Origin of the sequence: Paraburkholderia nodosa DSM 21604 (genome assembly GCF_000519185.1) — a bacterium.
Classification (GTDB): domain Bacteria; phylum Pseudomonadota; class Gammaproteobacteria; order Burkholderiales; family Burkholderiaceae; genus Paraburkholderia; species Paraburkholderia nodosa.
In genome coordinates this window covers 1-57024 of sequence record NZ_JAFA01000009.1, presented here as the reverse complement: position 1 = coordinate 57024, position 57024 = coordinate 1, and the positions used below count along the sequence as shown (strand labels likewise).

General features: G+C 64.2%; 51 protein-coding genes, 1 pseudogene and 1 riboswitch (1 of these 53 only partly in view). Of the genes and pseudogenes, 34 read left to right on the top strand and 18 right to left on the bottom strand.

The annotated features are described in order from the left end of the window. The 3 genes from A3CW_RS0114975 to A3CW_RS46345 all read left to right on the top strand — a co-directional run. Positions 1-255: the final stretch of a LysR family transcriptional regulator gene (locus tag A3CW_RS0114975; protein WP_028204302.1), read on the top strand. The gene continues 690 nt to the left of window position 1, outside the view; only the last 255 of its 945 coding nucleotides appear in the window; its start codon lies beyond the left edge, outside the window; it ends in the stop codon at positions 253-255. A 95-nt stretch (positions 256-350) separates the two neighbouring features. Next, positions 351-2171: a chloride channel protein gene (locus A3CW_RS0114970; protein ID WP_028204301.1), complete on the top strand. Its 1821-nt coding sequence runs from the start codon at positions 351-353 to the stop codon at positions 2169-2171. Positions 2172-2212: 41 nt separating this feature from the next. Then, on the top strand, positions 2213-3145 hold the full coding sequence (locus A3CW_RS46345) for an SAM-dependent methyltransferase (protein WP_051481473.1): 933 nt from the start codon (positions 2213-2215) through the stop codon (positions 3143-3145). A 21-nt stretch (positions 3146-3166) separates the two neighbouring features. Here A3CW_RS46345 and A3CW_RS0114960 read toward each other — a convergent pair whose 3' ends face one another. Beyond that, positions 3167-4006: an ROK family protein gene (locus A3CW_RS0114960; protein ID WP_081771672.1), complete on the bottom strand. Its 840-nt coding sequence runs from the start codon at positions 4004-4006 to the stop codon at positions 3167-3169. 22 nt (positions 4007-4028) lie between these two features. Then, complete coding sequence (zwf, locus tag A3CW_RS0114955) at positions 4029-5651, bottom strand: glucose-6-phosphate dehydrogenase (protein ID WP_028204299.1); 1623 nt, start codon at positions 5649-5651, stop codon at positions 4029-4031. Positions 5652-5873: 222 nt separating this feature from the next. Between zwf and A3CW_RS0114950 the strand changes: the two genes are divergently transcribed. The 4 genes from A3CW_RS0114950 (at position 5874) to A3CW_RS50155 (ending at position 10014) form a co-directional block, all read left to right on the top strand. Beyond that, positions 5874-7628, top strand: a complete 1755-nt coding sequence (locus A3CW_RS0114950; RefSeq protein ID WP_028204298.1) for an IlvD/Edd family dehydratase — start codon at positions 5874-5876, stop codon at positions 7626-7628. Between the two features lie 115 nt (positions 7629-7743). Continuing rightward, a riboswitch (SAM-I-IV-variant riboswitch) is annotated at positions 7744-7847 on the top strand. A gap of 42 nt (positions 7848-7889) precedes the next feature. Further along, positions 7890-8207 carry a hypothetical protein gene (locus A3CW_RS52340; protein WP_154677951.1) on the top strand — a complete coding sequence of 106 codons (318 nt, stop codon included), beginning with the start codon at positions 7890-7892 and terminating at the stop codon, positions 8205-8207. A gap of 43 nt (positions 8208-8250) precedes the next feature. After that, complete coding sequence (locus A3CW_RS0114940) at positions 8251-9219, top strand: ROK family protein (RefSeq protein ID WP_051481472.1); 969 nt, start codon at positions 8251-8253, stop codon at positions 9217-9219. Between the two features lie 111 nt (positions 9220-9330). Further along, the gene (locus tag A3CW_RS50155; RefSeq protein WP_154677950.1) at positions 9331-10014 is read left to right on the top strand and encodes a hypothetical protein; all 684 of its coding nucleotides are present in this window, start codon (positions 9331-9333) and stop codon (positions 10012-10014) included. Between the two features lie 11 nt (positions 10015-10025). On the opposite strand, the pseudogene A3CW_RS53305 reads toward A3CW_RS50155, so the two are convergent. Next, positions 10026-10189: pseudogene (locus A3CW_RS53305) on the bottom strand (enolase C-terminal domain-like protein); the annotation flags it as partial. A gap of 192 nt (positions 10190-10381) precedes the next feature. Here A3CW_RS53305 and A3CW_RS0114925 point away from each other — a divergent pair. The 3 genes from A3CW_RS0114925 (at position 10382) to A3CW_RS0114915 (ending at position 16153) form a co-directional block, all read left to right on the top strand. Beyond that, a complete protein-coding gene (locus tag A3CW_RS0114925) occupies positions 10382-11371 on the top strand; it encodes a chemotaxis protein CheB (RefSeq protein WP_028204294.1) in 990 nt (329 codons plus the stop codon). 74 nt (positions 11372-11445) lie between these two features. Continuing rightward, the gene (locus A3CW_RS0114920) at positions 11446-15525 is read left to right on the top strand and encodes a CheR family methyltransferase (RefSeq protein WP_028204293.1); all 4080 of its coding nucleotides are present in this window, start codon (positions 11446-11448) and stop codon (positions 15523-15525) included. A gap of 34 nt (positions 15526-15559) precedes the next feature. Next, positions 15560-16153: a recombinase family protein gene (locus tag A3CW_RS0114915; RefSeq protein ID WP_028204292.1), complete on the top strand. Its 594-nt coding sequence runs from the start codon at positions 15560-15562 to the stop codon at positions 16151-16153. On the opposite strand, the gene A3CW_RS0114910 is transcribed toward A3CW_RS0114915, so the two are convergent. After that, positions 16146-16502, bottom strand: a complete 357-nt coding sequence (locus A3CW_RS0114910) for a hypothetical protein (RefSeq protein WP_028204291.1) — start codon at positions 16500-16502, stop codon at positions 16146-16148. The genes A3CW_RS0114915 and A3CW_RS0114910 overlap by 8 nt on opposite strands. Before the next feature lie 279 nt (positions 16503-16781). Between A3CW_RS0114910 and hpnJ the strand changes: the two genes are divergently transcribed. Continuing rightward, positions 16782-18203 (top strand): hopanoid biosynthesis associated radical SAM protein HpnJ, encoded by a 1422-nt coding sequence (hpnJ, locus tag A3CW_RS0114905; RefSeq protein ID WP_028204290.1) that lies wholly within the window; start codon positions 16782-16784, stop codon positions 18201-18203. A gap of 182 nt (positions 18204-18385) precedes the next feature. Then, the gene (locus tag A3CW_RS53050; RefSeq protein ID WP_161782934.1) at positions 18386-18598 is read left to right on the top strand and encodes a response regulator; all 213 of its coding nucleotides are present in this window, start codon (positions 18386-18388) and stop codon (positions 18596-18598) included. Here A3CW_RS53050 and A3CW_RS53300 read toward each other — a convergent pair. The 4 genes from A3CW_RS53300 to A3CW_RS0114880 all read right to left on the bottom strand — a co-directional run bounded on the left by A3CW_RS53300 (position 18595) and on the right by A3CW_RS0114880 (position 20015). Beyond that, positions 18595-18750 (bottom strand): hypothetical protein, encoded by a 156-nt coding sequence (locus tag A3CW_RS53300; protein WP_169739106.1) that lies wholly within the window; start codon positions 18748-18750, stop codon positions 18595-18597. The two genes, A3CW_RS53050 and A3CW_RS53300, sit on opposite strands and share 4 nt — an antisense overlap. A gap of 349 nt (positions 18751-19099) precedes the next feature. After that, entirely contained in the window at positions 19100-19360 is a 261-nt protein-coding gene (locus tag A3CW_RS0114890) for a DUF1488 family protein (RefSeq protein WP_028204289.1), read from the bottom strand. A gap of 69 nt (positions 19361-19429) precedes the next feature. Beyond that, on the bottom strand, positions 19430-19684 hold the full coding sequence (locus A3CW_RS53295; RefSeq protein ID WP_028204288.1) for a hypothetical protein: 255 nt from the start codon (positions 19682-19684) through the stop codon (positions 19430-19432). A gap of 85 nt (positions 19685-19769) precedes the next feature. Continuing rightward, the gene (locus A3CW_RS0114880) at positions 19770-20015 is read right to left on the bottom strand and encodes a hypothetical protein (protein WP_028204287.1); all 246 of its coding nucleotides are present in this window, start codon (positions 20013-20015) and stop codon (positions 19770-19772) included. 178 nt (positions 20016-20193) lie between these two features. Between A3CW_RS0114880 and sufB the strand changes: the two genes are divergently transcribed. The 10 genes from sufB to A3CW_RS46315 all read left to right on the top strand — a co-directional run bounded on the left by sufB (position 20194) and on the right by A3CW_RS46315 (position 29361). Continuing rightward, the gene (gene sufB, locus A3CW_RS0114875) at positions 20194-21642 is read left to right on the top strand and encodes a Fe-S cluster assembly protein SufB (protein WP_028204286.1); all 1449 of its coding nucleotides are present in this window, start codon (positions 20194-20196) and stop codon (positions 21640-21642) included. A 13-nt stretch (positions 21643-21655) separates the two neighbouring features. Beyond that, on the top strand, positions 21656-22468 hold the full coding sequence (sufC, locus tag A3CW_RS46320; protein ID WP_051481469.1) for a Fe-S cluster assembly ATPase SufC: 813 nt from the start codon (positions 21656-21658) through the stop codon (positions 22466-22468). After that, positions 22465-23790 (top strand): Fe-S cluster assembly protein SufD, encoded by a 1326-nt coding sequence (sufD, locus tag A3CW_RS0114865; RefSeq protein ID WP_028204285.1) that lies wholly within the window; start codon positions 22465-22467, stop codon positions 23788-23790. Before sufC ends, sufD begins: the two co-directional genes overlap by 4 nt. Next, complete coding sequence (locus tag A3CW_RS0114860; RefSeq protein ID WP_028204284.1) at positions 23787-25040, top strand: cysteine desulfurase; 1254 nt, start codon at positions 23787-23789, stop codon at positions 25038-25040. Before sufD ends, A3CW_RS0114860 begins: the two co-directional genes overlap by 4 nt. Next, positions 25037-25489 (top strand): Fe-S cluster assembly sulfur transfer protein SufU, encoded by a 453-nt coding sequence (gene sufU / locus A3CW_RS0114855; protein ID WP_028204283.1) that lies wholly within the window; start codon positions 25037-25039, stop codon positions 25487-25489. The genes A3CW_RS0114860 and sufU overlap by 4 nt, the downstream gene beginning before the upstream one ends. Positions 25490-25517: 28 nt before the next feature. Further along, positions 25518-25844 carry an SUF system Fe-S cluster assembly protein gene (locus A3CW_RS0114850; protein WP_245623644.1) on the top strand — a complete coding sequence of 109 codons (327 nt, stop codon included), beginning with the start codon at positions 25518-25520 and terminating at the stop codon, positions 25842-25844. Position 25845: 1 nt separating this feature from the next. Then, positions 25846-26178 (top strand): non-heme iron oxygenase ferredoxin subunit, encoded by a 333-nt coding sequence (locus tag A3CW_RS0114845; RefSeq protein ID WP_028204281.1) that lies wholly within the window; start codon positions 25846-25848, stop codon positions 26176-26178. 134 nt (positions 26179-26312) lie between these two features. Further along, the gene (locus A3CW_RS0114840) at positions 26313-26528 is read left to right on the top strand and encodes a hypothetical protein (protein ID WP_028204280.1); all 216 of its coding nucleotides are present in this window, start codon (positions 26313-26315) and stop codon (positions 26526-26528) included. A gap of 69 nt (positions 26529-26597) precedes the next feature. Beyond that, the gene (locus A3CW_RS0114835; RefSeq protein ID WP_028204279.1) at positions 26598-27344 is read left to right on the top strand and encodes an SDR family NAD(P)-dependent oxidoreductase; all 747 of its coding nucleotides are present in this window, start codon (positions 26598-26600) and stop codon (positions 27342-27344) included. A 346-nt stretch (positions 27345-27690) separates the two neighbouring features. Further along, positions 27691-29361 carry a phospholipase C gene (locus A3CW_RS46315; RefSeq protein ID WP_035513035.1) on the top strand — a complete coding sequence of 557 codons (1671 nt, stop codon included), beginning with the start codon at positions 27691-27693 and terminating at the stop codon, positions 29359-29361. Between the two features lie 95 nt (positions 29362-29456). Here the strand turns inward: A3CW_RS46315 and A3CW_RS0114825 are convergent, their stop codons facing one another. Further along, a complete protein-coding gene (locus tag A3CW_RS0114825) occupies positions 29457-30827 on the bottom strand; it encodes an MFS transporter (RefSeq protein WP_028204278.1) in 1371 nt (456 codons plus the stop codon). A 267-nt stretch (positions 30828-31094) separates the two neighbouring features. On the opposite strand from A3CW_RS0114825, the gene A3CW_RS0114820 reads away from it, so the two are divergent. After that, positions 31095-31835: a hypothetical protein gene (locus A3CW_RS0114820; RefSeq protein ID WP_154677948.1), complete on the top strand. Its 741-nt coding sequence runs from the start codon at positions 31095-31097 to the stop codon at positions 31833-31835. Between the two features lie 8 nt (positions 31836-31843). On the opposite strand, the gene A3CW_RS46310 is transcribed toward A3CW_RS0114820, so the two are convergent. The 4 genes from A3CW_RS46310 to A3CW_RS0114800 form a co-directional block, all read right to left on the bottom strand. Next, entirely contained in the window at positions 31844-33604 is a 1761-nt protein-coding gene (locus A3CW_RS46310) for a peroxidase family protein (RefSeq protein WP_081771668.1), read from the bottom strand. A 260-nt stretch (positions 33605-33864) separates the two neighbouring features. Further along, complete coding sequence (locus A3CW_RS0114810; protein ID WP_028204276.1) at positions 33865-35646, bottom strand: ABC transporter transmembrane domain-containing protein; 1782 nt, start codon at positions 35644-35646, stop codon at positions 33865-33867. Positions 35647-35704: 58 nt separating this feature from the next. Further along, positions 35705-36007 carry a hypothetical protein gene (locus A3CW_RS0114805; RefSeq protein WP_028204275.1) on the bottom strand — a complete coding sequence of 101 codons (303 nt, stop codon included), beginning with the start codon at positions 36005-36007 and terminating at the stop codon, positions 35705-35707. 16 nt (positions 36008-36023) lie between these two features. Continuing rightward, entirely contained in the window at positions 36024-36593 is a 570-nt protein-coding gene (locus A3CW_RS0114800) for an RNA polymerase sigma factor (RefSeq protein WP_028204274.1), read from the bottom strand. Between the two features lie 297 nt (positions 36594-36890). Here A3CW_RS0114800 and A3CW_RS0114795 point away from each other — a divergent pair, with 297 nt between their 5' ends. After that, positions 36891-37712 (top strand): flagellar brake domain-containing protein, encoded by an 822-nt coding sequence (locus A3CW_RS0114795; protein ID WP_051481466.1) that lies wholly within the window; start codon positions 36891-36893, stop codon positions 37710-37712. 19 nt (positions 37713-37731) lie between these two features. On the opposite strand, the gene A3CW_RS50570 is transcribed toward A3CW_RS0114795, so the two are convergent. The 5 genes from A3CW_RS50570 to A3CW_RS46300 are packed head-to-tail and all read right to left on the bottom strand — an operon-like array spanning position 37732 to position 44184. Beyond that, positions 37732-38499: a phospholipase D-like domain-containing protein gene (locus A3CW_RS50570; protein WP_063750829.1), complete on the bottom strand. Its 768-nt coding sequence runs from the start codon at positions 38497-38499 to the stop codon at positions 37732-37734. A gap of 20 nt (positions 38500-38519) precedes the next feature. Next, positions 38520-39536, bottom strand: coding sequence for a hypothetical protein (locus A3CW_RS0114785; protein WP_028204272.1), 1017 nt, complete (start codon positions 39534-39536; stop codon positions 38520-38522). Positions 39537-39538: 2 nt separating this feature from the next. Next, entirely contained in the window at positions 39539-40060 is a 522-nt protein-coding gene (locus A3CW_RS0114780; protein WP_028204271.1) for a (2Fe-2S)-binding protein, read from the bottom strand. Beyond that, positions 40057-42786 (bottom strand): xanthine dehydrogenase family protein molybdopterin-binding subunit, encoded by a 2730-nt coding sequence (locus tag A3CW_RS0114775; RefSeq protein WP_028204270.1) that lies wholly within the window; start codon positions 42784-42786, stop codon positions 40057-40059. The genes A3CW_RS0114780 and A3CW_RS0114775 overlap by 4 nt, the downstream gene beginning before the upstream one ends. A 36-nt stretch (positions 42787-42822) precedes the next feature. Then, positions 42823-44184, bottom strand: a complete 1362-nt coding sequence (locus A3CW_RS46300) for a formylglycine-generating enzyme family protein (RefSeq protein ID WP_407669741.1) — start codon at positions 44182-44184, stop codon at positions 42823-42825. Positions 44185-44486: 302 nt separating this feature from the next. Between A3CW_RS46300 and A3CW_RS0114765 the strand changes: the two genes are divergently transcribed. The 10 genes from A3CW_RS0114765 to A3CW_RS50935 form a co-directional block, all read left to right on the top strand. Continuing rightward, on the top strand, positions 44487-44912 hold the full coding sequence (locus A3CW_RS0114765; RefSeq protein WP_028204269.1) for a DUF4399 domain-containing protein: 426 nt from the start codon (positions 44487-44489) through the stop codon (positions 44910-44912). 51 nt (positions 44913-44963) lie between these two features. Beyond that, a complete protein-coding gene (locus tag A3CW_RS0114760) occupies positions 44964-45389 on the top strand; it encodes a DUF4399 domain-containing protein (RefSeq protein ID WP_028204268.1) in 426 nt (141 codons plus the stop codon). A gap of 324 nt (positions 45390-45713) precedes the next feature. Then, the gene (locus A3CW_RS0114755; protein WP_028204267.1) at positions 45714-45980 is read left to right on the top strand and encodes a hypothetical protein; all 267 of its coding nucleotides are present in this window, start codon (positions 45714-45716) and stop codon (positions 45978-45980) included. 170 nt (positions 45981-46150) lie between these two features. Further along, entirely contained in the window at positions 46151-47575 is a 1425-nt protein-coding gene (locus tag A3CW_RS46295; protein ID WP_051481498.1) for an efflux transporter outer membrane subunit, read from the top strand. A gap of 177 nt (positions 47576-47752) precedes the next feature. Beyond that, on the top strand, positions 47753-49615 hold the full coding sequence (locus A3CW_RS0114745) for an FHA domain-containing protein (RefSeq protein ID WP_028204266.1): 1863 nt from the start codon (positions 47753-47755) through the stop codon (positions 49613-49615). Positions 49616-49637: 22 nt separating this feature from the next. Further along, on the top strand, positions 49638-51023 hold the full coding sequence (locus A3CW_RS0114740; protein ID WP_028204265.1) for an HlyD family efflux transporter periplasmic adaptor subunit: 1386 nt from the start codon (positions 49638-49640) through the stop codon (positions 51021-51023). Positions 51024-51071: 48 nt separating this feature from the next. Continuing rightward, the gene (locus A3CW_RS0114735; RefSeq protein WP_028204264.1) at positions 51072-51824 is read left to right on the top strand and encodes a peptidylprolyl isomerase; all 753 of its coding nucleotides are present in this window, start codon (positions 51072-51074) and stop codon (positions 51822-51824) included. Between the two features lie 18 nt (positions 51825-51842). Further along, entirely contained in the window at positions 51843-54914 is a 3072-nt protein-coding gene (locus A3CW_RS0114730) for a peptidase domain-containing ABC transporter (protein ID WP_028204263.1), read from the top strand. Then, the gene (locus A3CW_RS0114725) at positions 54911-56230 is read left to right on the top strand and encodes a sigma-54 interaction domain-containing protein (RefSeq protein ID WP_028204262.1); all 1320 of its coding nucleotides are present in this window, start codon (positions 54911-54913) and stop codon (positions 56228-56230) included. The genes A3CW_RS0114730 and A3CW_RS0114725 overlap by 4 nt, the downstream gene beginning before the upstream one ends. Before the next feature lie 603 nt (positions 56231-56833). Beyond that, positions 56834-57024, top strand: a 191-nt coding sequence (locus A3CW_RS50935) for a helix-turn-helix domain-containing protein (RefSeq protein ID WP_154677947.1), incomplete at its 3' end; no start/stop codon positions are given.

The window sequence follows — 57024 nt, the reverse complement described above, 5'->3', positions numbered from 1 at the left end:
AGCGTGGGCTACATCCTCGAGCGCACCGATCTGATCGCCACGGTGCCGGAGCGGCTTGCGCTGCAACTGGCGAAGCCGTTTTCGCTGAGCCTGAGCGCACTGCCCATGAAGCTGCCCGCTGCACCCATTCATTTGCTCTGGCACGCGCGCGTGCAGCACGACGAGGGCAACCGCTGGCTGCGCGAACTCGTGGTCGAACTCTTTGCCGATGCGGGCGGGCAAGCCCGCAAGGGCGGCGGCGCTGCCCGCTCCTGAGCGGCGAGGGAATCAGCCAGCGTCACGAGTTACATCATAATGTGATATAAAGTGCGGAGGATGTTACTGACCGATCTTGAGCGGCTAAAGGAACCATGAGTAATCACAACGGCGACAGGGGCGATTTCGCAACCGATGTCCGGCTTCTGCGCATTAGCGCCATTGCGGCCGCCGGCGGCGCGCTGAGTACCGTCGCGGCGGACTTTCTCTTGCACCTCATCCGCTTCTTCACGAATCTGTTCTTCTTCCAGACGTTTTCCACGGCGAATCATTCGCCGGCGGAGAATACGCTCGGTGTGCTCGTAGTCGTGATGCCCGTGATCGGCGGCCTCATCGTGGGGCTGATTGCGCGCTATGGCTCCGAGCAGATTCGCGGCCATGGCATTCCCGAAGCCATCGAAGCTATTTTGTTCGGCAAGAGCAAGATGTCGCCGAAAGTCGCCGTGCTCAAGCCGCTCGCCTCCGCCATTGCGATCGGCAGCGGCGGGCCGTTCGGGGCCGAAGGCCCGATCATCATGACGGGCGGCGCGATCGGCTCGCTCATCGCGCAGTTCTTCCACCTCTCGGGAGCAGAGCGCAAGGCGCTGCTCGTGGCGGGCGCGGTGGCGGGCATGACCGCGGTGTTCGGCACGCCGGTCGCCGCCGTGCTGCTCGCCATCGAGCTGCTGCTGTTCGAATTGCGGCCTCGCAGCCTGCTGCCTGTCGCCATCGCCTGCGCCGTCGCCGGATTTACGCGTCCCCTGCTGCTCGGCAGTGGCCCGCTCTTTCCGCTGCAAACCATGCCGCTCGGCACGGTCGGCATCGTGTCGTCGTGCATTGCCGGGCTCGTTGCGGGCGCGTTGTCGTGGGGCCTTTCCACGTGGCTCTACAAGGTCGAGGACCTGTTCGGCAAGCTGCCGATCCACTGGATGTGGTGGCCGGCGCTCGGCGCCATTGCGGTCGGCATCGGCGGGTACTTTCAGCCGCGCACGCTCGGCGTGGGCTACGACGTGATCGGCGATCTGCTGCACAACCACCTCGCCATGCAGGTGGTGATCGGCATCGTGGTCGTGAAGGCCATCATCTGGGTCATTGCGCTGGCTTCGGGCACCTCGGGTGGCGTGCTTGCACCGTTGCTGATGATGGGCGCGGGCGTGGGCGCGCTGGCCGGCCCGTACATGCCGGGCCACGAGCCCGCGGTGTGGCCGCTCATCTTCATGGCGGCGGCGCTCGGCGGCATGATGCGCGCGCCGGTCATGGCCGCCGTGTTCGCGTTCGAACTCACGGGCGACGCCAATGCCTTGCTGCCGCTGCTCGCTTCGGCGGCGGTTGCGTACGGCTTTACGGTGTTGCTCATGCGACGCTCGATTCTCACCGAAAAGATCGCGCGCCGCGGCTATCACATCTACCGCGAATACAGCATCGACCCGCTCGAGCGGCACTACGTGGAAGAAGTGATGACCAAGGGCGTGCAATCGATCGACGCCCGCACGACTGTCGCCGAGGTCCTGCGCACCCACTTCGGCGCGCAGCAGAAGTTCCGCGCGTTCCCCGTGGTCGATAACGGCGTGCTTGTGGGCATGGCCGATCGCGCGCTGCTCGACCGAGCGTTGCCCAGTTCCGCGCATGCGCCAATTGGCGCGCTTTTTTCCGATGCACTGCCCGAAATCGCGCTGCCCGGTGAGACCTGCAGGAACGTGGCCGCGCGCCTGGCCATCACGGGACTCGACCGCGTTCCCGTCGTCGACGACGACAAGACCCGCCGCCTGCTCGGCATCGTGTCGCGCCACGATCTCGTCAAGCCTTCGCTTTCGGTGTTCACGGAAGAGCGCGAGCGCGAACAGTTCCGCCGCGTATGGGTGCCGCGCAGCGAGCGCTTCGCACCCACCAGCAAGCGCGCGGGCATGACGGACGAGCGCGCCGAAGCCAAACACTGAACCCTGTCCGCACACCACAACGCGCCAAAACGGAGAAATAGATGCCTGATGAGGGAAAAGCAAAACACGGGTTTGGCTCCTTCCTTAAATCGTTTGCGGCGCGCGTGCTGACCGAGCGCGACACGCACCTGGGCGATGTGCCCAACGAATACTTCGCCATGTGGCTGGACCCGAGAATGGTCTACTCGTGCGCGTGGTTCGAAAGCGGCGAAGAAGACCTCGCCACGGCGCAGCTCAAGAAAATCGACCACGTGCTCACGAAAATCGGCCTGCAGCCCGGCCACCGCCTGCTCGATGTCGATTGCGGCTGGGGCGCACTGGTCATTCGGGCCGCGCAGCAATACGGCGCGCGCTGCGTAGGCATCACGCAGTCGAAGAATCAGTTCGAATGGGCGAGCGAGTGCGTGAAGGCCGCGGGGCTTGCCGATCGCATCGACATACGCCTGCAGGCGTACGCCGATGTCAAAGGCCGCTTCGACCGTATTGCGAGCCTCGGCATGTTCGAATGCGAAGGCCGCAGCGATCTTCAGGACTACGTTTCAGTATTGCAGGAACACCTCGAACCGGACGGCGTGCTCGTGAGCCACGGCATCATGTCGACGGCGCCTGGCAGCATCGATTCGCGCTTCGGCCTCGACAGCGGCGCGTACCTCGCGCGCTATCTCTTTCCCGACGACGAACTGCCCGACCTGGGCTATGCGCTCACCGCGATGCGCGAAAGCGGCATCGAGGTGTCGAACATCCAGAACCTGCGCCGGCATTGCGTGCGCACGCTGCGCCTGTGGGAGGAGAATTTCCGCGCGAAGGAAATGGCGCTGCGCCAACTCGTGAACGACCGGAAATATCAAACGTGGCGTCAATATCTGCGCGACTGGGCCACGGCGTTCGAGCGCGACGAGGTATCGATCTACGAGATCGTCGGGCGCAAGGTGGGCACGCGGGCCAGCGCGTTGCCCTGGCCCGGCGTGAGTTAGTTCAGCCCTTAAGCGATCCCGCTAGCGGAATTTGCCCGCGCGTTGCGTGGCCGCGGGCAACTGCCGCGTTTCGCGCACCGAACGCGGATGCCACAGGCGCGCGCCGCCCTCGATGCCGCGGTCGTTCGGCACGGTGGCCACGTTCGGCGGCAGATCGAACGTGAGGCGAGCCGCGTTGCCGCCGCCTATCCACAGCTTGTCGTAGTGCACGAGCGAGTCGAGTATGCCGATGATCTTCTCGACGCGCGCGTTCCAGCGCTTGTTGCCGGCCTTGCTGCGCGCGGCGTCGCCGATGTACTCGTCGTAAGCGCGCTTCCTGCTGACCGGATGATGCGCGAGTTCGAGGTGCGGCATCAGTTCGCCGTCACGGAACATGGCGGTGCCGACGCCCGTGCCGAGCGTCATCACGAATTCGAGGCCTTGCCCTTCGATCGCGGCGAGGCCCTGCATTTCTGCGTCGTTGATCATGCGCACCGACACAATGCCCAGGCGCTCGCCGAGCATCTGGGCGAGCGGCACGTTGTTCCAGTCATCGGGGCCGAGGTGCGGCGCCGTGATCACATGATTGTTGCGCACGAAACCAGGAAAGCCGATCGAAACGTGGGTAGCCGGATACTGCTTGAGCAGCGGGCCGACGAGCGTCGCGAGCGTCTCGACCAGCAAGGCGGGCGGGCACGGATGCGGCGTCGCCACGCGCGCGCGCTGCGTGCGCATTGCGCCGCTCGCGTCGATGATCGCGGCCTTCAGGCCCGTTCCGCCTACGTCGATGGCGAGAATATTTTCGATGTCCTGCGAGGTTTGCGTTGCACTTACCGCGCTTTTCACAGCGCTTTTCTTGACCGCTTTTTCGATTTTGGTCATACGTTCTCCTTGGCTGTCTGGTTCACGTCTTCTTCGCTGGCGTCGGCGCGAGGGCGCGCCACGCCCGGCCGTCGCGCGCGAGCAGGGCATCCGCCTGCGCCGGGCCTTCGCTGCCCGCGGCATACTCGTACACGGGAAGCGCGGCGTCGAGTTCCGGGTGCAATACGCCATCCACCGTCGACCATGCCGCTTCGATGCCGTCGGCGCGCTGAAAGAGCGTCTGGTCGCCGAGCATGCAATCGTAGAGCAGGGTTTCGTAGCCGACATTGGCGCGCTCCGCGAAGAAGTCGTCGTAGTCGAACGACGAATGCACCGGGCCGATCTGCACGACCGGCCCCGGCGTCTTCACGTTGAAGTCGAAGCTCGTGCCATGCGACGGATCGATGCGCAGCGTCAGCACGTTGGGCGTGAGCGTATCGACCGGCGTGTCGCGAAAGAGGAGAAACGGCACGCTCTTCAACTGCACCGAAATCTCCGTGCGACGCGCGGCGAGGCGCTTGCCGGTACGCAGATAGAACGGCACGCCGGCCCAGCGCCAGTTGTCGATCTGCACGCGCGCGGCGGCATAGGTTTCGGTGCGGCTGTCCTGCGCCACGTCCGGCTCTTCGCGGTAGCCCACGCCCGCCGGGCCTTTGGCGTATTGACCGAACACCACGTCGTCGGGCGTGAGCGGCTTGAGCGCATCGAAGATATCGGCTTTCTTGTTGCGCACGGCTTCGGCGTCGAACGAGTTGGGCGGCTCCATGGCGACCATGCCGAGCAGTTGAAACAGGTGATTGGGCACCATGTCGCGAAACGCGCCAGTCTGCTCGTAGAACTTGCCGCGGCCTTCCACGCCGATCACTTCCGAGGCCGTGATCTGCACGCTGTCGATGTACTCGCGCCGCCAGACGGGCTCGAACATGGCGTTGGCGAAGCGCAGCGCGAGAATGCTCTGCACCGTGTCCTTGCCGAGGAAGTGGTCGATGCGATAGACCTGCGATTCGTTCGCAAAGCGCAGCACATGCTCGTTCAAGTCGCGCGCCGAAGCGAGATCGGCGCCGAAGGGCTTTTCGATCACGACGCGGCGGAACATGCCGTTGCCGTCGTTGCCCTCGTCGAGCAGCCCGGCCTTGCCGAGACGCTCGATAATCGGCTTGAAAAAGCGCGCGCCCACGGCGAGGTAGAAGACGACGTTGCCGCGCGACTTGCCGTTCAGCTGCTGCGCGAGGCGCTCAAACGCGCTGTCGTCCTCGAATTCGCCCGCCATGTAGGTGAGGCGCTGCGCAACCCAGTCCCACGCCTTGTCGTCGAGCTTACCGGCGTGGAAGGTGCTCGCCTTGTCGGCGGCGAATTTTTCCAGCGAGGCGTGCAGATCGTCGGACCACGCCTTCGTCTCGCGCTCGCCGTGATTCACGCCGATGATCTTCATGCCGTCGTCGAGCAGACGGTCGACGGCGAGGTTGTAGAGCGCCGGCATCAAAAGGCGTTTGGTCAGATCGCCGCCCGCGCCGAAGATCACGAGCGTGCAGGGCGGCGCGGGGTGCTTGCCGGCGGGCGAGGCGGGTGCGGCCGGTGCGCCGTGCGGATGCGCAGGCACTTTCGCGCTGGGGGCCGCGCGGGAAGCCGCGTTGGAGGAATCGGGCTGGGTCGGTTTCGTCGACATGATTTCGCTTCAGTGGGCCGAAAGGAATACAGCGAGCAAATCCGGTACCTTGACTGACCGAGTTTGCGCGCATTGAGTTCAATCCGCTATTGAAGGTATTTTGTAATATTGCGGGCACGGACGTCGGGCCGCGCTCCACCTCGCTGATGGCGCAATTCGCAGTACCCTTACCGGCGACGGCACTTCGACCAGGCTGAATGAACCGACCCGAGGATCATGGTTATGTCCGAAAAGCGCTCCCCGAACGAAAAAGATTCCCATGATCCGCAGGGCATGCGTGGCGGACTGACGAACTACGGCGACACGGAGTTCTCGCTGTTCCTTCGCAAGGCCTTCATCAAGGGCGCCGGATATACCGACGACGCGCTCGAGCGTCCCGTGATCGGCATCACGAACACGGGTAGTGCGTACAACCCGTGCCACGGCAACGTGCCGCAGCTCCTCGAGGCGCTCAAGCGCGGCATTCTGCTGGCGGGCGGACTGCCGATGGAATTCCCGACCATTTCCATCCACGAGAGCTTTTCGCAGCCAACCAGCATGTTCATGCGCAACCTCATGTCGATGGACACGGAGGAGATGATTCGCGCGCAGCCCATGGATGCGGTCGTGCTCATCGGCGGCTGTGACAAGACGGTGCCCGCGCAGTTGATGGGCGCGGCATCGGCGGGCATTCCGGCCATTCAGCTCATTACCGGGTCGATGGTGACGGGCGCGCATCGCGGCGAACGCGTCGGCGCATGTACGGATTGCCGCCGCTATTGGGGCAAGTTTCGCGCCGGCGAAGTCACGGCGGAAGAGATCGCCGAGGTGAACGACCGCCTCGTGCCGAGCGTCGGCACCTGCGCCGTCATGGGCACGGCCAGCACGATGGCCTGCGTGGCGGAAGCCATGGGCATGACGATGCCGGGCGGGGCCTCGCCGCCGGCGGTCACGTCGGACCGCATGCGCGTGGCCGAGCAGACCGGCGCGCAAGTCGTGGAGATGGCGCGACGGCGGCTCACCATCGACCAGGTGCTCAGCGCCGGGTCGTTCGAAAACGGCTTACGGGTGTTGCTGGCCATTGGCGGGTCGACCAACGGCATCGTGCATCTTGCCGCTATTGCCGGGCGCATGGGCTTCGACATCGATCTGGACGCGGTGGACCGCATGGGCCGCGAAACACCGGTGCTCCTCAACCTGAAGCCGTCCGGCGAGCACTACATGGAAGATTTTCATCGGGCTGGCGGCATGGCCACGCTGCTTCATGAACTGAAGCCCTTGCTGCATCTCGACGCCATGACCGTGACCGGCCGTACCCTGGGCGAGGAGATGGAGCGCGCCGGGCCGCGCTTCGCGCAGGATGTGGTGAAGCCGCTCAGCGCGCCCATTTACCCGCAAGGCGGCCTGGCCGTGCTGCGCGGCAATCTTGCGCCGGGCGGCGCGGTCATCAAGCAATCGGCCGCCTCGGCGGCGCTCATGGAGCACGAGGGCCGCGCGGTGGTGTTCGAAGACGCGACCGATATGGCGAACCGCATCGACTCCGACGACCTCGACGTGCATGCCGACGACGTGATCGTCCTCAAGCGCATCGGGCCCAAAGGCGCGCCGGGCATGCCCGAGGCCGGCTATATCCCGATCCCGAAGAAGCTGGCGCGGGCCGGCGTGAAAGACATGGTGCGGATTTCGGACGGACGCATGAGCGGCACCGCATTCGGGACGATCGTGCTGCACGTCACGCCGGAAGCCGCCATAGGAGGCCCGCTCGCACATGTCCGCAACGGCGACCGCATTCGCTTGAGCGTGGCCAACCGCGAGATCAGCTTGCTTGTGGACGACGAGGAACTGCCGCGCCGGGCGCAGGCGAATCCGGTGACTGCACCCACGGCAAGTCGCGGTTATCACAAGCTCTTTCTGGACACCGTGACCCAGGCAGACAAGGGCGCCGATTTCGATTTCCTCAGGGCGGCCGAATCGCGCGGCGCAGTCCCCAGGAAGTAGCGTGCAGGCCGGAATACCGGGAAGGCCGGGTGTGAAGTCGCGCGTGGCCGCACTGCTTGCCCGGCGCCCCGTTTTCGGTATAATGAAAGCTCGTTCGGAATATCGAACACGAGAAGTAAAGCATCCAGAGTCGGACTGACCGACGCCAACCTGCCCTCCCGGGCAAGGTGGAAGCCCTCGAGGCGATGCGGCCGATTAACGGCAACGAAACGGGAACAGCCTGGCTGGCACCGGTTCGATCAACTTTCATCCGGAGCCACCATGCCTCAAGATACCTCCTCCTCGTCGACCGTCTGTGAAGACCTGTCGCACTGTCTTCCTGGTTTCACGCTGACTCACACCGTTCATCTGGTGTCCGGTCTCGATCTCGGCGTCGTTTCGACTGCCGCGGGCGTGCTCGACGGCGAACAGGTGGTCGTCGACCGATGGGCCGTGACCCGCTTCGGCGACGTGCTCGAGCAAAAAATCGTCTTTGGCGACATGACCGAAAGGCGGGCGGCCCGGCTGCGCGAACAGCTCGCGGCCGTCGACGGCGTATTGCGCGCGAAGATAGAGCATCATTTCGTGCGCGCCCGCTGAGACCGCAGGCTGGCGTCGCCGATGCACTTAACGAGGAGCCAGGGTGCCAGACACCAGCGTTGAACAGGGGCAACACCCACGCGTCTTTGTCGCGGACATCGGCGGCTCATACACCAGGCTCGGTGTATCGGACAGTCCGCGCAGCGTACGTCTCGTCGAAAGCGTGCCGACGCCCGTCGACAGTTGGGAGGCGTTCGGCGCGGCCCTCGAAGCCCTCGCGGCTCGCCATATTGGCGAGACCCGCTCGCTCCTCGTTATCTCGATGGCGGGGGCGGTCGATCCCGCAAGCGGCGTGATTTGCGCGTCCAACGTCCCATGCGTCTCGGGCCGCGTGCTCGGCGCGGAGTTGTCATTCCGGCTCAAGCGGCGCGTACGCATTGCCAACGACGCAGACTGCCTCGCCCTGGCCGAGGCCGTCGAGGGCGCGGGTGTGGGCCACGACGTCGTGTTTGGCGTAGTCCTCGGCTCCGGTGTCGGCGGCGGGCTCGTCGTGGGCGGCCGTGTGGTGGGTGGCGCGAGTGGCATCGCGGGCGAGTGGGGCCACGGGCTGCCCGTCAGCACGCACGTCGACTTCGACGGCACGGGCCACGCTCAGCCCGTGCGCGCATTGCGTTGCGGCTGCGGGCGCCTGGGCTGCGTCGACACCATCGGCGCGGCACGCGGTCTGGAACGGCTCCACGCACTGCTGAACGACGAACAGAAAGACAGCCACACCCTTCTCGACGACTGGCAGCAAGGCAGCGATCGCGCGCGGCGTACCGTTTCCGCCTGGCTCGCACTGGTATCGGAACCCCTCGCTGCCGTGGTCAATATCACGGGCGCTTCGGTCGTCCCGGTTTGCGGCGGTCTTTCGAATGTGCCCCCATTGATCGACGCGCTGGATGCCGCAGTGCGCAAGCGCACGCTGCGCGAGTTTCGCGAACGCGTGGTCGTTCCGGGCGCGTTCCGGCGGGACGGCGGACTCATCGGCGCGGCCATCATCGCGAGGCAGGACGACTGGCGCGAGCAGTAACGCGCCGTGATCGCCCGCACAGGAAAAATGGGCTTCCGACGCCTAAACTAATCTATGAAGCCAGACGGCTATCGGTCAGCGTATCGGTCAGCGGCTACCGGGGTAAGCATCATGAAAGCGCGTGAATTGTGCAGACTCCTGCTCGTGCTCGTGGCGCTATGCATCAGCGCCGGGGCAAGCGCGGGTCGAGGCGGCGGCTGGGTGCACGGCGGCGGCGGCGGTGGCTGGGGCGGTGGTGGAGGCAGCGGTGGCGGCTGGGGCGGCTATGGCGGCGTGAATCACAGCAGCGGCTGGAGCGGCGGCTACCACGGCGGCTATAACGGCAGCTATCGCGGCGGCGGCTGGTATCACGGCGGTTATTACCATGGCGGCTACTACCACGGCTACGGCTGGTATCACGGCGGCTACTATCACGGCTGGTATGGCTGCTGCGGTTCGGCGAGCGTCGGCTTCTACTTCGGCCCGGGCTTCGTCTACGGCTATCCGTTCTATCCGTACTACTACCCGCCGTACATCGCGAGCGTCTACTACCCCTACGTTTCCGGCGACTTCTCGCAGCCCACACAGTGGATCGAACAAGGCCAGGGCCAGGCCCAGGCCGAGCCCCAGTACGGCGGCGCCAATATGTACGATCAAAACGAGCAATACGGGCAAGGCGGCGGCCAGGGCGGGCAGGGTGGCGAGGCGCCGTACGGCGTCTGGTACTACTGCGTCGCGTCGCAGACCTACTACCCGTACGTGCGGACCTGCCCCGGCGGCTGGCAGCAGGTGCCCGCGCGGCCACCTGACAGTTGAATGACGGCGCGTCAGCGCACCGCGTAGCGTTCGGCGTCGGCGTGGCGGAACGTCAGGCCGTGGCCGTGGCGCGCGAGGTCGGGCGCGATATGCCCGGCGCGCCTTCGAACAGCATGGCCTCGATGCGCGCGTGATCGTGAAACCACTCGATATGCACGAGGCGCCGCGCCGCGCACGGTCGCTTCCGTCTGCAGCGCTTCCCAGATGCCCGTGGCCATGCCGTAGCCCACCAGTTCGTGGCCCTCGCGCATGGAAACAGCAAGGCAGATGCCGCGGCGCCCGGGGCGCTCGTTGCTACCCGTGCGGGCACGGCAATTGCGGCAATCGACTGGTTCACCCCGATTCACCCTGGCCACCTGGACACAAATTGATCTACCGAGACTTCATCGCCATAGGCACATCGTCAGGTGGCGTCGATGCGCTTCGAAGTCTTGTGTCTGAGCTTCCAGCTGACCTGCGGGCGGCGATCGCGATCGTGCTCCACGTGGGCAGCCATTACAGCCATCTGCCGTCGCTGCTCAGCAGCGCAGGCCCGCTGCGCGCGGTGCATGCCGAGGACGGCGAAACCTGGTCGCCCGGCCGGATTTACGTGGCGCCCCCCGACCAGCACATGATCGTGGAGGGCTCGCGCCTGCGTCTCGTACATGGCGCGAAGGAAAACTTTGCCCGCCCGGCCATCGACCCGCTCTTTCGCAGCGTGGCCGCGGAACTTGGGCCGCGCGGCATCGGCGTGATCCTCACGGGCTTGCTCGACGACGGCGCGGCCGGCCTCGAGGCCATCCAGGCCTGCGGCGGCACAGGGATCGTCCAGGACCCGTCCGACGCATTCGCAAGCGAAATGCCGCTCAACGCCGCGCCTTTCGCCGAATACATCCTGCCGCTCGCTGGCGTGGCCCACCGGCTCGTGGAACTGACGGGCCGCGTGCGGCCCGTAACGGCCGCCGAAAGCGCCGCGCAGCTCCGCGCTGCCGGTCTCGTCAGCACGGAGCTGCGCGCGTGGCGCGAGGGCAACGGGCTTGCCGGCGACCTGGGCCGCATCGGCACGCCTTCGACGTTTACCTGTCCCGAATGCAACGGCACGCTGTGGCGCCTCGATTACTCGCGTCTGCTGCGCTACCGCTGCCACACGGGCCACGCCTACACGGCGGCCTCGCTCACCCGAGGCCGCACCACCGACGTGGAGCGTTCGCTGCGCGATGCAATGCGCGCGCTGCGCGAGCGCGAGTCGATGAGCCGTGCCCAGGGCGAGCACTACAGGCTGTGCGGCGAGTTCGACGCGCAGCAGCGCGAGGAGGAAACTGCGCGGCGTGCGGGCGATGCGGCGGGGGTGTTGCAGTCGATGCTACTGGAGGGATAATGTCGGCGCGGCGCGCTGCCGACGGGGTTCGAGAGTGCGAACGCGATTGATTCCCACTTCAGGACCTGGCAACCATGCCGAAACGACGTGGCCTTATGCCCCGCAGCCAGACCAATTATCCGATCGTCGGCATCGGCGCATCGGCAGGCGGCCTTAGCGCGCTGCTGGCCTTCTTCGAATCCCTGCCTTCCCGTACCTCAATGGCGTTCGTGGTGGTCGTGCATCTCGCGCCCGACCACGAAAGCAGTCTGGCCGCGCTGCTGCGCAAGGCGACCGGCATGCCCGTGGTGGAGGTGACGAGCCCGACGCCCATCGAGCATGACCATGTGTACGTCATCACACCGTCGCTCGATCTGGCGATGGTGGACGGCTATCTGCGCGTTTCCCCCAGTCAGCCCCAGGAGGGCCGCCGCGCGGCGATCGACGTGTTCTTCCGCACGCTCGCCGAAACGCATCGCGAGCGCGCCATCGGCATCGTGCTCTCGGGCGCGGGCTCGGACGGCTCCGCCGGCCTCTCGCGCGTCAAGGAAATGGGCGGCATCACATTTGCCCAGGATCCCTCGGAGGCGGAATACGACAGCATGCCGCGCAGCGCCATCGCCACCGGCATGGTCGATTTCGTCACCACCGCGGCGGAGATGCCGCAGCGGCTGCTGGACCTCTGGTCGACGACGAAGGAAATTCAACTGCCCGTCGCGGAAAGCGAGGAGCAGCGCGAAGAGCATGTCAACGAGGCGGCCGAGCGGGCGCTGCGCGAGATCATGATCATCCTGCGCACGCGCACGGCGCACGATTTCCGCCACTACAAGCGCGCCACGGTCCTGCGCCGCATCGAACGGCGCTTGCAGGTCAACGGCATCACCGACCTCCAGGCGTATCGCGACCATCTGCATCTGCATCCCGAGGAAACCCAGGCGCTGCTGCAGGACATGCTCATCAGCGTCACCAACTTCTTCCGCGACAAGGAAGCGTTCGAGGTGCTCGAGCGCGAAGTCCTGCCGCAGCTATTCGAAGGGCGGGGCGATCAGGACCGTATCCGCGTGTGGTCGGTGGGCTGCGCCACGGGCGAGGAGGCCTATTCGCTGGCGATGCTGCTCCAGGAGCGTTCGCTCAAGTCGACGGAAGGCATCTCGTTCCAGGTCTTCGCAACCGACATCGACGAACGCGCGATTTCGTTCGCGCGCACGGGCCTCTTTCCCGACTCGATCCTCGCCGACGTCACGCCTTCACGCGTGCGCCAGTTCTTCTCCAGGGACGCCGCGCATTATCGCGTAAAGAAGGAGCTGCGCGAGCACATGCTGTTCGCGCATCACAACGTCCTGAGCGATCCGCCGTTCTCGCGCCTCGACCTGATCTGCTGCCGCAACCTGCTGATCTATCTGGATCGCGAAGCGCAGATCGAAATCCTCAAGATGTTCCACTTCGCGCTGCGCCCGGGCGGCGTGCTGTTCCTCGGCAGCTCCGAGTCGGCGGACAGCGTGAGTTCGATGTTCACCGTGGTGGACAAGCGCAGCCGCATTTACCGCGCGAACATGGCGGTGCGCGGCGACACGCCCGCGCCCGTGGCGATTTCCGGCACGATGAACGCGCGGCCCGTGGTCGCGACCGTGCAGCCGCCGGGGCGCCGCCGCTTTTCGTTCGGCGACCTGCACCAGCGCCTCGTCGAGCAGTACGCGCCGCCTAGCGTACTGGTGAGCCGCGATTCGGAAATCGTGCATCTGTCCGACCGCGCGGGCCGCTTCCTGCAGTATTCGGGCGGCGAGCCTTCGCACAACATCGTCGCCGCCGTGCGCCCGGAATTGCGGCTCGAACTGCGCACCGCGATCTACCAGGCGCTGCACGCGAACCGCAGCGTCGAGGCGCGGCGCGTGCGTCTGGAGCGCGACGGGCGCTCGTATTTCGTCAACATGACGGCGCGGCCCGTGCACGACCTCGAGGCCAACGCCGACTTCGTGCTGGTGCTCTTCGACGAAGTCGAAGACAGTATGAGCGGGGCGGAAACGGCTTGCGTGGACGTGCAGAAGGACCCGATCATCACGCAGCTCGAACGCGAACTGCAGCGCACGAAGGAGCAGTTGCAGTCGACCATCGAGCAGTCGGAAACCTCGACGGAAGAACTGAAGGCGTCCAACGAGGAACTGCAGGCGATCAACGAGGAACTGCGCTCGGCGACCGAGGAACTCGAAACCAGCAAGGAAGAGCTGCAGTCGATCAACGAGGAGCTCACCACGGTCAACGCGGAGCTGAAGTCGAAGGTCGAAGAGACCAGCAAGATCAACGACGACTTGCAGAACCTGATCGCGGCGAACGACATCGGCACGATCTTCGTGGACCGCAACATCTGCATCAAGCGCTACACGCCGCGCGCGACCGACGTCTTCAGCATCATTCCCTCGGATATCGGCCGCTCGCTGCTCGACATCACGCACCGGCTCGAATACGACAAGCTCGCCGACGACGCCGCCGAAGCCTTCGACTCGCTGCGCCTGATCGAGCGCGAGCTGAAGAGCAACGACGGGTGCTGGTATCTCGCGCGCTTCGTGCCGTACCGCACGACCGAAGACCGCATCGACGGCGCGGTGCTCTCGTTCATCGACATCACCGGGCGCCGTCAGGCCGAAGACCTGTTGCGCGAAGGCGAGCGGCGCATGCGCATCGTCGCCGAGGGCACCAGGGACTACGCGATCATCACGTTCGACGACGAAGGTTTCGTCACGAGCTGGAACGCGGGCGCGGAACGCATTTTCGGTTATACGGAGGCCGAAATGATCGGCCAGTCCGCCCATTTGCTTTCGACCGAAGAAGACCGCGTGAACAAGGTCGCCGACCGCGAGTTCGCGCTGGCGCGCCAGCATGGCCGCACCGACGAGGAACGCTGGCACCTGCGCAAGGACGGCACGCGCTTTTTCGCGAGCGGCGTGCTTTCGCGCCTCGATGAAGCCGGTGTGAGCGGCTTTGCCAAGATCGCGCGCGACCTGGGCGAACTCGTGCCCGCGGACGCGGACGTGCGCGACACCACGCTCGAACAGGTGCGCGACGCCGGCGAGCGCGACGGGCAGCGGCGCCAGGACGAGTTTCTCGCCGTGGTGTCGCACGAACTCAAGCATCCGCTCAACCTGATCTCGGCGAGCGCCGAACTCATTGCGCGGGCGCCGGAAACGCGCCAGAGCCTGAACCTCACGCGCGCCGCGGACACGATCCGGCGCACCGTGGTCGGCCAGGCGCAGATCATCGACGACCTGCTGGATATTTCGCGCGTGCGCACCGGCAAGCTCTCGGTCATGCGATCGGCGGTGGACATGCGCGAGATCGTGCAGCGCGTTTGCAACGCCGTGCAGTTCGACGCGCAGCAGCGCGGCATTGCGCTGAACGTTTCGATCACTGAGACACCGGTGATCCTGAACGCCGATTTCACGCGCATCGAGCAGATTGTCTGGAACCTCATCAGCAATGCGATGAAGTTCACCAACCGCGGTTCGGTGAATGTCTCGCTGGAGGTCAGCGGCGACGAAGCCGTGCTGCGCGTGGCGGACACCGGCACCGGCATCGAGCCGGCGCTCCTGCCGCAAATCTTCGACATGTACAAGCAGAGCCGCCAGTCCGCCGCGCGGCGCTCGGGTCTCGGCATTGGCCTCGCGCTCGTGCGGGAACTCGTGACGATCCACGGCGGCAGCGTGCGCGCGGAGTCGCAAGGCCTGGGGCGCGGCGCGACGTTCACGGTTGCACTGCCGATGCATCGTTCGTTCGCGCATGCGGACAGCCGCGACGGCGCGGCCATGGCGTCGCTGCAAGGGCTCCATATCCTGATGGTCGACGACGACGCCACCACGGTCGAAACGTTCAAGCTGCTGCTGGAAGGCGAGGGCGCGGACGTGCAGACGGCCACGAGCGGCGAGGAAGCGCTTACGCTGCTCAACGGCAACGCGCCGGATCTCGTGCTCTCCGATCTCGGCATGCCGGGCATGGACGGGTGCGAGTTCATTGGCAAGCTGCGTGCGCAGCCCGCGCTCGAATCGGTGATCTGCATCGCGCTGAGCGGCTTTGGCCAGGAGGCCGATGTGGAGCAGTCCGAACAGGCGGGCTTCGACGCGCACCTCAAGAAGCCGGTGCTGCTCGAAGACCTGCTGGCGACTTTCGCGCGCTTGCGACGCTAGTTCGCGAGCCGCTGGGCGAGTACGGGAGCCACGTGTGCAACGGACCTTTTTCTACATCAACGGTGCAGGCAACAGCGAGGTTCCCGAGCGGGAGCTGATCCAGCTCGACAAGGCGGGCTACACGGTGGCGCTCAACCGTGTGGCGGTGGAGACGGTGGCGCCCTATGTGGCCGCCGCCGAGCGCCCCGCGTTGACGAGGCTGCTCGGACGCATCGATCCCGAGGACGAACTCGTGGTTTTGCAGCTTTCCGCCCTGGGCTGCAACGCGCGCGACGTGCTCGCCACGCTGCTCAATTGCCGCAAGGGGAAGATTGGCGTGCGCTGTGTCGAACTGGGCGGCGTCGATCTCGCGGGGCGCCCCGAGCCGCAAGCGGTGAAGATGCTGCGCGCGGTGGTGCGCATGGAGGCGGCGACGCGCGGCGAACGCAGCCGCAACGGCCTGAAGGCCGCGCAGCGCAGCGGGCGCCCTACGGGCAGGCCCGCCTCGCTTTCGGCGCACGACCGCGCGCGCGTGATGAGTTCGCTGGGCAGCGGGCTCTCGGTGAGCGAAGTGGCGCGGCGCTTCGGCACGTCGCGGCAGACGGTCCTGCGCATACGCGCTGCCGCGGGAACGCCCGGTCTCAAGTGACCAGCGTATAAGCGTCCGCTTCCAGCGCGACGCCCGCGCCGCGAATCACCTGCATGTAAGTGAACGTGTCACCAACGGCAGCGCTGGCTTGCTCCGCGAGACTGCGCACGTCTGCCGACTTTTCGGCGCTCGCCATCAAGGATTCGAGCGCTGCCGAATCCGCGAACCCATGCGCGGCCGCCGCACTGAGCACCGCATCGAGGATACGCCGGGCCGCCGCGCGGGCGTCGAGCGACGCGAGCGGGGCGCGGTAGGCGAGAAAGCCTGCCATCAGCAGAAAGTCCGCTGGGCTGATACGGTGGCCATTGCCAACCGGCACGCCTTCCGGCATGTCGTGATATCGCGACATACATCGCCTCCTGATCTGGAGCGCTGTGAATGCTGCTGCGGATGCCAGAAAAATATAGTACAGAAAGCATCGCTCATGCCGACGAATGCGGTGTGCTGCGGTGTTCATCCGGCGGCGGCCTTGTTAAGTGGGGGTTTCGATAAGCGGTACAGACGTTTATTCGACGTGCCGCGGCAGCAAGTCGTAGTATTCTTGACCCGGGCAAAGCCGCCATCCAGCCAAAGTGTCATGTTTTTGTAGGCTTCGAGACAAATTCACGATTTTTCTCCGAGGGCATTCATGAAAACGCTGTTTCTGCAGGCACCTTCCTATGAAGGCTTCGATGGCGGCGCGGGCTCGCGCTTTCAAACGAAGCGCGAAATCCGCTCGTTCTGGTATCCCACGTGGCTCGTTCAGCCCGCCGCGCTGGTCGAAGGCAGCCGCGTGGTGGATGCCCCCGCAGACGACCTGACGCTCGAAGCGACCCTGAATATTGCTCAGGAATACGAGCTGGTTATCATTCACACGAGTTCGCCTTCGTTCCAGAGCGACATTCAGTTCTGCGAGCACCTGAAGCGGCACAAGAGCACGATCCTCATCGGCATGATCGGCGCCAAGGTGGCGGTCGATCCTCAAGGTTCGCTGAGCGCGAGCGACGCGCTCGATTTCGTGTGCCGGGAGGAATTCGATTTCACCTGTCTCGAGATCTCCCAGGGTCGCCCGTTCGAATCGATCCTCGGCCTGAGCTATCGTCTGCCCGACGGCGGCATCATGCACAACGACGCCCGGCCGATACTCGAAGACATGGATCAGCTTCCCTTCGTCTCGCCGATCTACAAGCGCGACCTCACGTCCGAGCATTATTTCAGCGGCTATCTCAAGCATCCTTATCTCTCGCTCTACACGGGGCGCGGCTGCAAGTCCCGCTGCACGTTCTGCCTGTGGCCGCATACGGTGGGGGGCCATCGTTATCGCACGCGCTCGGTCGAGCACGTGCTGGAAGAGGTGAAATGGATTCGCGACAACATGCCCGAAATCAAGGAGATCATGTTCGACGACGACACGTTCACGGATCTCAGGCCGCGCGCCGAAGAGATCGCGCGCGGGCTTGGCAAGCTAGGCGTGACGTGGTCGTGCAATGCCAAGGCGAACGTGCCGTACTCGACACTCAAGGTGATGAAGGACAACGGTTTGCGCCTGTTGCTCGTGGGCTTCGAATCCGGCGACGACCAGATTCTCGTGAACGTCAAAAAGGGCGTGCGCACGGACTTCGCGCGCCAGTTCAGCGAGGATTGCCGCAAGCTCGGCATCAAGATTCACGGGACCTTCATCCTCGGCCTGCCGGGCGAGACGCACGAAACGATCCAGAAGACCATTCAGTACGCGAAAGAGATCAATCCCCATACCATTCAGGTCTCGCTCGCCGCGCCTTATCCCGGCACCGTGCTTCATAAGCAGGCGGTCGAAAATGGCTGGCTGAACGATACCAAGGTCATCACGCTCATCAATTCGGCCGGCACCCAGGCCTCGACGATCGGCTATCCGCACCTGTCGCGCGAAGAGATCTACCTCGGCGTCGAGGAGTTCTACAAGCGCTTTTATTTCCGGCCGTCGAAGATCTGGGAAATCGTCCGCGAGATGCTGGTGAGCTGGGAAATGATGAAGCGGCGCCTGCAGGAGGGCGCAGAGTTCTTCAAATATCTCCGGGCGCGCAAGGTCTGAAGCAGCGTCCGCTCCAAAGACAACGCCCGGGGTTCCGGGCGTTTTTTTGTCACTCGTCTGTCACCGTTCCCGCTTTTTTCGTCCGCGGTATTTCACGTAATTCACGCTACGGCGTGCGGCGCGCTCCTGTCCGAAATGCTGTCATTTCGAACACCGTGCGGCATTCAACGTTTTTGCCGGCCGTGAACGGCTACGAACTGGCGGAGCGCCTGCGCGCCGTACCGGATCACGCCAACGTGATGCTGGTCGCGCTGAGCGGGCATGTTTCGAACAGCGACCGCGCGGCGGCGCTGGCGGCCGGATTCCATGCGCATCTCGCGAAGCCCGCCGATATCGGACGCTTGCGCGCGATGCTCGCGACGTGCGCGCATCGCGCATGGCGCGCGGCTGGCTAGCGCAGGTGCGAAGAGCGGATGCCGTTGTGGTGGTGGAGGTTGCGCAACAGGCTTGCGCGGCGTCGTTCGCGTCGATAGTGTGCGATCACGGCCGTGGCCGCAATCACCAATACCATGACGCCAATGGCGGTTCCCCACTGTAATGCGTCCATGTCTGCCTCCTTGTCACGTCCGGGCCGTCGCGTCGAGGCGAACGGGGTTCAAGCGTAGTGTGGCTGGCAGGGTGCGTTCCGCGGCAAGCGCCGGGGGGAACAACGCGACGCACACGAAAGGGTGGCGCTGGTCGCGGACGCAAGAAAAGATTAGCCGATCGCGATGCGCAATTGAACCGGGCGGGTGTGTACGGATGCCAGTCATTGTGGACACTTCGACTGGCGGAACTGGCACTCTGGCGAGCGCTGTTCCGTTCTTTGGGGAAGTATCGAGGCCTGCCGGGAGCAGACCGACTCGGCTGACGATTCGAACCCTGTTGCGAATTCGATTGCGCTTGTGTCGGCGCGATTACTCCAGATCGCGCGTTTCGAGTTCCACGGACTGGCCCCCGTTTTTCTCCAGCGCGTGCCGCGCGGCCAGTTCGATACTCGGGCGGTTCGCCTCGAACGCGCTCAATAGCGCATGCGCCGATGTGCCGGTGTTGCCGAAGCGGTCGTTCAGCGCGTCGAGCGATACGCTGCACCATACCGGGCGGTTGTCCACGTTGGCTTCGAACGCTACGCGTGCGGCAGCGACGGCGTGACGGCGACTCGTGAATTCGATTCTCATCCTGTTCCTCCGTGAGTTCCTTCGTTAAAGGGTAGCGCCTGGCGCGGCCAACGGTGAGCTCTTTTTGCGCTATTTGGCCTGCGCGTCACTGGCGGGGTCGCTGCGCATCATCTTGTCGTGGGTGGCGGGCCCCTTGGGCTTCTTCACAGGCATGTTGTCGGGGTTGGATTGGCTTGCCGTACCTGGCACGGCTGCCGGCGGCTTCACCATCGGCGGCGCAGGGGGATGAACAGGCGTTTGAGCCTGCGCGCTGGCTGACAGCGGGGCGGCGGCGAGCACCGCACAGGCGATCGCGCCCCAGACAAGAACATGGGGTGGCTTCATGGCTTCTCCGTGGGTCTTCGTCGTCATGTCCCTGCAAGATGTCGCGAATCGCATGCCCGCAACTGTGCGCTTGCGGCCATCGTCATCAGTGAAACAGCGCCGATGTATCGACGTCGGCCAGTGGTTCCAGTTCGTCGCGGCGCGTGTCGCACGAGCGGCGTATGGTCGCGCCCTGCGCGATCCACATGGCCAGCGCGACGATAGCGAGGCTGCCAGGAGCGAGGAACGCCACCGGATAGCCGAAGCGGTTGGCGAGCCATCCGCCCAGAATGACCCACCAGAAGCCCCAGCGGCGAATGATGCGGCTTGCGAAGACGGCGGCCGTGAGCATTACGACATGCGAGACGATGATGTTGGAGCGTTGTCATATCTCTCTTGTGAACAAGGTCTTTCGCATTGGGCGTGCCTGCTTCGCGTTCCATGCGCTTCGGTTAAACCCCGGCCATGCCAGGGTTTTGCCATGAGATCTAGAATGAGGTCATGAGTGTAAAGGAGACCGTAATAACGTCATGGATACACAAGCGAAAACTTTCGAGGAATTGCTGCGGCGGGAATATCCGCACGGGTTCGTTTCGGACGTACAGTCGGATACGTTGCCGCGCGGTTTATCCGAGGACGTGATCCGTCTTATCTCGGAGCGCAAGCAGGAGCCGGACTTCATGCTCGAATGGCGGCTCGCCGCCTACCGGCATTGGCTCACGATGACCGAGCCGCATTGGGCGAGCATCGAACACCCGCCCATCGACTTCCAGGACATCGCCTACTACTCGGCGCCGCATACGCAGGCGAACCGCCCGAAGAGCCTCGACGAAGTCGATCCGGAACTCCTGCGCACTTACGAAAAACTCGGGGTGCCGCTGCAGGAGCGCGAGATGCTCGCGGGCGTGGCCGTGGACGCGGTATTCGACAGCGTCTCCGTCGCCACGACATTTCGCCGGCAGTTGGGCGAGCTTGGCATCGTCTTCTGCTCGTTTTCGGAAGCGGTGCGCGAGCATCCGGACCTCGTGCGCCAGTATCTCGGCTCGGTCGTGCCTTACACCGACAACTTCTTTGCCACGCTCAACTCGGCCGTATTCAGCGACGGCTCGTTTTGCTATATCCCGCCGGGCGTGCGCTGCCCGATGGAGTTGTCCACGTACTTCCGCATCAACGCGCGCAACACGGGTCAATTCGAGCGCACGCTCATCGTGGCCGACAAGGGCGCTTACGTGAGCTACCTGGAAGGCTGCACCGCGCCGATGCGCGACGAAAACCAGTTGCACGCCGCCGTGGTGGAACTCGTCGCGCTGGAAGGCGCGCAAATCCGCTATTCGACGGTGCAGAACTGGTATCCGGGCGACGCGCAAGGGCGCGGCGGCATCTACAACTTCGTGACGAAGCGCGGCGACTGCCGCGAGGCCAATGCCCGGATTTCGTGGACCCAGGTCGAAACCGGGTCCGCCATTACGTGGAAATATCCGAGCGTGATCTTGCAGGGCGACAACTCGATTGGCGAGTTCTATTCGGCGGCGCTCACCAACCACTATCAGCAGGCCGATACCGGTACGAAGATGGTGCATATCGGGCGCAATACGCGCAGCACGATTCTCTCGAAGGGGATCTCGGCGGGCCGCGGCAAGAACGCTTATCGCGGGCTCGTGAAAATGGCGCGCTCGGCCGAGAACGCGCGCAACTACACCCAGTGCGATTCGCTGCTGCTCGGCGATCGCTGCAGCGCCTTCACGTTTCCCTATATCGAGGTGAAGAACCCGAGTGCGAAAGTCGAACACGAAGCGTCTACGTCGCGTATCGGCGAAGACCAGTTGTTCTATTGCCGGCAGCGCGGTCTCAGTGAGGAGGACGCGGTGTCGATGATCGTCAACGGCTTTTGCAAGGACGTGCTCAAGGAATTGCCGATGGAGTTCGCCGTGGAAGCGCGGAAGCTGCTGGGCGTGAGCCTGGAAGGCAGCGTAGGTTAAGAGGGAGTGAAGCATGCTGGAAATCCGCAATCTGAATGTCGAAGTGGAAAGCAAGCCGATTCTGCGCGGGGTGGATTTGCGCGTGAATGCGGGCGAGGTTCACGCGATCATGGGGCCGAACGGCTCCGGCAAAAGCACACTCGCCCATGTGCTGGCGGGGCGCGAGCAATACGTGGTCACGGGGGGCAGCGTGCAGTACGACGGCTGCGACCTGCTCGCGCTTGCGCCCGACGAGCGCGCGCGCCGCGGGCTCTTTCTCGCGTTTCAGTATCCGGTGGAAATACCGGGCGTGAGCAATATCTATCTGCTCAAGGCCGCGCTCAACGCGCAGCGCAAGCATCGTGGCGAGGCGGAGCTCGACGCCATGGACTTTCTCGCGCTGGTGAAGGAGAAAATGGCGGCCATGGAGATGAAGGAAGACCTGCTGTACCGGGGCGTGAACGAAGGGTTTTCGGGCGGCGAGAAAAAGCGCAACGAGGTGCTGCAGATGACGGTGCTGGAGCCGCGTCTCGCCATTCTCGACGAGACCGACTCCGGGCTCGATATCGACGCGTTGCAACTCGTCGCCCGTGGTGTGAACCAGATGCGCAGCGCGGACCGGGCCATCGTGCTCGTGACGCACTATCAGCGCCTGCTCGATTACATCGTGCCGGACCAGGTGCACGTGCTTTCACAGGGCCGCATCGTGCGCTCGGGTTCGCATGAGCTTGCGCTCGAACTGGAGCGCAAGGGTTATGGCTGGCTCGGCGAGCAGGATAGCGACGGACCTGCAGCGGGGCAAGGTGCCGGCACGCAACACACGGCAGCCGCCAGGGAGCAACGATGAGCGAATCAACGCGCGAGCACTACCGCGAAGCCTTCCGCACGATGGCGGGGACGCTGGCGGGCGTCGAGCTGCCGTGGTTGCGCAAGGCGAGGCGGCACGCGTTCGACCGCTTCGAGACGCTGGGCTTTCCCGGCACGCAACTCGAAGCGTGGAAGTACACCAATGTGATGTCGATTGCGAAGCCGCATTGGCATTTCATGCCTTCGGACGGCGAGCAAACCGACTATGCCCGCCTGATCGACGACCTCGTGCCCGCCGATGCCGGGGGGCGTATCGTGTTCGTGAACGGCCGTCACGTGCCGAAGCTCTCGTCCTTGCCGCCTTTGCCGGAAGGCGCGTTCGTCGGCACGCTCGCACAGGCAATGCGCAGGATTCCTGAGCGGATCGAATCCATCATGGCGCGGCATGCGCCCGAGGACGGCTTTGCGGCGCTCAACGGCGCATTTCGCAGCGACGGCTACGTGGTCGTGCTGCCGCCCGGCTGCGCGCTGGACTGGCCGCTGCACGTGCTGTTCTTCAGCAGCGAGGCCGCGCTCGCCATGCATCCGTTCAACGCGGTGGTGGCGGAGCAGGGTGCGCGGTGCTCGATCGTCGAGCAGTTCGCGGGCATTACCGACGAAGCCTATTTCGTCAACACCGCCACGGAAATCGTTGCCGACGAAGAGGCCGACGTTCAGCATTGCCGCATCCAGCAAGAGGCGCGCAGCGCGTTTCATATCGCGCACGTGGGCGTTTCGCAGCGGCGCGCGAGCCACTTCACCTCGCACTCGTTCGCGTTTGGCGGTGCATTGTCGCGCACGCAGATCGACACGCGCCTCGATGCGGAAGACGCGCAAGCCGACCTGAACGGCCTGTATTTCGTGAGCGCGCGGCAACACGTGGATCATCACACGCGCATCGACCATGCGATGCCGCGCGGCACGAGCCGGGAATACTATCGCGGCGTGCTCGACGGCGCTTCGCACGCGGTGTTCGATGGCCGCGTGATCGTGCACCAGGACGCGCAGCAGACGAACGCGCATCAAGGCAACGACAATCTGCTGCTCTCGCGCAACGCCGAGATCGACACGAAGCCGCAACTGGAGATTCACGCCGACGACGTAAAGTGCACGCACGGCGCGACCGTTGGCCAGCTCGACGAGAGCCCGCTCTTTTATCTGCGCTCGCGCGGCATAGACGAGCGCATGGCGCGGGCGCTACTCGTGTGGTCGTTCGCACGCGTGAGCGTGGATCGCGTGGAAAGCGCCGCGCTGCGCAGCCGGCTCACGCAACAGCTGCTCGCGCGCCTGCCCGGTGGCGAATACCTGCGGGGACTGTCATGAATCTACTCGAACCGGTGGGGATTCCCGACACCGAAGCGGTCATGGGCTGGCGCCGCGACTTTCCGATTCTGCGGGAAAGCGTGCACGGCAAGCCGCTCGTGTACCTCGACAACGCGGCGACCACGCAGAAGCCCGCGAGCGTGATCGCCGCCGAACAGGCCTATTACGAGCACGACAATGCCAACGTGCATCGCGGCGTGCATTTGCTGTCGCAGCGCGCGACCGATGCCTACGAGGGCGCCCGCGCGCGCATTGCGCGTTTCATTCACGCGGCGCACGAGAAGGAGATCGTGTACACGCGCGGCACCACGGAAGCGGTCAACCTGGTGGCGCAAAGCTATGCGCGGCCGCGCCTTCAGCCTGGCGACGAAGTGCTCATCACCGCAATGGAGCATCACTCGAATATCGTGCCGTGGCAACTCGTCTGCGCGCAGACGGGCGCGTTACTGAAGGTGGCGCCGATCGACGACGACGGCACGCTCGACCTCGACGCCTACGGGCGCCTGCTCGGCCCGCGCACGCGCATGGCGGCGGTCGCGCATGCGTCGAACGCGTTGGGCACCGTCAATCCGCTTGCGCAGATGATCGAGCTTGCGCATGCGCGCGGCGTGCCGGTGCTGGTCGATGGCGCGCAGGCGATCGCGCATCTTCCCGTGGACGTGGCCGCGCTCGATTGCGACTTCTATGCGTTCTCGGGTCACAAAATCTACGGCCCCACCGGCATTGGCGCGCTGTACGCGAAGGCTGCGCTACTGGAAGCCATGCCGCCATGGCAGGGCGGCGGCGACATGATCCGCTCCGTGACGTTCGAGAAGACCGAGTACAACGTCATTCCGTGGCGGTTCGAAGCGGGCACGCCGAATATTGCCGGCGCGATCGGGCTCGGCGCCGCGCTGGACTACGTCAGCGCGATCGGCCTGGAAGTGGCGCAGCGGCACGAGGCCGATCTGCTCGCGTATGCCGACACAGCATTGCGCGCGATGCCGCACGTGAGAAGGATTGGAACGGCGAAGGAAAAACTGGGCATCCTCTCGTTCGTCATGGAGAACGCGCACGCCCACGATGTCGGCACGATACTCGACCAGTTCGGTGTGGCGGTGCGCACGGGCCATCATTGCGCGATGCCGGTGATGGATCGCTATGGCGTGCCGGCCACGGTGCGCGCCTCGTTTGCGCTGTACAACACGCGCGCCGAAGTCGACGCGCTGCTGGACGGCCTCGCGCGCGTAGAGGAGGTGTTCCCGCTATGAGCGACTTGCGCGAGCTGTACCAGGAAACGATCTTCGACCACTACCGGCGGCCGCGGAACTGTCACACCGTGCCCGGTGCAACGCATAGCGCCGAAGGCTACAACCCGTTGTGCGGCGACCGCGTCACGTTGTATCTGCGTATCGAGGACGGCGTGGTCAAGGACGCCGGGTTCGAGGGCGCGGGGTGCGCGATCGCCACCGCTTCGGCTTCGTTGATGACCGAAGCGCTCAAGGGCCGCACGCAAGCGGAAGTCGAGGCGCTGTTCGAACGCTTTCACGCCATGGCGACGGGGCCAACGGACCGCCCAGTCGCTGCCGAAGGGCTCGGCAAGCTCGCGGTGCTCGCGGGCGTGCGCGAATTTCCGGCGCGTATCAAATGCGCGACGCTTGCGTGGCACACGCTGCACGCCGCGTTGCGCGACGAGCGCGGGACCGTTTCGACGGAATGAATCTGTGCGTGCCTGGAGGCATATGACGATGAATACGCAAACGGCGAGCAACGACCTGCGAGAACGCGTGATCGACGCGCTGCGCTCGGTGTTCGATCCAGAAATACCGGTGAACATCTACGATTTGGGACTCGTGTATCAGCTGGACGTGGACGCGGAAACGGGTCGCGTGACGATCCGCATGACACTGACCGCGCCGGGCTGCCCGGTCGCGCAAACCTTCCCTGGCACGGTCGAAGAATACGTGAACGAGGTTGAAGGCGTGAGCGCGACGAACGTGGAGCTGGTCTGGGACCCGCCGTGGACGAGAGCGCGCATGTCCGAAGCGGCGCTGCTGCAACTGGGGATGCTCTGACATGGCCGACTGGGTGGACGTGGCGCCATACGCCGGGTTTCAACCGGGTGCCGTGCTCAGCGTCGATGTGGAGGGTACGCCGGTCGCGGTATTCAATCTCGACGGGACCTGTTATGCCATCGAGGACACCTGTCCGCACGATGGCGGTGTCCTGACGGGCGGCGACGTGGAGGGCGACGAGGTGATTTGCCCGCGCCATGGCGCCCGCTTTTGCATCAAGACGGGGAAGGTCCTCGCGCCGCCCGCGTATGAGGACGTTGCCGTGTTCGCGGTGCGCGTGGAAGCGGGCATGGTGCAGGTGCGCGATACGCGCTGGGATGAGGGCTTTTCCTGAGCGCGGAAGCCATGCCGGCGCCTCACGCGCAGTTGTCAGCGGCATAATGGGTGCGCGGATTGGAGGAGCGGTGGCTTGTACCGCTCGCGCCGGTCTCCGCGCTTTGCATGCGTTGCAACTATCGAGAGGCATCCATGAAGGCACTGTTCCATCTCGCGGCGGCGGCCGCGGCAGGCACGCTCGTGATGTTCTATCTGGACCCGGTTTCCGGCCCGCGTCGCCGCGCGAAGCTGCGCACCCCGCCGTTTTCGCGCCGTGGCGGCCGTGCGAACGCACACGGCCATGCGGCTGAGTTAGGCGTAGACGGCGAACTGGCGGGCCCGGGCGGCGGCATCGGCACCGCGCCGTGAGCGCGTCAGGGCGAGCGGCTTGCGCAAGGGCGGCGGTGAAATGAAAACCCATCGCAGAAGGTGTCCACCATGTCCGCTCTTTTGCCCGACCTGAATCATCGCGTTGCGCTCGTGACCGGCGGCTCGCGCGGCATCGGACGCGCCATTGCCGTGGCGTTGGCTTCGGCTGGCGCGGCGGTTGGCGTGAATTACCGGCAGCGCGCTGACGAAGCGGACCAGGTCGTCGCGCAGATCGAAAGCGCCGGGGGCCGCGCGCTCGCGGTGCGCGCCGACGTGTCGGTCGCAAGCGAGGTCACCGGCATGATCGGCGAGATCGAGCGCCGCCTCGGCGCGGTCGATGTGCTCGTGAACAACGCCGGCACGGGCACGTTCAGCGACATCGAGTCGCTTACGGAGGCCGAATTCGACCACACGCTCGCCGTCAATCTCAAGTCGGCGTTTCTCTGCACACAGGCGGTGCTGCCCGGCATGCGCGCGCGTCGCTGGGGCCGCATTGTCAATCTCTCGTCGGTCGCCGCGCGCGGCGCAGGTGCCGTCGGCGTTCACTACAACGCTTCGAAAGCGGGCCTCGAAGGCTTGACGCGAGGCTACGCCGCGCGCGTGGCGCGAGAGGGCGTGACCGTGAACGCCGTGGCGCCAGGACCCATCGACACGGAAATGGCCGCGCCGCTGAAAGCCGCGAACATCGCCGAGCGGCTGCCGGTTGGCCGCCTCGGTGAAGCCGATGAGGTCGCACAGGTCGTGTTGATGGTGGTCGGCAACGCCTTCGTCACGGGGCAAACCATTGCCGTCAACGGCGGCGTCAGTTTCATCTAGGCGCGTGTTCATTTTCGGGCCGCCGCGTCGCGGCCCGGTTCATTTAGTTCACCTTGTTTGCTAACCGGCGCACCCGCGCGCTGCGCAATCTTCATACCTGAATCCAGGGCCGGCTCCATCGATTCAGTGCCGTCAGTGCCAATTGAATGACGATTCGGCGCCAAACTTTCCAATCGAAAATATTTCGTAAGGAGTCTGACGCCGAGCATTCATACCCCGATGCTCTAATCCTCATGCCGTGTAGCCTCCGCATTCAGCTGGCATGAGCGCCACGATGCGAGCTGCATAACGCCTTCACCCGGCTTCACGGTGATCCCGACAATACGAAACCAACCAGGAGCCGAAAATGCAATGGCGTCACATCGCAGTTGGTTCGCTCACAGCCGCAGCATTCGCATCGACAGTTGCGTGGAGTGCTGGTGACGATCACGACAAGAATCATCCGGAACACAATCACACTGCCACCCCGATCAAGCACGTGGTCGTGATTTATGGCGAGAACGTTTCGTTCGACCATTACTTCGCAACGTATCCGCATGCGACCAACCCGTCCGGCGAGCCTGCATTCAGGGCGCAACCCGGCACGCCCGAAGTGAACGGTCTTTCTGGCACGCTGCTGACGAAGAACCCGAACTTCACGAATGCGGCCAATGGCACGGGCGCGGCCAATCCGTTCCGTCTGGATCGCACGCAGGCGGCCACGGCCGACCAGAACCACGCTTATACGGCCGAGCAACAGGCGTACGACGACGGCCGCGCCGACCTCTTCCCGTTGTACACGGGTAACGGCACGAGCGGCGGCGCTGGCGCGTTCGGCACGAAGGGCCAGGTGATGGGCTATTACGACGGCAACACCGTCACGGCGTTGTGGAACTACGCCCAGCACTTCGCGATGAGCGACAACGCCTATACGTCGACCTACGGTCCGTCGACGCCCGGCGCGCTCGAAGTGGTCTCGGGGCAGACCAACGGCATGAAGGTTGTGCTCACAACGAAGAAGCCTTCGACCGCCGGTTCGTACTATGTGAACGACGGGCAGAACGGCTTTACGATGATCAACGACGTCGATCCGGCCTACGATCTCTGTTCGAGCGCGACCGACACGGCGCAGATGACCGGCAAGAACATCGGCGACCTGCTGAACGCGCGTAATGTCTCGTGGGGCGGCTTCATGGGCGGCTTCAACCTCGCGACGACGAACAGCAACGGCACGACCGGCTGCAAGCGCAGCACGCTCTCGCCGGTGGTCGGCGCGGCGACGGCCGACTATATTCCGCACCACAACTGGTTCCAGTACTACGCAACGACTTCGAACCCGCAGCATCTGCGTCCGGGCTCGCTCGCCGCGATCGGCCACACCGTGGGCAAGAACGGCAACCCCGACCCGGCGAATCACCAGTACGATACCGACGACTTCTTCGCTGCCGTGAAGGCGGGAAATTTCCCGTCGGTGAGCTTCCTGAAGGCCCCGGCCTACCAGGATGGCCACGCGGGTTATTCGGATCCGCTCGACGAGCAGGCGTTCGTCACGAAGGTCGTGAACTTCCTGCAGCAGCAGAACGACTGGGAAGATACGGCCGTGATCGTGGCATGGGATGACTCGGACGGCTGGTACGACCATGCCTACGCGCAGCCCACCAGCGCTTCGTACGACAGCGTTGCCGACCAGTTGACCGCGGCCGGCATCTGCGGCACGGGTTCGGCGCCGGCCGGCTTGAACGGCAAGCCCGTGAACGGACGCTGCGGTCCGGGCACGCGCATTCCGTTCGTCGTGATCTCGCCGTGGGCGCGCGAGAACTACGTCGACCATACGCTGATCGACCAGTCTTCCGTGGTGCGTTTCATCGAAGACAACTGGCTTGACGGTCAGCGCATCGGCGGCGGTTCGTTCGATGCGACGGCAGGCAGCATCATGGGCCTGTTCGACTTCGACCGCCGCGGCCGCGGCCACGAAGACCGCAAGCTGTACCTCGACCCGACGACGGGCGTGGCGCTCGACAAGGCACCGAGAGTCTGAGCGTTGAGGATCGCTGATCGTTTTTGATCGGCAAAAAGAAGCGCGCCCCTGCCAGATTCGTCAGGCAGGGGCGCGCTGTGTTTTTCAGCAGCCGATCACGCGGGGTGGGAAGCGTGCCCGTGATCGCCTGTTCCGCGCGCGTCGTCGTATTCGCGCGAAATATCCTTGTTCGTGTAATCGCCCATGCGCCAGGCGGCGAGCAGACTGATCACACCGCACACGGCGATATAGATCGCAATGGCATAGCCCGTGCGGTAGTACGCGAAGAGCGCCGTTGCGATCAGCGGCGCCGGGCCGCCCGCAATCACGGAAGCCAGCTGATAACCGAGCGAGGCGCCGCTGTAGCGCAGCCGCCCCGTGAACGATTCGGCGATGAACGCCGCCTGCGGACCATAGAGCATGGCGTGCGGTACGAGCGACAGCACCACGGCCGCGAAAATCAAAGTCGTATTTTTCGTGTCCAGCATGCCGAAGTAGATAAAGCCGAAGATGCCCGCGGCCACTGCGCCGATCATGTACATGCGCTTGCGTCCGATCAGGTCGGACACGTGCCCAAAGAACGGAATGGTCACGAACTGCAGCACGGCGGCCGCCAGAACCGCTGTGAGCATGAGGTCGCGCGAAACGTGCAGCGTCTTCACGCCATACGTGAAGACGAAGGCCGTGTAGATGTAGAACGGCGCCTGTTCGGCCATGCGCGCCAACGCCGAGAGGAGAATGTCCTTGGGCTGGCGGCGAATGACTTCGAGCATCGGCGTTTTCTCGATTTTGTTCTCGGCGAGGAGCTTCGCGAAGATCGGCGTTTCAAGAATGCTCAGCCGGATATAGAGGCCGATCGCGACGAGCACGATGCTCAGCAGGAACGGCACCCGCCATCCCCACGTCATGAAGGCGTCTCCGGAGAACGTGCTGACGGCGAGCACCACGAGATTGGCGATAAAGAGTCCCGCCGGCACGCCGAATTGCGGCCAGGAAGCGACGAAGCCGCGGTGCGAATTGGTGCGCGCCCATTCCATCGACATCAGGACCGAGCCACCCCATTCGCCGCCCACGCCCACGCCCTGAATGAAGCGCAGCACCGTGAGCAGAACGGCGCCCCAGATGCCGATCGACGCATAGGTCGGAACAAAGGCCACGGCGAAGGTGGCGAGCCCCATGAGCAGCAGCGTGACGATCAGCGTGGCTTTGCGGCCGACGCGATCGCCGTAGTGGCCGAATATGGCCGCGCCGACTGGCCGGGCGATGAAGCCCACGGCATAGATGAGAAAGGCCTGCAGGGTGCCAACGAGCGGGTCGGATTCAGGAAAGTACAGCTTCGCGAAGATAAGCCCGGTGACGATACTGTAGAGGAAAAAGTCGTACCATTCGATCGTCGTGCCGATGGTGCTGGCAATCACCGCGCGGCGCAACTGGCGATGGGCTTCTTCGTCCGAAAGGAGCGTGGCTCCCGTTTGATCGGCATTCATTTCGCACCCCCAAGGCAAGGGCGATATGGCCAATGCAAAACGCATGGCCAGGGCTCCCGGTGGCGCGCAAAAAACGTGCCTAAGTCTGCCGGGAAGTTGGCTTCGCTGGATCGGGTGGAAGTGATACGTCCCTCGCTATCGCTCCATCCTGATCGGCATGGGTGAGACGGTTGTTATACAAATCGATGGTATATCACGTTGTGATGCAGTGTGCGTATTTTCAATGAATTCGCCATGCGGCAGTGCATCACGCAAGACGGAGACGCGATGACTCCACAGCTATCCTCGCAGGCCCTCAGCCCCTCGGAGTATATTGCGCGGCATCTGCAGAATTTCGCCTCCTCCACGCCGGCTTCGGCGAGTGTCGATCAGCATGCGCAATGGATCGTGTGGAACGAGGACGTATTCGTCATCGCGGGCATCCTGTTCGTCGTGCTCGCATGCATCGGCGCGCGCCGGGACAAGTGGGCGCTGTTTACGCTGAGTCCCGGGGTGTCGTTCGGTCGGCGTCTTTATCTCTGGTGGTCCTGCGCCTGGCGTCAGTGGCTCGCGAGCGCGCTGCTCTTCGTGGTGGCTTTCTCGGTGTTGCGTCTCTCGCTCGGGAAGATTGCCACGCCCCTCATGGCGTTCGCCGCGAACCGGGTTCCGCACGAGCTCGCGCAATCCTCGCCGGCCATTTCGCTTGCGATTGCCGGCATGCCTTTCATCGTGCCCATGCTCGCATATGTGCTGCTCAGCCTGCCGCTCGTGGGGTACATGGTGCGACGCGGGCTGGCCGCGCACGCCATGCCCGCGCCCCGGCAGTTCGGCTTCTGGCGCGCCACGCTGCTCGGCTTGATTACCTATGCGTGGACCTTGCCGGCCAGCCTCGCCATTACCAATGTAGGGGTCTCCTCTGCGCAGCCGCTCGCGAACGCACTGCGCGCGATACTGCTCGTGGCCTGGGGCATGTATATTGTGCTGCCGCGCCAGGCGCGCAGCGTCGCGCGCCTGGCCGCCTCTCGGTAGCGGGGACTTCAGGTCGCCAGATCGACGACGGCCTTCAGCGGTATCAGCCGCCATGCGCCGGCGGTCGCGAAAGCGATGATCTGCGAGAACGTGGCGGGCGCATTGCCGAAAATCTCGGCCTCGAGCGCGGGCGCGCTGCCGGTGCGATGGATGATCGAATCCGGGTCCTCGTCCAGCAGCCCGTAGAACACCTCGACGACGATACGGCCTCCCACCGGGCCAAGACGCGTCAATGCGCCGACGCCGGGCTTGCCGTCCTGCGTGCCGAGCATGGCGTCCTCACTGAACGCCTCGCCGATGGGCGCAAGCTCGAGCACCGGAACTTGCGCTTCAGCGAGGATATAAAACCATAGCGGCGTGTCGTCCTTGAACGTGTCGCCAAGCGCCGGGCTCTCGCCATCCGCACTCAGCGAGGCGATGCGATCGAAGCGGAAAGTCTTCGACGGATCGCTCGAAACCTGCGTGCGAACCACGAGTTCGTCGGGACCGAGCGGCGTTACGCCAAGCGCGCTCGCCACCGTCTCGCCGCTCGGCAGGCCGTAGACATTGCCGCGCAACAGGTTGAGCATGGCCAGCGAACGAAAGCCCTTTGCCGATGCCAGCTTGTCTGCCGCGTCGGGAATCGGCACATCGGACACGCTGTGCGGGAGTTTCGAAAGCGGATCGACGAGCGATGGATCGAACTTGTACGCGTATTGCAGACGCTTGACGTCGTTTGAAGCATCGTCGGCCACGCCGGCGGCGGCCTTGTTCGCGCCGTCGAGGCCGGGCCCGCCTTTCTCGCCGGGCAGCGGATGTTCGCGCGGGAAGAAGCGTTGCCAGTCGTCGATCACGTGTGTTTCGGGCAGCCGGTCGAAACCGACGAGGCTATCCTTGTTCGCATTCGTGCCGTCGAATATCGGTGCGCTGAAATTGTCGTTCAGCACGTAGCCGTTACGCACGCCCGAGTGGCCATAGCGGTACGCGGCCCCCGTGAATTCGCGCGGCAGGTTGCGTCTCGCCGGACCCGGACCATAGAGCTTGTAGGCATGCGCGCGGTCCTGGTCGTGCGCGGTCACGAATGCATCGACGACGGACGAATCGACGATCCGATGCAGGAAGTCTTCGACCAGCACGCGCTGATAGGCCCAGCGCACCTGCGTGCGCGCCGCTTCGAACAGATCGCTTCCGCGCAGCGTGCTGTCGGCTTTCGCGAGCCGCGCGACCACGCGGTTATGAAAACGCAGGAACAGCATCTGGATCTGGCAGACGATCGAATTCTCGTCGTTGCGCTTGTCGCCGATGATCGCGCGAGCGTTGTAGGCATTCTCGGTGCGCGGCAGATCGTCGTGACCCTCGATCAGCGAGGCGCCCTGATAAATCCCCTTGTGCGGGTGGGTTTCGTCCGCATACATGTAGGGCGCGTCGTCGGGTCCCGGGCCGTACACGTTGTCGAGGTCGAAACGCGGCGTGCGCAGGTTGGTCGGAAGCTGGCCCGTCGTGCGCGCCTGGATCAAGGTCAGCTGCGACGTGGTATCGAGCGTCAGGTCGTGATCGATGAACTGGCCAAAATACGTGTAGCCGGCCGGTACGTAAAGGTTCTCCTCCGGGTCGGGATCGTTCGATACGGTATCTGCCGCTGATTGCATGCCTCGCGCGAGTATGGCCAGGTGCGCAGGGTCGTAGTGATTGAAGCGCGGCGGGAACATCGAAGTCAGCTCTTCGTTCAGGCGGCTCATTCCCGCATGGGCTTCGACGAGGTTGCGCGGTGTACCTTGGGGATTCATCATCGTTCTCCTAAGTAATTCATCGCAGAAAAACACTTCGCAGGCGAGCCGGCGAAGGACCCCGTTCGACTTCAGGCTGAGTGGATTATTTTGAGGTGGCGGCGGCGACGATCGCCGCGAATTCAGAGGGCGGATTGACAGGAAGCAGGATTAATCTTTCTGTAAGAATTGAATGTGCGATAACCCACGCATGGGCGGGGCTTCGATTTGCGAACGTTCGACTACGCATGTACGCAATCGCGCCGCAGCGGCGCGGCTGATTGTTACGTGACGGTATTCGCGTGTTGCGCGCCGAACTGCAGCGCCGCGAGCTGCGCATAAAGCGGCGAACTCTGCAGCAGGTCCGCATGCCGGCCTTGCGCCACGATGCGGCCCTGGTCCATGACGACAATGCGGTCGGCTTGCTGCACGGTGGCGAGACGATGCGCGATGACGAGCGTCGTGCGGTTTTGGGCAGCGTTGTCCAGCGCCGTTTGCACGAGCCGTTCGCTCGCGGCGTCGAGCGCGCTGGTGGCCTCGTCGAGCAGCAGAATGGGCGGATTTTTGAGGATCGCGCGCGCGATGGCAATACGCTGCCGCTGGCCGCCTGAAAGGCGCACGCCGCGCTCGCCGAGGAACGTGTCGTAGCCTTGCGGCAGTTCGTCGATAAAGCCGGCCGCCGCCGCCATGGCGGCGGCGCGCTGGACGGCTTCGAGCGTGGCGTCGGGCGAGCCGTAGCGAATGTTGTCGAGCACGCTGCCCGAAAAGATCACCGACTCCTGCAGCACGACGCCGATCGCCTGGCGCAACGCCGCGAGCGACACCTGTTGCGTCGGGACACCGTTGATGCTGAGGTTCCCCGATTGCGGGTCGTAAAAGCGCAGCAGCAATTGAAAGAGCGTGGTTTTGCCTGCGCCCGATGGACCGACCAGCGCGACATGCTCGCCCGGGCGCACGTCGAGCGAGAAGGCGTCGAGCGCGGCAATGCCGGGGCGCGAAGGGTAGGAGAAGCCAATGTTGTCGAACCGGATGCCCGCGCCGTGAGCCGGCAGCGGCACGGTCGTCGCCGCCTGCGCCACGGGCGAGCGCGCGGCGAGCAGTTGCAGCAGCCGTTCGGTGGCGCCAGCGGCCCGTTGCAGATCGCCCCACACTTCGGCAACGGCGCCCACGGCGCCGGCCGTGAACACCGCGTAGAGAATGAACTGGGAGAGCTGGCCGGCGCTCATCTGGCCGGCCAATACTGCCTGCGCGCCGAGCCAGAGCACGAACACGATGGCGGCGAACACGAACACGATCACCACGGCCGTCAACCCGGCGCGCGCCCGAATGCGTGTGAGCGCCGTTTCGAAGGCCGCTTCCACGGCGCCGCCAAAGCGCTTTGCCTCGAACGATTCCTGGGCATACGACTGCACCGTGGGCATGGCGTTGAGCACTTCGCCCGCCAAAGCGCTTGCGCTCGCCACCTTGTCCTGGCTCGCGCGCGAAAGCCGCCGCACGCGCCGCCCGAAGATGACGATAGGTGCGACCACAACTATCAGTGTGGCGATGATGTAGCCGGACAGCACCGGGCTCGTCGCGACGAGCATCGCCACGCCGCCGACCGTGAGGAGCAGGTTGCGCAGGCCCAGTGAGAGGCTGGTGCCCACCACGGTCTGGATCAGTGTCGTGTCGGTGGTCAGGCGCGAGAGCACTTCGCCCGTTTGCGTGGTCTCGAAGAACTGCGGGCTCATGCGTATCACGTGGTCGTACACGGCGCGCCGCAAGTCGGCCGTCACCCGCTCGCCGAGCCACGAGACCCAGTAGAAGCGCAGCGCCGTCGCCGTGGCGAGGATCAGCGAAACCACGAAGAGCGCGATGAAATAGCGGTCGATATGCGCGCGATCTCCGCTGGCGAAGCCACGGTCGATCAGGTACTTGAACGCCACCGGCAGCGCGAGCGTCGCGCCCGCCGAGGTCAGGAGCGCGAGGAAGGCAAGCGCCCAGCGCCCCGCATAGGGGCGCAGGAAGGGCAAAAGGGCGAAGAGGGGCGCGACGCGTGAAGGGCGGCGGGCGGGGACATCTGGCATGGAGCTTCCTGGCGGATCGACAATGAAGGGATTGTGCCAGCCCGTGGCTGGCCCTGGCTTACTGCGCGGGCGGCGTGGCTCCATTGCGCACCTGCTCGCGCTCTTCCGGCGTCATCTGCTGCCACTGTTGCCACTGGTGCCAGTGCATGCGTCGGCGGCAGCCGCCATGCCCGCGGAATCCGCCGAACAGGATCCGGCACAGCACCAGCAGGCCGATCGCGCGTGGATAGTCGATGGCATGCGCATTGGCCACGATCGCCGGTGCGATCCAGTTCCACAGGCCCATGACGATCCCGCCCAGCACGGCGATGACCGCAATCAACAGCAGCGCCTTGGCAAACATTTTGCGGCGAAACTTCATTCCAGTCTCCTTCGGTTCAAATCTCGAGGTCGTCCCATGACGCGCGCAAACGTTCGCGCAGATGCAGCACCGCATAACGTTTGCGCGCCAGCAGCGTGTTCACGCCTACCCCGCTCGCTGCGGCCAGCTCCTTGAAACTGCGCCCGTCCAGTTCGTGCGCGATGAACACCTCGCGCTGGCTGACGGGCAATTCGTCGAGCGCGGCGCGCAGTGCGTCGAGCATCGCTGCGCGCTCGTAAGCGGCCTCGGGGCCGGCGTCGGGCGACGGCAGCGCGAGGTCGAGGCGGTACTCGCCTTCGTCCTCTTGCGGCTCGATGAGCGACACTTCCCTGCGTTTGCGGAACCGGTCGACGATGCGATTTCGCGCCACGCGAAAGAGCCACGCGCCAACCTGCTCGATGGGGTCCGGCAGCCGCCACGCCTGGACCAGTTCCTCGAACACGTCCTGAAGAATGTCCTCGGCTTCGTCCTGGTCGATCACGCGGCGGCGGATGAAATTGCGCAGCCTCGGGCGCTCGCGGGCGACCGTGTCGGCGATTTCGCGGTCCTGCGTACTCAGCGGGCTCGGGGTGGGCGGCGGTTCCATACCCGTGTAGACGATCCGGAAAGAGAAATATTGTGACGCGTAATCTCCGGTTTTATGTGGCATGAATATTTCGCTAAACAGGGCCGGAGATAGCCGCATTTTTATTGACATCGGTCACTATATTTCGGTCACAATGCAGGCGTCGAACAAAACCAATAAATTCACACGCTATCGGTCATGCACCTTCACGAGCCTGGCAGCGGTACTGCGTCAAAAACTCTGGAACTCCTCGCGGACCCTGGGCAGCTGCCCCTGGAAACACCGCTGCCATTGGCGGTGTTTCACCATGATGGAACGATGCTGCTGCCGCAAGGCGGTGTGCTGAACGGCGAGCAGCGCGACTTCCTCTTCGCGCACTTCCAGCCTTATCGCAACACGGCGGAGGAGGCGAGTCTCGCGAGCGCGCAAGACAGCCTGGCCGAGCGTGGCGAGCGTGGCAAAGGGCCGTTGACGCTGGACGACATGAATCTCGCCATTGGCGCGCTGCTAGGCATACGCAGCCAGGCGGGCACGGGGCGCGAGATGCTGCCGTGCCGGCTGATCGGTTTCCGGCCGGGCGGCGCGATGTTCGTCACGCCACCCGCTGCGTCCAAGCCCGCGTGGGAGCCGTTCCAGGGCGAGCAGGTCGAGATCGTTGCGATCGCAACACAAGCCGTGTTCTGGCTCGTCTGCACCGTCGAGGCGGTCTGCACGCATCCGTTCCGCTATCTCGTGCTCTCCGAACCGGGCACGATTCGCCGGCTGCGCGAACGCCGGGCCGTGCGCGTGCGCACGCAACTCGCAGTGCGCTATGGCGTGGACCTGACGGGCTCGGAACTGGACCGGCTCGGCATTGGCTGCGATATCAGCGTGCTGGGCATGTCGCTCGCCGCCGGGCGCAAGATCGGCGAGGTTGGCGAGCGCATTTGCGTGGTGTTTCCCATCGAAGCGGGCAACGGGGGGGCGACGTTCCAGGCCGTCGCCGTGATCCGCAATCTGCGCGCCGATACCCCACAGGCAGGACTCACCCTGCACGGACTCGAATTCGACACGCTCTCTCCCGAGAGTCAGGTCGCCCTCAAGACGTTCGTGTTCGACCGGCAGGACGCCGTGTCTTACTGGGCTGGCATGCCGACCTGAACCGGCCGCGCGATAGCGTTCAATTGCGCTTGCCGCGCTTTGCCGCTGCCGCGCCTTTTTTTGCGGGCGCAGCGGTGGCCGTGGTTTTTGCGGCGGCTTTGGTGGTGGACGCGGCGGCGGGCGAGGTGGTGGACGGCGCAGTGGCCAGCGTGTAGCCCTGCGCTTTCGCTGTCATGTGCTCGGCGATCAGTTCTGTCTGAAACCGGTTGATCGTGTCGGGGTCCGTAAAGATGGTCTGCGTGTTGTTTTGCGCCAGGTAGCCCGGGCCTCCCGGCGCGCCCTTGGTCACGAATATCCCCTCGCCGGCCGCCGACCAGTTCACCGATCCCTCGCCGCCCACCTTGCCGTCGGCCACGAATCCCTTCGTATGACTGATTTGATGGGTCGCCGATTCGCCGATCACGAAGAAGGTGTTGAATCTGGCCGGGTCCTGCGCGATATCGGACTCGAGTAGCTTCTTTTCATGCACGCCGCCCGCCTGGCTTTTGTCGAGCGTGATCATCATGGTGATGGTCGGGTCCAGCGCTTGTTGCATGAGGATTTCGTTGAGCTCCTCGTCGTCGAATCCGAACATGTTCATGTAAAGCGAAACGCTGGCGCGGGAAAGGACGTACTTCAGAATGTCGTGGACGTCGTCGCGTCCTACGTAGAAGAGATGGAAGTCCTTGCTGGCCGTGCTCGAGTAGCTTTTCTCGCGCGTGTATTGCTGCAGTTCGAGCAGATCGAAGGTCTGCAGGGTTTGCGTGACATCGGATATGACGTTGCTCGCGCTCACGTTTTCGGGCATTTCAGGTCTCCTCGTGTAGGTCAATGCAATGACCGGTTATTCGAACTCGAAGGCATGGGTGTGAACGCGCAATTCGCGTCTTTGTGCGCCGGATCTCTGCAGCAGGCCAGCAAGGCCTCGACCGACGCAACGTTTGCCTTGTCCCATTGCTCATTGCTCATCGCGTTGTCGGTCGGCATCCAGTGGTTCAATGGATAACTGGAGGCAAGCTGGTCGCCTCCTGGCGCGTTCCGCTTGCCCACCGAAAGCCCGAGATAAGCCGTACAGCTCTGCTCGCTGCCGATGCGGTGGCAGCCAACGCAGGTGTTGCCGGGTGTGCTCATCGTCATGAGGTGATACGACGAGAAGGCCTGCCCGATGCTCGAATACTTCCCCCAGGGGTCGGTGGGCACCTTGTCCCACACCTGCCCGATATATGGGCTGAAGATGAAGGGGCCCGCGTCGTGGCATTGGAGGCATGTGGGTTTTTCGGAGGCGACCACTGCGGGTGTCGCCCAGAATTCGACTGCGGGGGGCTGTCCTGCAGGCGGCTTTCTCTCGTTTGGCGGCGGCACGCGGGTCGCAACGATTCCACTACTTGCGGGCACGTCAGCTTGCGATTTCGGTACTGGCGGCGTCTTCGACTCGAACCAGCAGGTCTTGCCGTTGCCCGAGTGATGCATCACGACGACTACGCCGTCATAGTGCGGATCCTTATCGTCGCGCAGCACATCGCGCCGGCAATACGCGGAGATTTGCGTGTTGCCGCGCGATAGATTCAGGATTTTTGAAAACGGAATGCATTGACCTTTTGCTTCTGAAGTCGGGCTCAGCAATGAGGGCTTGTCGCATCGCTTCGGGGACTCATTTGGTCCGGGTGGCTTTCCATCGATCGTAATGGGAATATCCGTTCCGTCATTGCAATTGAACGGTGGGATTTCGCCAATCTCCCTCACGCATTGATCCGCGTATTCGAGCAAGGTCTGCTCATGCGTAAAGGCAGCAAGCGGCACGGCGAAGAGGAAGCAAAAAGCGAACAGGCGGGCGCGGACAGACATGGTCATCCTCCGCTTTTCATCTGCATTTGCGCGACTTTGCGAATCGCTTCGCGATACTTCACGTAGCCTGTGCATCGGCACAGATTTCCCCCCACCCAGGTGTCGATTTCCGCGTCGAGCTGGTCTGCGCCGATACGGTACGCCTTCAAATGTTCGAGCATGGCGGTCGCCGCCATCAGAAAGCCCGGCGTGCAGTACCCGCACTGAAACGCGAAAGACTCGAGGAAAGTCTGCTGCAGCGGCGAAAGCCTGTTGCCGTCCGCGAGGCTCTCCACGGTAAAGACATGCTGATTCGCGACCGCGCTCACGGGTGTGACGCACGCCAGGGTCTTTTCCATCAGCGCGTCGCGGCTGCTGCGCAGGCCCACGGTACACGCGCGGCATGCGCCAATGCCGCAGCACACCTTGGTCCCCGTCAGGTCCATTCGCTCGTGAAGATATTCGGCGAGGCTCATGTCGGTATCGGCGGCCGGTACCGTGACTGCGTGTCCGTTCACGTGAATCTTGACGTCGGCTTCGCTCACTTCAGGGCCTCGCGTATCTTGTCGGGCGTGACGGGGGTTTCCCGGAAGCGATGCCCGGTTGCCATGGCCAGCGCGTTCAGCAGCGCCGGCGCAATGGGGCACATCACGGCCTCGCCGATGCCGCGCGCGCTGTGATGGTCTCCATCCGGCGGCGGCAGCGCGATCAGTTCCTGCCGTGGGACGTCGGTCATACGCGTGATGAGGTAGCGGTCGAGATTCCACTCGCCGTTGCCGGGGCCGTGATTGTCCAGCGGACACGACTCGCTCAACACATTGCTCATCGCCATGGCCACTGCGCCTTGCGACTGGCCTTGTACGATCTCGGGGCAAATGAGGCGGCCGGCGCTGAGCGTCGTGACGACATGTTCGACCTTCACGTGGCCGCTTTCGGGGCTCACGGACACCGCGACAAGCGCTGCCGAAGGCGCATAGTTCGTGCGCCCGAAATTGAACGTATCGGTTGGCGGCAGCAACTTGCCTTGAGGCAAGCTCTTGAGATTGTGCGTATCGGTGCCAACGGCTATGAAGTCGCAGTCCATCTCGAAGGAGCCCGACGCGAACGTGTACGTGCTTTTCCAGAACCCACCCGCATAGGTGACGTGAGCGGCGGCCACGGTAGGCAACTGCCGGCGGTTGATCTCGTCGAGCAACGCAGGCCAGCCAATTGGCTCCCGACCCGCGGCGGTCAGCTTTCCGTTTGTCCACTTGAGGTCTTGCCGCGCGATGTGCGGGTTGCGCCATATTGCGCGTGCGGCAGGCAGCACGCTTTGCAACATCAACACCATTGCCGCGCGGTCTACGGCCTGAAAGTGATGGAACGCACCGAGGCAGGCGCTCGAAGAACCAAAGGGGGCCGAGATCGCTTTACTTCCGGTCTTGCCCAGGATGCCCAGCTTGGTGTAATCGAAATCTGGAATCTGAAACGCCTCGACTTCGTTCATGGTGATTTTCTGCGCGTTCTGCCCAAGGCACGCGGCAGGCGCGAGGGCCAACGTGGTCGCCGCGCCATTGCCCATGTCCGTGTAATGCGTGAGTACATGCAGGCCCGCGTTCGGCTCAATCTGCACCATCGCGAATACGGCGTCCTTGCCGGTACCGTATGCCTGATTTGCCATGGCGAGCCCGACGCCATATCGCAACCCGAGCGCGCGGCGTTGTGCGCGCACGCTTTCCCTGTTGCGCCATAGCTCGTGCGCTTCAAGCTGGTTCAGCAGGTCGGCGAGTTGCAGATGGAACAGAATCGGTGCGCCAGTGAGCGTTTTGCCGTGCTGCTTGCTCAGCAGGTTGGTGTGCCGGATGTCGAATGGACTTTTATGCAGCGCCTGGGCGGCCTCGTCCATGAGCGTTTCGATGGCGAGATAAGCCTGGGGACCGCCGAAGCCGCGCTGCGAGCCGCCGAACAACGCGGGCGTATAACTCACGGAGCTTTGCGCAATGGCGCGCGGAATGTCGTAGCAGCTCATGGCGCTCATGGCGGCAAGGTCGCCAACGGGGCCTGTGAGATTTTCCTTGGCGCCGCCATTGAAGCTGAAGGAACTGACGAGCGCCTGGAGCCTGCCGCTATCGTCGAGCCAGATGGACTCCGTGAAATCCGTTTCCGCGCGTTTCAAACCGACCTGGAACTGTTCAGGGCGCGACTGCTGCCAGCGCAACGCCCCCTTCGCGAAGGGCGCGGCGAGCGCGAGATAAACGGGAAAATACGATTCGTCGCGGCCGCCGAATCCGCCGCCTGGGTAGCAGCTGATCACGTGAACGTGCTTGACGTTGATATTGCTGTCCTTGAACACCTTACATGCGGCCAGGCAGTCGCCGCGCGGCGATTGTGTGCCGAGCACCAGGTTCAGACAACCGGAATCCCCCTGAAACCACGCCAGTCCCGACTCCGGCTCCATGAAGACGGGATCGATTGCGGGCGTTTTGAAGGCGCCATCGAACTGGTGCCAGGCCTTGCTGTCGACCTTGGCGCTGGCCAGACTGAGAATGCCTTTACCTATGCTGTTGCATTTGGCGGTGAATGTCGTATCGGCGTGGCCGCTGCTCTGGAGGTTCGAAAACGACTTCGCGTCGTCGCGCACATAAAGCTTCGATGCGGATGGATACAAGGTGGTCGTGGTGCTTTGCGGCACCGTTGCTCCGTAACGGATCACCGACTCGTTGAAATCGAGCAGTTTCTTTGCGTGGCGATACGTATCGAAATCTTCGAAGATCAACAAGGCGACGGGCTGACCGTAGCAATTAGCGGGTTTGCCCTTCTGCGCGAAAAGATAGATATCTTCGCTAGCTACCGGATCCTTTTCGGCAGCGAGGTAGATGCGATTGTCATTCAACGTCTGGTTGGATACCACGGCGATGGGGCGAAGGTCATGCGGCAATACGCTCAGGTCGAAGTCTTCGAAATTCTTGTCGACGCAATTGCATCTCAGGGCGTATAGCCAATTTTCTTCTTTCGGCCAGCCGTCGAAGTCGCGCGCCTTGTAATCGCGCGCGTAGATCTTCGCGCCCGTGACCTTGCTCACGCCCTCGATGCGCCAGCGCGCCTTGCCAGGTTCCGGCGCCCAGTCGGGGGCGCCGTTCGGTGCCTGTGGCGCGGAATGGGCGTTCGTCGCGGCGAGTGCGGCTGGGCTCGCGGCCGCGAATGCGGTGATGGAGCTGACCGACATCGTGACCGCGCCGCTCCCCATGGCCTTGAGGAATGTCCGGCGAGTAATCGGAACATCGCAAGCCATGTGCGTCTCCAGGCGAGACCCGCAGCGTAGTCTGCGTTATTTCATGTCGCGCGCTACGCGAAATCCATTGGCTTCGTAGCGTACGCTGCTGTCGTATTTGAAGCGCGTGGCGGCGAGCATATAGCCCGCGCCGTCGCGCCACGATCCGCCGCGGATCACGCGCGTCTGGCAGTTGGGCTCGTCCCATGAGTGGCCATCGTTCGGCGCGTTCTTGTACGAGTTGTGCCAGCAGTCGCTGACCCATTCCCAAACGCCGCCGGCCATGTCGTAGAAGCCAAACGCGTTGGCGGGAAAAGAGCCGACGTCGTCGGGCGCCTCGACGTGCCACGGCGGCCCACAGTCCTTGCAGTTCGCCGTGCCCTTGCGCATGTCGTTGCCCCACCAGTAGCGCGTTTCGGTGCCGGCGCGCGCGGCATATTCCCATTCCGCCTCCGTCGGCAGGCGATAGGGTTTGCCGCTCACCTTCGAAAGCCATTTCACGTACTGCTGCGCGTCGTCCCAGCTCAGGTCGCGTACGGGGGCGTTCGGCGAGGCGTTGTTCTCGTTCGACAGGCGCGGGCAGGCGCTCGCGGCGACACACGCGTTCCACTGCGCCACCGTCACCGCATACTTCGCGAGCGCATAGCTATGGCTGATCGTCACGTGGTGCGCGGGCCGCTCCGATGCATCGTCGGTGTCGATGCCCATGGTGAAGTTGCCTGGCGTCACCGCGACCAGCACCGGGCAAGATGGGCAGTCCTGAATGTCGTGCGGACCCGGCTTCGAAATGGCCGGGTTGGCCTTCGCAGCAATCGCTGCTGCTGCGGCCGTCGCCGCTGCCGTGGCCGCGGCGGGAGGCGCGGAGGCGGGCGCTGCCTTGGTCTGAGCGGGTGGCGGCGCGGGCGACGGGGCGGCCGGGGGAGGCGGAGTCTTTGCCTGAGGCGCCGGTGCCGGCGCGGCGGCAGCGGGGCTGCTAGCCGGGTGCAGGGTGGGCGTAGCGGGCGCGGCGGACGCTGCAGCCGGTTTCGATGCCTCCGCACGCAAACGCGTCAGGCGAGCCTGCGCGAGCGGCGCGAAGCGTCCATTCGGATAGGCCTTGAGATACGCCTCGTAGTCGCTGGCGTATTGACTGTCCTTGATCGAATTCCAGAACGTGATTTCGTATTCCTGGGAGGTGTCTTTCGGCATCAGGCCGACTCGCACGATCGCGACGCCATAGCGTTGCCGCGCTGCGCTGGCCGCGGCGACCCGCTCAAGCGCGGCGTGGGCGCTTGCGTACCCACCAGGGTCTTGCGGCTCGAGACGCGGCTGCTCGCGTGCCGGAGTCGAGCGGTCATGCGCCGCCGGCGCAGCCGAGCGTAGCGTCGAGGTCAGGCCTAGCGAGATCAAGAGGCACACAGGCAACACTAGCCGCCACATGTTCGTTCTCCCTATCAGGTGCCAACCCGGGTGCATACCCAGGCGTCATCGCCTTTCAATGCCGACGGTGCGCTACCCCGCGGCAGTCGCCGGCCGCGCTCGCGCGAAACGCGGGCCGCCGCCGGCACAGGCACTGCCTGCGCACAACTACAAAATAGCACGCACGCCGGGCGATGCAGTAACTGGGTGGCACCCGCGCGCGCCGCGCCGATTTATCTCCATCCGCTTGAATCCGTCCTAAGCTGTAGAACACGCACCGAACTCCAAAGCCGCGCGCCGTCTGCCGAACGAGGAGCATAAAGATGCAACGAAGAGCAACCCTGTTGGCCCTGGCAGCGGCCGTCCTGATGCCGCGCCTCGCGTTTGCCGAGCGCACCCCGTCGCCGCCCGGCGCGGAGGTCTACATCATCTGGCCGCCGGACGGCGCGACGATTCCCACCGGCAAGTTCTGGGTGCGCATGGGGCTGCGCAACATGGGCGTCTGCCCCAAGGGGATCAACAAGGCGAACACGGGCCATCATCACTTGCTCATCGACACGGACCTCCCACCGCTCGACCAGCCGATCCCGTCGGATCGCAATCATTTGCATTTCGGCGCGGGCGAAACGGAAGCCCGGATCGAGCTTCCGCCGGGCAAGCACACGCTGCAGTTGCTGATGGGCGACTACAACCACGTGCCGCACGATCCGCCGGTGTACTCCAAGAAGATCACGGTCAACGTCAAGTAGCGAAGGACATCCGGCTTTAGCCGCAGCGCAAAAGAAGCGGGAGTGCATGCCATGAACAGGTTCCTCGTTTTTGCTGCCAGCCTCGTGCTGCTCGCGGGCGGTGCGGCGCATGCAGGCACGACGCCGGCCGACCCGAACGCGCATGTTTATATCGGCTGGCCCAACGACGGCCAGGTCATGCCGGCCGGGCGGCCATTTCGCGTCTGGTTCGGGCTGCGCAACATGGGCGTGGCGCCTGCGGAAGTCGAGTTTCCCAACACGGGCCACCACCATCTGCTCGTCGATACGGACTTGCCGCCGATGGATCAGCCCATTCCATCCGATCGCAACCACCTGCACTTCGGCGCCGGCCAGACCGAAACCACGCTTCAGTTGCCGCCGGGCAAACATACGCTGCAGCTGCTGATGGGCGACGCGCACCACGTGCCGCACAACCCGCCGGTGTACTCGAAGAAAATCACCATCTACGTTAAGTGATCCATACGATCCTGTCGCGCACGCCGCGGCGATAGACGAACGTTTGCGACGCTTTCACGTCCCCCCGAAAATCCCTGTTCGCAGCACGCCAACATAAGCCGGTCGACGAGTTGGCGTGCGCCCATCACAACGCACGGATCGCGTGCGCCACGCGCCGCGCGTGAGGCTCCGGGAATTCCAGAACAGTCCTTATGCAACGGGCGTTGTGCCGCGGCGCGCTCGCGCGCTCGTGCACATGGCACGCCTCATGCCTTGTTGGACCTGAGCCCGCAACCTTGCAGCTCAAAACCCCAACAGTGTTGCATCCTTTTCTGGAGAACTGCCATGAGCAAGCTGATGATCGCCGACCTGAGCGTCGCACAAGAACTCGACCGCCGTGAAATGAGCGCCGTACGCGGCGGCCTGGGCCTCTGGCCCGTCTACTACCCGACGCCGAGCGTGAAGGTCGACTCCACCAACTTCACCGCAGAGCAGCTGATCGGCCAGACGAACACCATCCTGAGCAACACGGGCAACGACGTGGCGTTCGTGAACAACCTCCATTCGTCGGTCAACCCCGTGCAGACGGCTCACAACACGATCAACTTCTGATCGTGCTGCCAGCCGTGGAGGCTTCCCGCCTCCACGGCGCCGCCCTCCACCGCGTCCGCTGCACACCGCTTCTTCGTCGCGTCCTTCGCCGCCTTCCGCTCAAGGAGTCGATTGTGAACACACCGCTCTCGCCGTCCGCCGCACACGCAGGCCGCGGCGCGTCGCGCTGGCTGACCCGCTTCGTCGGAACGGCTGGGTTGTGTGCCGTGGCGCTGTGCGGCTGCACGGATCTGAGTACGCCTGCGTACCGGCGCCCGGACATGCCTGCGAAGGACGCCTGGGCGCATACGAGCCGCACGTTTTCCGCGGCCGATACGGTCAATCCGCAGTGGTGGACAGAGTTCGACGATCCCTACCTGAATACACTCATAGAAAAGGCGATTGCGGGCAATATCGATATCCGGGTACTGGCGGCGCGCATTGGCGTGGCCGGGGCGCAGATCGGGGAAGTGCAGGCCGGTGCACTTCCCACGGTCGACGCGGGCGCGGGTATCGATTATGAGAAGAGCACGGGGCTAGTGCTCTCGAAGACCTATAACGTCGCCACTCAGGTCAACTGGGACATCGATATCTGGGGCAAAGTCGAAAAAAGCGTGCAGGCCCAAAAGGCCGAGTATCACGCTAGCGAAGCGGATTGGCGTGCAGGCTATTTGACGCTCGTTGCGAATGTGGCGAGCACTTATTTCCAGATCCTCCAGTTCGACGATCAGATCCGCGACGAGGAAGACACGCTGAAGCGGAACAAGCAGATTCTCACCATTTACCAGCAGATGTACGCAAACGGTGTCGCGCCGAAAACCGAGGTGCTGCGCCAGGGCGCGGAAGTCAATGGCGTGACGAACGAACTGCTGGAACTGCACCGTGAGCGCGATACCGCCGAAAACGCGCTTGCCACGCTGGTCGGCGTGCCCGCGGGCGAGTTCAGGATGCCGCTGGGCCAGTTGCGCGAGCGCGTGAAGCTGCCGGATGTGCCCATGGGCCTGCCCGCGCAGTTGCTGGGGCGCCGCCCCGACGTGGTGGCCGCGCAGTACCGCATTCTCGAATCGTATGATGAAGTCGGTTCCGCGCGGCTCGCGCAATTGCCGACCATCAGTCTCACGGGCCGCGCCGGCACAGCCGCGTTCTCGCTCTCCGATCTGTTCAAGGTATTCACGCTGAGCTTCATGCCGAGCATCGACTTCCCGATGTTCGACCCCGGCGTACATGCCCACATCAAGACGACCGAGGCCCAGGGCAAGGTTGCCGAAGAGCAGTATCGCCAGGTGGTGTTCACGGCGTTCGAAGAAGTCGAGAACGCGCTCGTGAACCTCGACGCGCATAAAAAGCAGCGCATCGAATTGCTGCAGCAGAACGAGCGGCTGCGCACCGTCGCGGCGCAGGTCGAGGCGCAGTTGAAGGAAGGGCTCGTGTCGCAGCTCGAAGTATTGGAGTCCGAACGTTCGCTCGCGAATGCGGAACAGTCGCTTCTCGCCAACCATGAGCTGATTCTGAGCGACACTGTCACCCTCTATAAGGCGATCGGCGGCGGCTGGCCCGACGTCGATGTCGCCAACGTGGCCTCGAGTTCCGCCGTGCCGGCAGCGCCCGTCAAGTGAGCGCGCTCGTTGCGGCGGGCCGCGTCAGTTGTTTGACTCCAGCCAACAGTCGCCTACACTTTTCTCACACCCCGATCGCCATGTGCAAGGCGCACGGCTTCACACGGAGAGTCAGTGCGCACGCGGCGCTTGCGCCACGCGCGTCCCGGCTGACAACTGCTGATCGCTGGCGGAATCATGGTGCCTGACGCCGCTTCCATTGCCGAGAGCCAGACATCGCTCGACCGGACGTTCGATATCGTGCTGCGGCCGCTATCGCATGCGGAGCTGGGCGAAATCCGCATCGACAAGGATCTTTTCGCAGTCGGGCGGACACAGCCGCCTTTTGCCGCGGCGCGGCCCGAGGTTGTGGTCGATGTCTCGCGCCGTCACGCGCGCATCTTCCGCGAGGGCGCGGCGGCCTACGTAGCCGACCTGGGCAGCAAGAACGGCACGGCGGTCAACGGTATCGAAGTCACCCAGAAGCCCCACGTGCTCAACGACGGCGACGAACTCAGCTTTGCCGGCGCGCTCGCGTTTCGCGTGAGCTTCGCGCCGCGTACGGTGCACGCGCCGGTGCGGGCGACCGTGGTGACGCTCACGCCGGAGCGCGCCGATCTCGGTCTGCAGCAGATCGTCGTCACGAGTTTTCCGTTCCTGATCAGCAAGGCCGACGAGACGTTCTCGCAGTATCACGACGCGTATCCGCATCAGGTGAACTACCTGTCGCGGCGTCATGCGCACATCTACGCCGAAGACGACGCGATGTATGTCGAAGACCTGGGCAGCACCAACGGCACGTTCCTCGACGGCCAGCGGCTCGACGATCACGCGGTCAAGCTCGAAGACGGCCAGCGGATCGCCTTTGGGGGCGAGCACTTCGTCTACCGGGTCGGCCTCGAGAGCACGAGTGGAAGCGATGCCACCGTGACGGCGACGCGCGAGCGCCGCGCGTCGGTGGTCGCCGAAGACGCCGACCGCACGACCTTCATTGGCAGCGCGCACTCGTTTCTCGACATTTTCTGCACGCCTCCCGCGCCCGCGCAGGACGACGAAATCAACCCCGATGCGCCTCACCCCGCGCCGGAACCGGGCCACGACGCGCGACGTCGGCGCGGCAGACTCGAGGTCTTCCTGAGCGAGCTGAGCGAAGCGCTGGGCGGCAGCGGGAAGATCAATATGGGCGCGTTCGCGCGCTGGGGCGGCGGCGGGATTGCCGTGATCCTCGCGCTCGTCGCGCTCACGTATTTCCAGGGCGCGCCGCAGCGCGACATGCAGGCGTTGCTCACGAGCGGACAGTTTGAAAGCGCGGCGCGCATGGCCGATCAATATCTCACGCGCCACCCGAACGACAGCACGTGGCGCGCGATGGGGACGGAAGCGCTCATCAAGGCGGACGTGCCCGACTGGGTCGCCGCGATCAACGCGCGCGCGTTCGACCGTGCGCGCGCCATCGTGGAAGACATGCGTACACTCGCGCGCCACAACCCGGACGCCGCGCCGCTCGTGGAAAACATCGGCTGGATCGGCGCACTGCAATCGTTCGTGCAGGGACGGGGCGGCCCGCAGGCGCCGATCCGCATCTATCGCGACGAAGCGCCGATCCATGCGCTGACGAGCCGCTGGAACGACGACCCCGGCGAGCATCAGCGTGCATTCGACCGGATCTCGGCCTATGTGCCGGCGTTTGCCGTCGTGTATGCGGACTCGCTCAGCCACTTGCGCAAGCTGCAGAGCGACGACTCCGTGTATGTGGCCGCGCTCGACCGTATCCATCAGGCAATCGACAGCGCGCTCGCGAGCGACCGCTTCGACGCGCTCACCGCGATGCTGAGCGACTACGCGCAGCGCTATCCGCGCCTCGCCGGGCTCGATGCCGTGCGCGCCGACGTCGACCAGTATCAGCAGATCGACAGCGAGGCGCACGCGGGCCACGTGCAGGCCGTTCACGACCGTCTGGCCGCCGCGCACTTCGCCACGCCGCCGTTCGCAGCCCATGCGGGCGCGCTCGAAACGCTTGCGCAAGCGGGAGGGCATGGTGAATCCGCGCCAGCTCATTGAGCGCCTGGGCAAGGCGCTCGGCATGCCGGGGGGGCTTGCGGCGCCCGAACCGCCGCGCCCGCTTGGCGAGGCGCTGGGCGACCACAGCGAGGAAGGCGTGGCGATCCTCACCGCGCGCCCGTGGCGCCTCATTGAGGCCACGATCATCACGATGGTTGGACTCGTGGTATGCGCCTTCCTGTGGTCGTTCGTCGGGCGTGCCGATGTCATCGTGAGCGCGCAGGGGGCGCTCGCCCCGGAGTCCGAAGTGCGCCGCATCTACGCGCCGGTGGATGGGGAACTCGTGGACATCTACATCGCCGAAGGTCAGCCCGTGGAGAAGGACGACGTCATTGGCCGTATCAACGCGCGCGGCGCGATCCAGGCGGCGACCAACGCGCTCGATGCGCGCCTGAAGCTCGACGACGCCGAACGCGACTGGAAGGAATTCCCCGAGAAGAAGGCGCTCATGGAGCGCAAGGCCGAGGCGCTCAAGGCGCAGATGGACGTTGAAACGCATCTGCATGAAACGCGCGTGGCGGAAGGCACGAGCAAGCTCCAGCAGGCCGAGAACGCCCAGCTCGACGAAGCGCGCGGCAATATCGACAACGCGCGCCACGTGCGCGACCTCGCGAAGGAAGACCAGGACAAGTACGAGCGCCTGTTCGCGCTGCCGGGCGGCGGCGGGGTATCGCAAAGCCAGGTCGAGGAAAAGCGCAGCGCGTTCCTGCAGGCCGATAACAACTACCGGATCGCACAGGCGCGGCTCAGCGAATTACAGGCGCAAACGAGCCACGAGTTTTCCCAGGCGAAGGCGCAGCTCGAAGGCAGCGCCGGGCAGCTCACGTCGCTACGCATCGAATACGACGCGACGGAGCGCGAAATCGCCAATACCGAGGACAAGCTGCGCCTGCAGGTGCAAACCGCGCGCCTTGCCGCCGACGCCGCGGCGCGCATCCGCTTTGAGAACATCGACAAGGACAACTTCCTGCTCGTGCTCGCGCCGGTCTCGGGCGTGATTACGGACGTGACGACGACGCAGCCCGGCGACAAGATCCAGGCGAACACGCCGCTCGGAGGCATTGCGCCGGCCAATGCGCGCCCGATCGTGAAGGTGGCGATTGCGGAGCAGGACCGCGCGTTCCTGCACGAGGGCTTGGCCGTCAAGCTGAAATTCAACGCGTTTCCGTATCAGCGCTATGGCGTGGTGGACGGCACGCTCGAATATATTTCGCCGACCACGAAGCCGCAGGCGCAGACGAAGGAGCCAGTTTACGAGGGTCGCGTGCGTCTCGCGCGCGACCATTTTTCGATTGGGGGCGCGACGTATCCGCTGCGCTACGGCATGACGGCAACCGCCGAAATCGTGGTGCGCGAGCGTCGCCTGATCGATTTCGCGCTGGACCCGTTCCGGCAGATCGCTGGCTGACGACACCAATCAGTTCGAAATTCGGGAATCGGAAATCAGGGGAACGCAATGACGACAATCGTACGGATCGACGATGAAGCGATCGGCACGGAAGATTTCATCCGCGCGCTGAAACTCACGGGGCAGTTCGAGAGCCTGGTCGAACAGCAGGTGCGCGACCGGCTGACGGTCATCGCCGCGAAGAAAATGGGCGTGAAGGTGGAGCCCGACGAAATCCAGCAACGCGCCGACCAGTTTCGCCGCGTGCGGGGGTTGCACCGCGCGGCGGACATGAATCGCTACCTGGACGTGTTCGGCATCAGCCTCGATGAATTCGAGCGCTTCATTACCGACACGCTCTATCAGGAGAAGACCGTCAACCAGATCTGCAGCGACGAGGCGGTCGAAAGCTATTTCAAGCTCAATTCGCCGAAATTCGACAGCATCGAAGTGAGCCACATCGTGGTGGACTCGGAAGGCAAGGCGCGCGAGGTCATGTCGATTCTGGAGGACGAGCCGCAGGCGTTCAGCGAAATGGCGCGCGAGCATTCGATCGCGGACACGAGCGAGCGCGGCGGCGTGATCGGCAAGGTGCTGCGCGGGTCGTTGAAAACGGACATTGAGGCGAAGGTGTTCAATGCGCAGGTCGGCGACCTGCTCGGCCCGTTCCCCGCTCCGGACGGTTCGTTCTTCGAAATTTTCTGCGTGACGGCAAAGCATCCGGCGTTGCTCGAGGCGGACGTTTCTTCCGAGGTGCGGCGGCTGTTGCGCGAAGAATGGCTCGCGGAGCGCGCGCAAGAACATATCATCGACGCGCACTGAGCGCGCAGAGCCACGCTGATGGACACCCAGGCGCCCCTACCTGCCAGCGCACCGTCGCTGGTGGATTTTCTCGCATCGGTCGAACCGCTCTCGCTCTTTACGCGCGAAGAACTCGACCGTCTCGCCGCGCAGGTCGAAACGCATAGCTACGCATTCGGCGACACGCTCTGCAAGCGCGGCGAACCCGCAGCCGGACTCTATGTGATCCGCTCGGGCTCCGTGCGGCTCATCGCCGAAGAGCGCGGCAAGGAAATGAGTCTCGGCGTGCGCAAGGAACGCGAAGTGTTCGGCGAAATCGCCATGCTGCGCGATTACTGGCACGAAGTGTCGGTGCGCGCTTCCGCGAAGACCGAGGTGCTTTGCATCCCCCGCGCGGCGCTCGAACCGCTGCTCGCCGCGAATCCCGCCGCGCAGTCGTTCGTGACGAGCTATGTGGCGATCAGCTCCGCGGGCGGGTTCGTCACGCGGCTCTTCGACCTGCGTGGCAAGCTATCGCGCGCCGAACTGGAAGAGTATGTGTCGAGCGTGGGCGTCAAGCGCGTGAGCGCGGGCAAGGAGATCATCCATCAAGGCGCCGGCGGCGACATGCGCCTGTATGTCGTGCGCCAGGGCGAAGTCAGCATTGCGCGCGAGGAGGACGGCAGCGTCTATCAGATCGCGAAGCTCGGCGCGGGGGAAATTTTCGGCGAACGCGCGTGCCTGCTTCGCCAGGATCAGCCCGCGAGCGTCACGGCGCTCACCGATGTACGGCTGCTGGTGATTCCCGAGAAGACCGTGCATTTCATGCTGGAGCGCAACCCGAAGCTGCGCGAGGTGCTGGAAGAGCGCGTGCGCTTCAACGAGCGCGAATTGCAGCGGCAGAAGAAGGTCGCCGAGCGCCGCAGCCGGCCCGTTGCCGTGGACAGCGGCGCGGACGCGACCTTCAGCGAACGCGTGATCAAGCGCTTCGTGCTGGTCGAACAGGCCGAAGAGATGGATTGCGGCGCGGCGTGCCTCGCCATGATCTGCCGGCATTACGGCATTCCCATGACGCTCGGCAAGCTGCGCGACCTCGCGAACGTGACGACGCAGGGCGCGACGCTGGACAGTCTCGCGCGCACCGGCGAGGCGCTCGGCTTCACCACGCGCGGCGTGCAGTGCACGTACGAAGCGCTGCAAGGGTTCGAGCTGCCCTTCATCGCGCATTGGGAGGGCTACCACTACATCGTTGTATATGGCGTGTCGAAGCAGTGGGTGAGGGTGGCCGACCCGGCGCTCGGTTTTCGCAAGCTGAGCGTCGAAGCGTTCGAGCGCGGCTGGAACGGCACGTGCCTCCTGTTCACGGCGGGCGAGACCACGGGCGCGCAGGCGGCGACGCACTCGCCGTGGGTGCGCTTCATCGGATATCTGCTGCCCTACCGGAAAATACTTGCCCACCTGTTTCTCGCGACCTTCGTGATCCAGATGCTGGGCGTGGTGCCGCCGCTCATCATCCAGAACATTCTCGACAGCGTGATCGTCCACCAGAACGTGAGCCTGCTGCATCTTCTGATCGTGGGGCTCATCATTTCGCACGTGTTTGCGCAGCTCATGACGACGATACGCGCGCATCTGTCGAATTTCATGGTGCGCAGTCTCGACTTCGCGATGATGTCGCAGTTCTTCAAGCACACCATGTCGCTGCCGTTCTCGTTTTTCGCGCGGCGTAAAACAGGTGATATCTTCGCGCGCTTTCAGGAAAACCAGACGATACGCGCGTTTCTGACTGAATCGACGGTGACGACGGCGCTCAACCTGCTGATGATCTTCATCTACTTCACGATCATGTTCCTCTACAACGTGAAGCTGACGCTGCTGCTGATCGCGTTCGTGATTCCCATCATGGCGCTGACCGCCATTGCCACGCCGCGCATCAAGCGCTACGCGCGTGAAGTCTTCGCTGTGTCCACCGACGCGCGCTCCATGCTGATGGAGACGCTTGGCGGCGTCGAAACCGTGAAGGGCATGGGGATAGAAAGAGCGGTGCGCCTGAAGTGGGAGCGCAAGTACGCGAAGTCGCTCGAAGTGCAGTATCGCGCGCAGGCGTTCCATATTCTGGTCGGTCTCGGCAGCCAGTTGCTCAATGCCGCGACCACGATCGTGATTCTCTGGGCGGGCGCCACGCTCGTGCTCGATCAGGAATTGAGCATCGGGCAGCTCATTGCGTTCAATGCGTTCATGGGCAGCGTGCTCGCGCCGCTCATGGGTCTCGTGGGGCTCTGGAGCCTCATGAACGATGCGGCGGTCGCGATGGAGCGGCTAGGCGACGTGCTCGATATCGAGCCCGAGCAGAAGCCCGCCGACCTGGGTTCGCGCGTGCTGCTTCCCGACCTGCAGGGCGACATTGAATTCGACGGCGTGTATTTCCGCTACGGCGGCAACGAAACGCCTTATGTGCTGGAAAACATCAGCTTTTCGGTCGAGCGCGGCCAGATGGTGGCGATCGTCGGGCGCAGCGGCTCCGGCAAGACGACGCTCGCGAAACTGCTGGTGGGCTTCTACGCGCCGACCGAAGGCAAGATCAACGTGGATGGCTACGACATGAGCGTGATCGACCACGCGTACTTTCGTGCCCAGGTAGGCTACGTGATGCAGACGAACCTCGTGTTCTCCGGCACGATTGCCGAGAACATCGCGTGCGGCGATGCAACGCCCGACTGGCGGCGCATGGAGGAAGTGGCGCGCATGGCGGATGCGCACGCGTTCATCAGCAAGATGCCGCTCGGCTACGAGCAGGTGGTGGGCGAGCGCGGCGTGGGCCTCTCGGGCGGGCAGATCCAGCGCCTTTGCATTGCGCGCGCGCTCTATCACGACCCGCGTCTGCTCGTGTTCGACGAAGCGACCTCGTCGCTCGACACGCAGTCGGAAAGCAACATCCTTTCGAACATGCATGACATTCTCCAGGGCCGCACGGCGCTCATCATCGCGCACCGGTTGAGCACCATCATGCGGGCGGACAAGATCCTCGTGCTCTACGAAGGGGCGATCGTGGAGCAGGGGCGGCACGAAGAACTCGTCGAGCGCAGGGGCATGTATTACCAGCTCGTGCAAAAGCAGCTGGGGGCATCATGAAGCTCTTCGACCCGCACGGCTTTGGCAGTTCCGTTGTGTCATATGCGGGGCTGCTCGAGAAGATCGAGATCCTGCGCTCCACGCTGCGCTGGGCGCCGCGGCTCGAACGCACCGACATCGAAAAGCTTTTGAACCAGTCGAACGCGCTGCGCGAGGAAGTCATGCAACTCTCGCGCAAGGAGCGCTTCGTCGAAGCGGCGTCAGAGGCGCCCGAAGCGCTCGATGCGCTGGCCAGGCCGGACGCCCTCACGCCCTCCGCGCACCGGCGGCGCGAGGCGCTGATCGAGCGCAGCTTCATCTTCGAAGGCATATTCGGCGACAACCCGAAGCTGCTCGCCGCGCTGGAGATTGCGGAAAAGGCGGCGCCCACCGACCTGCCGGTGCTGATCGACGGCGAAAGCGGTACGGGCAAGGAGTTGATGGCGAAGGTGATTCACGCCAACGGCGCGCGCGCCGACCGCCCGTATATCTCGGTCAACTGCGGCGCGATACCCGAGAACCTGCTCGAATCGGAGCTGTTCGGCCATCGCAGAGGGGCGTTCACGGGGGCGTCGAGCGATCGCAAAGGGAAGTTCGAAAGCGCGCATACGGGGACGATCTTTCTGGACGAGATCGGCGAGTTGCCGCTGCAGGGGCAGGTGAAGCTGCTGCGCGTGCTCGAAGCGCACGAGATCCAGCGGGTGGGCTCCGATGAACCGATTGGGGTCGACACGCGCATCGTTGCGGCGACCAACCGCAACTTGCGCGAACTCGCCGCGCAGGGGCGGTTTCGCGAGGACCTGTTTTATCGGCTGAGCGTGATTCATGTGACGTTGCCGGCGCTGCGCGAACGCAACGACGAGATTCCGCTACTCATTGCTTATTTCGGCGATGAGGCTGCTGGGCAGCTCAAGCGACGGCCAGTGAAGCTTACGCCCAAGCTGCGCGACTTTTTGCTTACGTACGCTTATCCGGGGAATATTCGCGAGCTGCGTAATCTCGTGTATCGGCTTTCGTGCCTTGCGGGCGACACGGCCGATATCGAGCATCTGCCCGATGATATCCGGCCTAAGCCTGCTGCGCTGGCTTTGCGGGTGGCGGAGGCTGAGGCGGCGGGTGCGCCTCTTTCACTGAGCGATGCGAAGCGCGCTGCTAGTGATGAGGCTGAGAGGGCGTTTCTTGAGCGTGGGTTGCAGGAGACTGGGGGCACGGTGGCGGAGCTTGCGAGGCGCTGTGATATGAATCGGTCGCATTTGCAGATGCTGCTTAAGAAGCATGGGATTCATTCTAAGGATTTTCGGCATGCCGATAAGGTGAATCATGAGAAGGAATCCTGAGCGGGTGCTCAGTGGGTGATTTTGTCGTCGTTCCTGGCGATTTCGCGTTTTCTTATGTTCGCGTCGGTATGCAGGCGTTGCCCCTGTGCGGGGCGGCACCTACTTTTCTTTGCCAGCGGCAAAGAAAAGTAGGCAAAAGAAAGCCGCTTAAACCGCCAGCGCCTGCCACAGTTCACATCGCGCCGTTGATGGTGAATGGCTCCGGAGCGTCTGTCACCTCGCACCACCAAAGTGAGTGACAAGGCAGTCATTCATCCCGCTGCTCGCTACGCGCGCTGCGGTTGGGGCTGCANGGGAAACCAGGGGGCGCTGTCAGCCTCGGCGAGAATGCACGCGCACCAATGGTTTTTGGTTATGCCCTTCGGCGCGCGGAGCGCCGCCGGAAGGATGATTGCCTTGTCACTCCGTTTGTGGGCGAGAGGTGACAGACGCTCCGGAGCCATTCACCATTAGCGGCGCGATGTGAACCGTGGCAGGCGCTAGCGGTTTGAGCGGCTTTCTTTGCCTCCTTTCTTTGCCGCGGTGTATGGACCGGAGACATGGGTAACAGGTGTGCGGGGACATGGGTAACACTTCGGGCGAGTGATTCGCCTGGAGCCGTTCATGCCCTGGAACCCGAGAAACACCATGAACCTGCGTCTGGAATTCGTGAATCTGGCCTTGCAGGAAGGCGCCAACCGGCGTGAGCTGTGCCGGCGTTTCGGCATCAGCCCGAAGACCGGCTACAAGTGGCTGGCCCGGCATGCCCAGGATGACAGCGCCGCCGCGTTGGCGGACCGCTCGCGCCGGCCCCT

What these genes read in the sequence shown, in the direction of transcription:
- A3CW_RS0114800 (WP_028204274.1), bottom strand. Translation starts at nt 36,593, where the DNA reads ATGGAACCGCCGCCCACCCCGAGCCCGCTGAGTACGCAGGACCGCGAA.
- zwf (WP_028204299.1), bottom strand. Translation starts at nt 5,651, where the DNA reads ATGTCGACGAAACCGACCCAGCCCGATTCCTCCAACGCGGCTTCCCGC.
- A3CW_RS0114755 (WP_028204267.1), top strand. Translation starts at nt 45,714, where the DNA reads ATGAGCAAGCTGATGATCGCCGACCTGAGCGTCGCACAAGAACTCGAC.
- A3CW_RS46315 (WP_035513035.1), top strand. Translation starts at nt 27,691, where the DNA reads ATGCAATGGCGTCACATCGCAGTTGGTTCGCTCACAGCCGCAGCATTC.
- A3CW_RS53300 (WP_169739106.1), bottom strand. Translation starts at nt 18,750, where the DNA reads ATGGACGCATTACAGTGGGGAACCGCCATTGGCGTCATGGTATTGGTG.
- A3CW_RS46310 (WP_081771668.1), bottom strand. Translation starts at nt 33,604, where the DNA reads ATGATGAATCCCCAAGGTACACCGCGCAACCTCGTCGAAGCCCATGCG.
- A3CW_RS50155 (WP_154677950.1), top strand. Translation starts at nt 9,331, where the DNA reads ATGAAAGCGCGTGAATTGTGCAGACTCCTGCTCGTGCTCGTGGCGCTA.
- A3CW_RS53295 (WP_028204288.1), bottom strand. Translation starts at nt 19,684, where the DNA reads ATGAAGCCACCCCATGTTCTTGTCTGGGGCGCGATCGCCTGTGCGGTG.
- A3CW_RS0114775 (WP_028204270.1), bottom strand. Translation starts at nt 42,786, where the DNA reads ATGGCTTGCGATGTTCCGATTACTCGCCGGACATTCCTCAAGGCCATG.
- sufU (WP_028204283.1), top strand. Translation starts at nt 25,037, where the DNA reads ATGAGCGACTTGCGCGAGCTGTACCAGGAAACGATCTTCGACCACTAC.
- A3CW_RS0114860 (WP_028204284.1), top strand. Translation starts at nt 23,787, where the DNA reads ATGAATCTACTCGAACCGGTGGGGATTCCCGACACCGAAGCGGTCATG.
- hpnJ (WP_028204290.1), top strand. Translation starts at nt 16,782, where the DNA reads ATGAAAACGCTGTTTCTGCAGGCACCTTCCTATGAAGGCTTCGATGGC.
- A3CW_RS46300 (WP_407669741.1), bottom strand. Translation starts at nt 44,184, where the DNA reads ATGTGGCGGCTAGTGTTGCCTGTGTGCCTCTTGATCTCGCTAGGCCTG.
- A3CW_RS0114845 (WP_028204281.1), top strand. Translation starts at nt 25,846, where the DNA reads ATGGCCGACTGGGTGGACGTGGCGCCATACGCCGGGTTTCAACCGGGT.
- A3CW_RS0114805 (WP_028204275.1), bottom strand. Translation starts at nt 36,007, where the DNA reads ATGAAGTTTCGCCGCAAAATGTTTGCCAAGGCGCTGCTGTTGATTGCG.
- A3CW_RS0114910 (WP_028204291.1), bottom strand. Translation starts at nt 16,502, where the DNA reads ATGTCGCGATATCACGACATGCCGGAAGGCGTGCCGGTTGGCAATGGC.
- A3CW_RS0114960 (WP_081771672.1), bottom strand. Translation starts at nt 4,006, where the DNA reads ATGACCAAAATCGAAAAAGCGGTCAAGAAAAGCGCTGTGAAAAGCGCG.
- A3CW_RS0114810 (WP_028204276.1), bottom strand. Translation starts at nt 35,646, where the DNA reads ATGCCAGATGTCCCCGCCCGCCGCCCTTCACGCGTCGCGCCCCTCTTC.
- A3CW_RS0114740 (WP_028204265.1), top strand. Translation starts at nt 49,638, where the DNA reads ATGCCGGGGGGGCTTGCGGCGCCCGAACCGCCGCGCCCGCTTGGCGAG.
- A3CW_RS0114850 (WP_245623644.1), top strand. Translation starts at nt 25,518, where the DNA reads ATGAATACGCAAACGGCGAGCAACGACCTGCGAGAACGCGTGATCGAC.
- sufD (WP_028204285.1), top strand. Translation starts at nt 22,465, where the DNA reads ATGAGCGAATCAACGCGCGAGCACTACCGCGAAGCCTTCCGCACGATG.
- A3CW_RS0114920 (WP_028204293.1), top strand. Translation starts at nt 11,446, where the DNA reads ATGCCGAAACGACGTGGCCTTATGCCCCGCAGCCAGACCAATTATCCG.
- A3CW_RS0114760 (WP_028204268.1), top strand. Translation starts at nt 44,964, where the DNA reads ATGAACAGGTTCCTCGTTTTTGCTGCCAGCCTCGTGCTGCTCGCGGGC.
- A3CW_RS0114795 (WP_051481466.1), top strand. Translation starts at nt 36,891, where the DNA reads ATGCTGCTGCCGCAAGGCGGTGTGCTGAACGGCGAGCAGCGCGACTTC.
- A3CW_RS0114745 (WP_028204266.1), top strand. Translation starts at nt 47,753, where the DNA reads ATGGTGCCTGACGCCGCTTCCATTGCCGAGAGCCAGACATCGCTCGAC.
- A3CW_RS0114820 (WP_154677948.1), top strand. Translation starts at nt 31,095, where the DNA reads ATGACTCCACAGCTATCCTCGCAGGCCCTCAGCCCCTCGGAGTATATT.
- A3CW_RS46345 (WP_051481473.1), top strand. Translation starts at nt 2,213, where the DNA reads ATGCCTGATGAGGGAAAAGCAAAACACGGGTTTGGCTCCTTCCTTAAA.
- sufC (WP_051481469.1), top strand. Translation starts at nt 21,656, where the DNA reads ATGCTGGAAATCCGCAATCTGAATGTCGAAGTGGAAAGCAAGCCGATT.
- A3CW_RS0114890 (WP_028204289.1), bottom strand. Translation starts at nt 19,360, where the DNA reads ATGAGAATCGAATTCACGAGTCGCCGTCACGCCGTCGCTGCCGCACGC.
- sufB (WP_028204286.1), top strand. Translation starts at nt 20,194, where the DNA reads ATGGATACACAAGCGAAAACTTTCGAGGAATTGCTGCGGCGGGAATAT.
- A3CW_RS0114825 (WP_028204278.1), bottom strand. Translation starts at nt 30,827, where the DNA reads ATGAATGCCGATCAAACGGGAGCCACGCTCCTTTCGGACGAAGAAGCC.
- A3CW_RS0114785 (WP_028204272.1), bottom strand. Translation starts at nt 39,536, where the DNA reads ATGTCTGTCCGCGCCCGCCTGTTCGCTTTTTGCTTCCTCTTCGCCGTG.
- A3CW_RS0114880 (WP_028204287.1), bottom strand. Translation starts at nt 20,015, where the DNA reads ATGCTCACGGCCGCCGTCTTCGCAAGCCGCATCATTCGCCGCTGGGGC.
- A3CW_RS0114835 (WP_028204279.1), top strand. Translation starts at nt 26,598, where the DNA reads ATGTCCGCTCTTTTGCCCGACCTGAATCATCGCGTTGCGCTCGTGACC.
- A3CW_RS0114765 (WP_028204269.1), top strand. Translation starts at nt 44,487, where the DNA reads ATGCAACGAAGAGCAACCCTGTTGGCCCTGGCAGCGGCCGTCCTGATG.
- A3CW_RS0114730 (WP_028204263.1), top strand. Translation starts at nt 51,843, where the DNA reads ATGGACACCCAGGCGCCCCTACCTGCCAGCGCACCGTCGCTGGTGGAT.
- A3CW_RS0114970 (WP_028204301.1), top strand. Translation starts at nt 351, where the DNA reads ATGAGTAATCACAACGGCGACAGGGGCGATTTCGCAACCGATGTCCGG.
- A3CW_RS52340 (WP_154677951.1), top strand. Translation starts at nt 7,890, where the DNA reads ATGCCTCAAGATACCTCCTCCTCGTCGACCGTCTGTGAAGACCTGTCG.
- A3CW_RS0114840 (WP_028204280.1), top strand. Translation starts at nt 26,313, where the DNA reads ATGAAGGCACTGTTCCATCTCGCGGCGGCGGCCGCGGCAGGCACGCTC.
- A3CW_RS0114950 (WP_028204298.1), top strand. Translation starts at nt 5,874, where the DNA reads ATGTCCGAAAAGCGCTCCCCGAACGAAAAAGATTCCCATGATCCGCAG.
- A3CW_RS0114725 (WP_028204262.1), top strand. Translation starts at nt 54,911, where the DNA reads ATGAAGCTCTTCGACCCGCACGGCTTTGGCAGTTCCGTTGTGTCATAT.
- A3CW_RS50570 (WP_063750829.1), bottom strand. Translation starts at nt 38,499, where the DNA reads ATGCCCGAAAACGTGAGCGCGAGCAACGTCATATCCGATGTCACGCAA.
- A3CW_RS0114735 (WP_028204264.1), top strand. Translation starts at nt 51,072, where the DNA reads ATGACGACAATCGTACGGATCGACGATGAAGCGATCGGCACGGAAGAT.